General features: G+C 57.0%; 52 protein-coding genes and 2 tRNA genes (1 of these 54 running past the window's edge). 33 read left to right on the forward strand and 21 right to left on the reverse strand.

Annotated elements, in window-relative coordinates:
• The 3 genes from MP439_03295 to MP439_03305 form a co-directional block, all read left to right on the forward strand.
• On the forward strand, nucleotides 1–278 hold a 278-nt coding region (locus tag MP439_03295; protein ID MCI2975086.1), incomplete at its 5' end, for a hypothetical protein.
• Between the two features lie 175 nt (nucleotides 279–453).
• Nucleotides 454–1,176: a PIG-L family deacetylase gene (locus MP439_03300; GenBank protein ID MCI2975087.1), complete on the forward strand. Its 723-nt coding sequence runs from the start codon at nucleotides 454–456 to the stop codon at nucleotides 1,174–1,176.
• 44 nt (nucleotides 1,177–1,220) lie between these two features.
• Complete coding sequence (locus MP439_03305; protein MCI2975088.1) at nucleotides 1,221–2,129, forward strand: cysteine synthase family protein; 909 nt, start codon at nucleotides 1,221–1,223, stop codon at nucleotides 2,127–2,129.
• Between the two features lie 201 nt (nucleotides 2,130–2,330).
• On the opposite strand, the gene MP439_03310 is transcribed toward MP439_03305, so the two are convergent.
• Nucleotides 2,331–3,980 (reverse strand): APC family permease, encoded by a 1,650-nt coding sequence (locus MP439_03310; protein ID MCI2975089.1) that lies wholly within the window; start codon nucleotides 3,978–3,980, stop codon nucleotides 2,331–2,333.
• 659 nt (nucleotides 3,981–4,639) lie between these two features.
• Here MP439_03310 and bluB point away from each other — a divergent pair.
• A complete protein-coding gene (gene bluB, locus MP439_03315) occupies nucleotides 4,640–5,323 on the forward strand; it encodes a 5,6-dimethylbenzimidazole synthase (GenBank protein ID MCI2975090.1) in 684 nt (227 codons plus the stop codon).
• Nucleotides 5,324–5,405: 82 nt separating this feature from the next.
• Here bluB and MP439_03320 read toward each other — a convergent pair whose 3' ends face one another.
• Complete coding sequence (locus MP439_03320; protein ID MCI2975091.1) at nucleotides 5,406–10,073, reverse strand: NAD-glutamate dehydrogenase; 4,668 nt, start codon at nucleotides 10,071–10,073, stop codon at nucleotides 5,406–5,408.
• A gap of 280 nt (nucleotides 10,074–10,353) precedes the next feature.
• On the opposite strand from MP439_03320, the gene MP439_03325 reads away from it, so the two are divergent.
• Complete coding sequence (locus tag MP439_03325) at nucleotides 10,354–11,040, forward strand: DUF1614 domain-containing protein (GenBank protein ID MCI2975092.1); 687 nt, start codon at nucleotides 10,354–10,356, stop codon at nucleotides 11,038–11,040.
• 80 nt (nucleotides 11,041–11,120) lie between these two features.
• On the opposite strand, the gene MP439_03330 is transcribed toward MP439_03325, so the two are convergent.
• A complete protein-coding gene (locus MP439_03330) occupies nucleotides 11,121–12,572 on the reverse strand; it encodes an NADP-dependent isocitrate dehydrogenase (protein MCI2975093.1) in 1,452 nt (483 codons plus the stop codon).
• A gap of 412 nt (nucleotides 12,573–12,984) precedes the next feature.
• Between MP439_03330 and MP439_03335 the strand changes: the two genes are divergently transcribed.
• The gene (locus tag MP439_03335; protein MCI2975094.1) at nucleotides 12,985–13,872 is read left to right on the forward strand and encodes a fructose bisphosphate aldolase; all 888 of its coding nucleotides are present in this window, start codon (nucleotides 12,985–12,987) and stop codon (nucleotides 13,870–13,872) included.
• A gap of 290 nt (nucleotides 13,873–14,162) precedes the next feature.
• On the opposite strand, the gene rpiA is transcribed toward MP439_03335, so the two are convergent.
• The 5 genes from rpiA to moaA form a co-directional block, all read right to left on the reverse strand.
• Entirely contained in the window at nucleotides 14,163–14,825 is a 663-nt protein-coding gene (gene rpiA, locus MP439_03340) for a ribose 5-phosphate isomerase A (GenBank protein MCI2975095.1), read from the reverse strand.
• A gap of 590 nt (nucleotides 14,826–15,415) precedes the next feature.
• A tRNA-Ala gene (locus MP439_03345) sits at nucleotides 15,416–15,488 on the reverse strand.
• Nucleotides 15,489–15,516: 28 nt separating this feature from the next.
• Nucleotides 15,517–15,966, reverse strand: a complete 450-nt coding sequence (locus MP439_03350) for a hypothetical protein (GenBank protein MCI2975096.1) — start codon at nucleotides 15,964–15,966, stop codon at nucleotides 15,517–15,519.
• Nucleotides 15,967–15,970: 4 nt separating this feature from the next.
• Nucleotides 15,971–16,456 (reverse strand): cyclic pyranopterin monophosphate synthase MoaC, encoded by a 486-nt coding sequence (gene moaC / locus MP439_03355; GenBank protein ID MCI2975097.1) that lies wholly within the window; start codon nucleotides 16,454–16,456, stop codon nucleotides 15,971–15,973.
• A gap of 47 nt (nucleotides 16,457–16,503) precedes the next feature.
• Nucleotides 16,504–17,511, reverse strand: a complete 1,008-nt coding sequence (gene moaA / locus MP439_03360) for a GTP 3',8-cyclase MoaA (protein MCI2975098.1) — start codon at nucleotides 17,509–17,511, stop codon at nucleotides 16,504–16,506.
• 96 nt (nucleotides 17,512–17,607) lie between these two features.
• Here moaA and MP439_03365 point away from each other — a divergent pair, with 96 nt between their 5' ends.
• Entirely contained in the window at nucleotides 17,608–18,096 is a 489-nt protein-coding gene (locus MP439_03365) for a hypothetical protein (protein ID MCI2975099.1), read from the forward strand.
• Here the strand turns inward: MP439_03365 and MP439_03370 are convergent.
• The 3 genes from MP439_03370 to MP439_03380 form a co-directional block, all read right to left on the reverse strand.
• A complete protein-coding gene (locus MP439_03370; protein MCI2975100.1) occupies nucleotides 18,093–18,581 on the reverse strand; it encodes a TetR/AcrR family transcriptional regulator in 489 nt (162 codons plus the stop codon). The genes MP439_03365 and MP439_03370 overlap by 4 nt on opposite strands.
• A gap of 98 nt (nucleotides 18,582–18,679) precedes the next feature.
• On the reverse strand, nucleotides 18,680–19,414 hold the full coding sequence (locus MP439_03375; GenBank protein MCI2975101.1) for a hypothetical protein: 735 nt from the start codon (nucleotides 19,412–19,414) through the stop codon (nucleotides 18,680–18,682).
• Nucleotides 19,386–20,744, reverse strand: coding sequence for a trehalose-6-phosphate synthase (locus tag MP439_03380; GenBank protein ID MCI2975102.1), 1,359 nt, complete (start codon nucleotides 20,742–20,744; stop codon nucleotides 19,386–19,388). The genes MP439_03375 and MP439_03380 overlap by 29 nt, the downstream gene beginning before the upstream one ends.
• Before the next feature lie 63 nt (nucleotides 20,745–20,807).
• On the opposite strand from MP439_03380, the gene MP439_03385 reads away from it, so the two are divergent.
• The gene (locus MP439_03385; GenBank protein MCI2975103.1) at nucleotides 20,808–21,809 is read left to right on the forward strand and encodes a glycerate kinase; all 1,002 of its coding nucleotides are present in this window, start codon (nucleotides 20,808–20,810) and stop codon (nucleotides 21,807–21,809) included.
• A gap of 425 nt (nucleotides 21,810–22,234) precedes the next feature.
• On the opposite strand, the gene MP439_03390 is transcribed toward MP439_03385, so the two are convergent.
• Nucleotides 22,235–23,002: a glycosyltransferase gene (locus tag MP439_03390; protein ID MCI2975104.1), complete on the reverse strand. Its 768-nt coding sequence runs from the start codon at nucleotides 23,000–23,002 to the stop codon at nucleotides 22,235–22,237.
• A gap of 252 nt (nucleotides 23,003–23,254) precedes the next feature.
• On the opposite strand from MP439_03390, the gene groL reads away from it, so the two are divergent.
• The 6 genes from groL (at nucleotide 23,255) to MP439_03420 (ending at nucleotide 28,388) form a co-directional block, all read left to right on the forward strand.
• Nucleotides 23,255–24,880 carry a chaperonin GroEL gene (gene groL / locus MP439_03395; protein ID MCI2975105.1) on the forward strand — a complete coding sequence of 542 codons (1,626 nt, stop codon included), beginning with the start codon at nucleotides 23,255–23,257 and terminating at the stop codon, nucleotides 24,878–24,880.
• A 246-nt stretch (nucleotides 24,881–25,126) separates the two neighbouring features.
• Complete coding sequence (locus MP439_03400) at nucleotides 25,127–25,864, forward strand: chlorite dismutase family protein (GenBank protein ID MCI2975106.1); 738 nt, start codon at nucleotides 25,127–25,129, stop codon at nucleotides 25,862–25,864.
• Between the two features lie 60 nt (nucleotides 25,865–25,924).
• Nucleotides 25,925–26,773, forward strand: a complete 849-nt coding sequence (gene larE / locus MP439_03405; GenBank protein MCI2975107.1) for an ATP-dependent sacrificial sulfur transferase LarE — start codon at nucleotides 25,925–25,927, stop codon at nucleotides 26,771–26,773.
• Nucleotides 26,745–26,984 carry an NIL domain-containing protein gene (locus tag MP439_03410; GenBank protein MCI2975108.1) on the forward strand — a complete coding sequence of 80 codons (240 nt, stop codon included), beginning with the start codon at nucleotides 26,745–26,747 and terminating at the stop codon, nucleotides 26,982–26,984. The genes larE and MP439_03410 overlap by 29 nt, the downstream gene beginning before the upstream one ends.
• Nucleotides 26,981–27,409, forward strand: coding sequence for a hypothetical protein (locus MP439_03415; GenBank protein MCI2975109.1), 429 nt, complete (start codon nucleotides 26,981–26,983; stop codon nucleotides 27,407–27,409). The genes MP439_03410 and MP439_03415 overlap by 4 nt, the downstream gene beginning before the upstream one ends.
• Nucleotides 27,410–27,659: 250 nt before the next feature.
• The gene (locus tag MP439_03420; protein MCI2975110.1) at nucleotides 27,660–28,388 is read left to right on the forward strand and encodes an NUDIX hydrolase N-terminal domain-containing protein; all 729 of its coding nucleotides are present in this window, start codon (nucleotides 27,660–27,662) and stop codon (nucleotides 28,386–28,388) included.
• A gap of 12 nt (nucleotides 28,389–28,400) precedes the next feature.
• On the opposite strand, the gene MP439_03425 is transcribed toward MP439_03420, so the two are convergent.
• The gene (locus MP439_03425) at nucleotides 28,401–29,255 is read right to left on the reverse strand and encodes a PAC2 family protein (protein ID MCI2975111.1); all 855 of its coding nucleotides are present in this window, start codon (nucleotides 29,253–29,255) and stop codon (nucleotides 28,401–28,403) included.
• Nucleotides 29,256–29,310: 55 nt separating this feature from the next.
• On the opposite strand from MP439_03425, the gene MP439_03430 reads away from it, so the two are divergent.
• Together MP439_03430 and MP439_03435 are read left to right on the forward strand one after the other, a co-directional pair.
• Nucleotides 29,311–29,766: a GNAT family N-acetyltransferase gene (locus MP439_03430; protein MCI2975112.1), complete on the forward strand. Its 456-nt coding sequence runs from the start codon at nucleotides 29,311–29,313 to the stop codon at nucleotides 29,764–29,766.
• A 35-nt stretch (nucleotides 29,767–29,801) separates the two neighbouring features.
• The gene (locus MP439_03435; GenBank protein MCI2975113.1) at nucleotides 29,802–31,070 is read left to right on the forward strand and encodes a citrate synthase; all 1,269 of its coding nucleotides are present in this window, start codon (nucleotides 29,802–29,804) and stop codon (nucleotides 31,068–31,070) included.
• Between the two features lie 182 nt (nucleotides 31,071–31,252).
• On the opposite strand, the gene tesB is transcribed toward MP439_03435, so the two are convergent.
• Complete coding sequence (tesB, locus tag MP439_03440; protein MCI2975114.1) at nucleotides 31,253–32,104, reverse strand: acyl-CoA thioesterase II; 852 nt, start codon at nucleotides 32,102–32,104, stop codon at nucleotides 31,253–31,255.
• Between the two features lie 112 nt (nucleotides 32,105–32,216).
• On the opposite strand from tesB, the gene MP439_03445 reads away from it, so the two are divergent.
• The gene (locus tag MP439_03445; protein MCI2975115.1) at nucleotides 32,217–32,663 is read left to right on the forward strand and encodes a GtrA family protein; all 447 of its coding nucleotides are present in this window, start codon (nucleotides 32,217–32,219) and stop codon (nucleotides 32,661–32,663) included.
• Complete coding sequence (gene cobT, locus MP439_03450; protein MCI2975116.1) at nucleotides 32,660–33,697, forward strand: nicotinate-nucleotide--dimethylbenzimidazole phosphoribosyltransferase; 1,038 nt, start codon at nucleotides 32,660–32,662, stop codon at nucleotides 33,695–33,697. The genes MP439_03445 and cobT overlap by 4 nt, the downstream gene beginning before the upstream one ends.
• Nucleotides 33,698–33,856: 159 nt before the next feature.
• Here the strand turns inward: cobT and MP439_03455 are convergent, their stop codons facing one another.
• Both MP439_03455 and hemE read right to left on the reverse strand, forming a co-directional pair.
• Nucleotides 33,857–35,191 carry an FAD-dependent oxidoreductase gene (locus MP439_03455; protein MCI2975117.1) on the reverse strand — a complete coding sequence of 445 codons (1,335 nt, stop codon included), beginning with the start codon at nucleotides 35,189–35,191 and terminating at the stop codon, nucleotides 33,857–33,859.
• Nucleotides 35,188–36,168, reverse strand: coding sequence for a uroporphyrinogen decarboxylase (gene hemE / locus MP439_03460; GenBank protein ID MCI2975118.1), 981 nt, complete (start codon nucleotides 36,166–36,168; stop codon nucleotides 35,188–35,190). The genes MP439_03455 and hemE overlap by 4 nt, the downstream gene beginning before the upstream one ends.
• Nucleotides 36,169–36,471: 303 nt before the next feature.
• Here hemE and MP439_03465 point away from each other — a divergent pair, with 303 nt between their 5' ends.
• The 8 genes from MP439_03465 (at nucleotide 36,472) to MP439_03500 (ending at nucleotide 45,604) form a co-directional block, all read left to right on the forward strand.
• Nucleotides 36,472–38,625, forward strand: a complete 2,154-nt coding sequence (locus tag MP439_03465; protein ID MCI2975119.1) for an AAA family ATPase — start codon at nucleotides 36,472–36,474, stop codon at nucleotides 38,623–38,625.
• Nucleotides 38,626–38,695: 70 nt separating this feature from the next.
• Nucleotides 38,696–39,292, forward strand: a complete 597-nt coding sequence (locus MP439_03470; GenBank protein MCI2975120.1) for a cytochrome c oxidase subunit 3 — start codon at nucleotides 38,696–38,698, stop codon at nucleotides 39,290–39,292.
• Between the two features lie 41 nt (nucleotides 39,293–39,333).
• The gene (locus MP439_03475) at nucleotides 39,334–40,212 is read left to right on the forward strand and encodes a c-type cytochrome (GenBank protein MCI2975121.1); all 879 of its coding nucleotides are present in this window, start codon (nucleotides 39,334–39,336) and stop codon (nucleotides 40,210–40,212) included.
• Nucleotides 40,205–41,101 carry a ubiquinol-cytochrome c reductase iron-sulfur subunit gene (locus MP439_03480; protein MCI2975122.1) on the forward strand — a complete coding sequence of 299 codons (897 nt, stop codon included), beginning with the start codon at nucleotides 40,205–40,207 and terminating at the stop codon, nucleotides 41,099–41,101. Before MP439_03475 ends, MP439_03480 begins: the two co-directional genes overlap by 8 nt.
• On the forward strand, nucleotides 41,098–42,660 hold the full coding sequence (locus MP439_03485) for a ubiquinol-cytochrome c reductase cytochrome b subunit (GenBank protein MCI2975123.1): 1,563 nt from the start codon (nucleotides 41,098–41,100) through the stop codon (nucleotides 42,658–42,660). Before MP439_03480 ends, MP439_03485 begins: the two co-directional genes overlap by 4 nt.
• Nucleotides 42,661–42,701: 41 nt before the next feature.
• Complete coding sequence (locus MP439_03490) at nucleotides 42,702–43,445, forward strand: cytochrome c oxidase subunit II (GenBank protein ID MCI2975124.1); 744 nt, start codon at nucleotides 42,702–42,704, stop codon at nucleotides 43,443–43,445.
• 70 nt (nucleotides 43,446–43,515) lie between these two features.
• A complete protein-coding gene (gene ctaD / locus MP439_03495) occupies nucleotides 43,516–45,204 on the forward strand; it encodes a cytochrome c oxidase subunit I (GenBank protein MCI2975125.1) in 1,689 nt (562 codons plus the stop codon).
• The gene (locus MP439_03500) at nucleotides 45,188–45,604 is read left to right on the forward strand and encodes a cytochrome c oxidase subunit 4 (GenBank protein MCI2975126.1); all 417 of its coding nucleotides are present in this window, start codon (nucleotides 45,188–45,190) and stop codon (nucleotides 45,602–45,604) included. The genes ctaD and MP439_03500 overlap by 17 nt, the downstream gene beginning before the upstream one ends.
• Nucleotides 45,605–46,541: 937 nt before the next feature.
• Here MP439_03500 and tatA read toward each other — a convergent pair.
• The gene (gene tatA / locus MP439_03505) at nucleotides 46,542–46,748 is read right to left on the reverse strand and encodes a twin-arginine translocase TatA/TatE family subunit (GenBank protein ID MCI2975127.1); all 207 of its coding nucleotides are present in this window, start codon (nucleotides 46,746–46,748) and stop codon (nucleotides 46,542–46,544) included.
• Nucleotides 46,749–46,798: 50 nt separating this feature from the next.
• Here tatA and MP439_03510 point away from each other — a divergent pair, with 50 nt between their 5' ends.
• A complete protein-coding gene (locus tag MP439_03510) occupies nucleotides 46,799–47,434 on the forward strand; it encodes a DedA family protein (protein ID MCI2975128.1) in 636 nt (211 codons plus the stop codon).
• Here the strand turns inward: MP439_03510 and MP439_03515 are convergent.
• Nucleotides 47,431–48,342 carry a glycosyltransferase family 2 protein gene (locus MP439_03515; GenBank protein ID MCI2975129.1) on the reverse strand — a complete coding sequence of 304 codons (912 nt, stop codon included), beginning with the start codon at nucleotides 48,340–48,342 and terminating at the stop codon, nucleotides 47,431–47,433. The genes MP439_03510 and MP439_03515 overlap by 4 nt on opposite strands.
• Before the next feature lie 2 nt (nucleotides 48,343–48,344).
• On the opposite strand from MP439_03515, the gene MP439_03520 reads away from it, so the two are divergent.
• On the forward strand, nucleotides 48,345–49,895 hold the full coding sequence (locus tag MP439_03520; GenBank protein MCI2975130.1) for a UDP-N-acetylmuramoyl-L-alanyl-D-glutamate--2,6-diaminopimelate ligase: 1,551 nt from the start codon (nucleotides 48,345–48,347) through the stop codon (nucleotides 49,893–49,895).
• Here the strand turns inward: MP439_03520 and MP439_03525 are convergent.
• From MP439_03525 to MP439_03535, 3 genes are all read right to left on the reverse strand, one after another.
• Entirely contained in the window at nucleotides 49,877–50,710 is an 834-nt protein-coding gene (locus MP439_03525; GenBank protein MCI2975131.1) for an ABC transporter permease, read from the reverse strand. The genes MP439_03520 and MP439_03525 overlap by 19 nt on opposite strands.
• A 4-nt stretch (nucleotides 50,711–50,714) precedes the next feature.
• Entirely contained in the window at nucleotides 50,715–51,671 is a 957-nt protein-coding gene (locus MP439_03530; protein MCI2975132.1) for an ATP-binding cassette domain-containing protein, read from the reverse strand.
• A gap of 288 nt (nucleotides 51,672–51,959) precedes the next feature.
• Nucleotides 51,960–52,031, reverse strand: a tRNA-Arg gene (locus tag MP439_03535).
• 156 nt (nucleotides 52,032–52,187) lie between these two features.
• On the opposite strand from MP439_03535, the gene argS reads away from it, so the two are divergent.
• The 5 genes from argS to rho form a co-directional block, all read left to right on the forward strand.
• Nucleotides 52,188–53,810 (forward strand): arginine--tRNA ligase, encoded by a 1,623-nt coding sequence (argS, locus tag MP439_03540; protein ID MCI2975133.1) that lies wholly within the window; start codon nucleotides 52,188–52,190, stop codon nucleotides 53,808–53,810.
• A complete protein-coding gene (gene lysA, locus MP439_03545; GenBank protein MCI2975134.1) occupies nucleotides 53,811–55,094 on the forward strand; it encodes a diaminopimelate decarboxylase in 1,284 nt (427 codons plus the stop codon).
• The gene (locus tag MP439_03550) at nucleotides 55,091–56,371 is read left to right on the forward strand and encodes a homoserine dehydrogenase (GenBank protein ID MCI2975135.1); all 1,281 of its coding nucleotides are present in this window, start codon (nucleotides 55,091–55,093) and stop codon (nucleotides 56,369–56,371) included. The genes lysA and MP439_03550 overlap by 4 nt, the downstream gene beginning before the upstream one ends.
• 11 nt (nucleotides 56,372–56,382) lie before the next feature.
• Nucleotides 56,383–57,432, forward strand: coding sequence for a threonine synthase (gene thrC, locus MP439_03555; protein ID MCI2975136.1), 1,050 nt, complete (start codon nucleotides 56,383–56,385; stop codon nucleotides 57,430–57,432).
• 73 nt (nucleotides 57,433–57,505) lie between these two features.
• Nucleotides 57,506–57,671 carry the 5' portion of a transcription termination factor Rho gene (rho, locus tag MP439_03560; GenBank protein ID MCI2975137.1) on the forward strand. 1,676 nt of this gene lie beyond the right edge of the window, so only the first 166 of its 1,842 coding nucleotides appear in the window; its start codon is at nucleotides 57,506–57,508; its stop codon lies beyond the right edge, outside the window.

Consider the following 57,671-nt stretch of genomic DNA (forward strand, 5'->3'; position numbering starts at 1 on the left):
AGCTTGCGCGACTACGCCAAGGGTCGATACCCAGCGGGCATCAACGTTCATCTAATAGACCAGCCTCCTTTGATGCCGTGGATACCTGTGTTTGCCACATCGAGTCCTGCTTTGCTATCGGCAACATGAAGGCAAAGATGTGGAGACGCTTCACAGACGAGAACGAGAGACATGATGCCTACACCCGTCTCGCCCGGTACTCGGCCATCGGGCAGATCATGGGTGGTGGTATACCAAAGATTCCCACGGTGGCTATCCTTCCTGACGCGAGCGCATAGGCGGAAGACGCTGGCCTTGAGGATCTGATTTGTTCCTGGAGACCTGGAGTCCACTGTGTCGTGGCATCTTCTGGGGTGATCTGGGCGTAGTGATCGGTGTGGTTGGTCCGGTCTGAGTCTTCGTTGCCGGTTAGGCAGGCCGGTAGGATGGAGGGAGAAAAGATGGAGGTAATACATGTCCTTAACCGAATTAGAGCCTGCTCAGTCCGTGCTTGTGGTCACAGCTCACCCAGATGATGTCGATTTTGGCGTCGCAGGAACCATCGCAAAGTGGCGCGCCCAGGGTACCGAGATCGCCTACTGCATCGTCACCGATGGTGACGCTGGTGGATTTGACCCATCAATCCCACGCTCCGAGATACCCTCGATTCGCCGTCGTGAGCAGGTGGCGGCAGCCAAGGCTGTTGGTGTTGATACCGTCGAGTTCCTCGGCTATCACGATGGTTCGCTTGAGGTGTCCATGCAGTTGCGACACGACATCACGGCCATGATTCGCCGGTTCAAGCCAGAGCGTGTGCTCTGCCAATCGCCGATTCGTAACTTTGCTCGCATCGGGTCTTCCCACCCAGATCATCTTGCGGCGGGGGAGGCGGCTCTGTGCGCAGTGTATCCGGATGCCCGCAACCCATTTACACATCAGGATTTGCTCGAAGACGGCCTCGAGGCCCACACGGTACTCGACGTCGCGCTGATGGCCTACCCCGATCCAACCCACTATGTGGATGTCACCGATACTTTTGATGCCAAGATTGAGGCGATTTCACAGCATGCGAGCCAGCTCCCAGACCCATCGGGTATGCGAGAGATGGTTCGCGGATGGTTGGCAGCTGGAGCTGCATCCGCGGGATTGCCCGAAGGTCGATTGGCTGAAATGTTCTTCCTTGTGAAGACGGCCTGACAAGCAGCGGTTGATGGTGGGATTCTCACGAGGGGAATGGGTCAATGGCGACACAACTTGGATCTGATCTTTTGGCACATATCGGCGGAACGCCTCTTGTGGAGGTCGAGGATAACATTTTTGTCAAACTGGAGTACCTGAACCCCTCGGGCTCCATCAAGGCTCGCATCGCCAAATACATGGTTGAGAAGGCCGAAGAACAGGGCCTTCTTGAGACGGGCATGACGATTGTGGAGGCTTCCAGTGGCAACACTGGCAACGCGCTGAGCATGGTGGCAGCCCAAAAGGGTTACGAGATGCTGGTCCTCATGCCGGAGGGCCTGTCGAGTGAACGCGTGGCTATCTCCAGGGCCTTTGGAGCGCAGGTGCGAGAGCTGGGGGACTTCCACGTCAACAGTGCACTCCAAGAGGCACGCCAAATCGGTTCACAACCTGGATACTTTTGTCCGGGACAGTTCGATTCCGAGCTCAATGTTGAAGAGAATCGTGAGGTGTTCGGACCCGAGATTTTGGCGGATCTGGGTGAAGGGCGTTTCCCCGATGCCTTCGTCATGGGCGTTGGTACCGGTGGTACGCTGATCGGGGTGGGCCAGTGTTTCCATGCAGTCAACCCCAGCTGTTGGTTGGTCGGGATGGAACCGGATGAGTCGTGCACGATCCTCTGTGGCGAGGTGCATCATCACAAGATCGAAGGCATCGCTGATGGTTTCATTCCCGGGATCTTCGAACGACACCGCGATGAGGTTGATGAGCTGGTGGCGGTGACGAGCTTGGATGCGATTACCGAGATGTACGCGCTCGCACGGCGCGGCTACCTTGTTGGCCCGAGTTCAGGTGCCAACCTCGTCGCAGCACGGCGGCTCAAGGAGCGTCATCCGGAATTCCGTACGATCGTGACGGTGTTCTGCGATGAGGGTGAGAAGTACCTTAGCGAGTACTATCTGGGGCACTGAGGGACAGGGATGCCATCCCCATCCGTCGTCCAGCACGCCAGGGTGCAGTGGTATTTCGCTGCAATCGGAAATAATGCGTAAAAATCTACGAAGGGACGATGCGCAAGCACCGCCCCTTCGTAGATCCCTGTGGACCGTCACAGCCCAACAGAGTTCATTCCTGCCTCGACATGGTTATGACGAGGCAGGTTTGGTGATTTCTTAGTCGGCAAGACTCGCTTCGCCGCCCTGTACCTCGCGTCGGAGTTCGGCTGCTCGTTGGAAGGCCTGCTCCGCGTCGGTGCTATTGCGGCCGGATGCAACCGCCCATGCGTAGAAGACCAGTGCGATCACGATGTCAACCACGATATCGTAGGGATAGTGGATGAAGCCCTTGTGGTTGTTGTAGGGTGCCCCAAACCTCGCCGCACCGAAGTAGGCGATCGCCAGCATCGCTAGTAGGTAGATCGGTAGCCAGATGCCAGATCTCCAGTCTTCGCTGGTGATCTTCTGTACCGGGGCCCCGAGCCATGAAGCGATCAGGTAAACGACGGTGCCTCCGAGGATGCCCACGACGAGTTTCCAGTCGACCGCCCAACCCGACCAGTAGATGATCAACGTGCCACCGATGAAGGCGAGTACGCCGAAAACCTTAGCCCCTCCGAGCCGGAACGGACGGTGCTTGTCGTTGTGATACTTGCGAAACACGGCAAGCGAAACCGGCCCCATCACGTAGGTGAAGGCGGTCGCAGATGAGATGACCCCTACCAGGCTCTGCCAGCTCGGGAAGGGGAGCAAGAAGATGATCGCGAAGAGCACCGTGATCGACATTGCCCAGATCGGCACGCCGAACCGCTCAGAGATCCCCCGGAACTTGTTACCGAGGTAGTTGTTGCGAGCTGATCCGAGCACGACTCGACCTCCGGAGGAGAGGTAGACCAAGCCAGTCCCAGATGGAGAGAGAACGGCGTCTGCATAGAGGATCGATGCCAGCCAGCCGAGCCCAATAATGGTCGCCACTTGAGCGAATGGTGAAGTGTAGGCCAGCGCCGCCCATCCCTTGGCGATCGCATTCGGCGGGAGTGCCGCGATGAAGACCACCTGTACCAGCGTGTAGACGAGTGCTCCAAGGAGGATTGCCGTCAAGATTGCGCGTGGGACATCGCGCTGAGGGTTCTTTGCCTCGCCGGCCATGTCAACCGCCTGGCGGAATCCAAGGAGTGAGAAGATGATGCCACCCGAGGAGACGGCGATGAAGACTCCGGCAGTGCCATAGGGCATGAAGCCTGAGCCGTGCGCGGTCGTGGCCGTGTAGTTGCCCCAGTGCTTGGCGACAAACAAGATCACGATGATGGTCAGCGTCGGCGTGATGAACTTCAAGAAGGTGACCACGCTGTTGATCTTGGCAAAGACCTTGACCCCGTAGATGTTGATGGCGTAAAAGACGAGCAGGATGATGGCTTCGACCACGAAGTCCAGCGTCTTGTTGTTCTGGAACGAGGTGATGTAGTGTTCCGCATACTGCACAACCGCCTCCGCCTCGATTGCAGGCACGGCTGCATAACCCAAAAATGCACCCCAGCTCATGATGAAGCCCGCAAGCGAGCCGTGAGTGAAGTGCGGGAATCGAGTGATACCACCGGCCTCAGGTAGCATGCCCGAGAGTTCGGCGTAGACGAGTGCGATAAAGACCACGATGACGGCAGCGATAATCCATGCAAGAATGGCCGCTGGGCCTGCGTAGTTCGCTGCGTAGAGCACGCCGAAGAGCCAGCCAGAGCCGATGATCGCACCGAGCCCGGCGAAGCTGAGGTCGATGTACGACATTTCACGCCGTAGTCGGCCCCCTTCGGCAGGTTTACTTGTTTGCATTGAGTAGGTCCCCCTGTCTTCTCAGTCTGATCCATAGCTAATAGACGGGCCGATTCGACCCAATCGAAGGCAAATGACACTTCGATTGGGGCCAACTTAGTACAACCGCAGCATCGAAACCGGCATTTTCTGTAAATTCTCTGAGTTTGTGAGCGAGCAAGGTTTACGTGGCGTTGCTACACCAATCGATGACATGCGAGATGCATCGTACGACGTAGCGCTAGATGACCGTGACGCCGGCACGTTGTGCTATCGCTGATGGCTTCATCGGTCGGTCACTGACCGCCGGTTAGCCAAGAGAGCACCCCAGCCATCCCGGGCACCCCAGGTGCCCAGTATGGCACGGCACCCCAGGTGCCCAGTTATGTATGGGCGGTTGCGAGGATGACGATGAATGCAGTTGTCGATGCCTCGTTCTCAACGACTTGTTCTCGACGATGGACGACCCAGAGAGGTGGGGGTGATGTCCTCTATGTTTATGAGAACCACGGACTTTCACCCGCAGCCTGTCATAGACCTCGGTGCCCTGGCCGTGTTGGTGCTCGCGGTTGTGTTGAGCGCATCACGGCGTGTAGCCTTGGGCGAGATGCGAGATGCGAGATGCGAGATGCGAGATGCGAGATGCGAGATGCGAGATGCGAGACGAAGAAGGGAATAAGGTGGATCAAGCCGGCTTTTATGATGTCATCTTTGGGCGCCGAGATGTTCGGGGTCAGTTTAACGGTGAACCCCTGAATCCAGAGGTGCTCGGGAGGATACTGACTGCTGCCCACGCCGCCCCAAGCGTAGGGATGTCCCAGCCATGGGATTTCGTGCTGGTTGAAGCACTTCCAACGCGACAGGCATTCCATGAACACGTACAGAGTGAGCGCACCATCTTCGAAGCAAGCCTCGACGACGAAGCAAGGAAACGCTTCAGTAGGATCAAGATCGAAGGAATCCTAGATGCAAGCCTTGGTATCGTCGTCACCTACGATCCGGAACGGGGTTCCCCACACGTCCTTGGCCGTCATGCGATTGCTGACGCGGGGTTGTACTCGGTGTGTTTGGCGATCGAAAACCTCTGGTTGGCGGCTACAGCTGAGGAGGTCGGAGTAGGGTGGGTTTCGTTTTACCGAGAGGAATTTCTCGCTGAACTCATCGGCCTACCCGCTGGCCTGCGACCAGTGGCCTGGCTCTGTGTCGGCCCGGTCACACACTTTGAGAAGGTGCCCGATCTAGAGCGATTCCAGTGGCAAGCCCGTCGGCCACTAGAGCCACACCTGTTTGTCGATCGATTTGGAACGCCACTCAACGATAGTGAACTCATCGCGCTGCCGACGAAGCTAATGGCGTCTGACTAGGATCTTCTGGTCCCTACACAAGACCGGCACACACCGTTGCTTCGACAATCAAAATCAGGTCCTTGGCGGGCCCGCTGGCGCGTTAGAACTTCAGGCTCTCGAGCAACGCCTGCAACATCTCTCCCTTGCGTAAGTTCTCCGCAACCTTGTTGACGGCCGTGGTGATGCCATCGTCAAGCGGTTGCCCCTGATACAAGGTTCTCGAGAGGTTGTTGAGTCGATCCTGAACCTGCTGTTGCGCAAGAACAGATGAGAGATCAGATGTCGATGCGGCTGTTAGTAGCTCTCGTGTCGTAGCGATGCCACTGTCGAGCTCAAGCTGGTAGAGGGATTCGACGAAGCCTTCAAGGTCATCAATCGAGTTGGCTTGATCGACGAGGAGCGAAAGATAGAGAGCGAGCGCGCGCCCCGGAACTAGGAGATCGATCGCTTGCTGGTCGATTTCAGCCTGTGCCAAGTGCTCCCGGCGCTGGAGCCAGCTCGTGGGCAGCTCTTCGCGCGCACTCAAGTCGCGAGCAACCGTCTTCACCTGAGTCACAAGTTGGCTCAAGTTATCGGTATCAAAGAGTTTGTCGGGCTGGCTAAGCACGAGTCGCAGCTCAAGTGCAGAAGTGCAGACCAGATCCTGAAAGCCGAGATAGGCATCCATGCGGGCATCAAACGACGTCCCGCTCGACCAGAGCAGGCGACGCACGGTTGTACGTGCATCGGTGAGCACCAACGCGAGGTAAAGATACTCGGCTGCCTGGACAATTGAGATGTTCGCTGCGGCCGCGATTGCCTGAACGCCGAACACGCCAACATGGTTGACGATGACGTTGGCGATGGTCGTGGCGATGAGTTCTCTGCGTAACGGGTGTCGAAGTGAGAGTTGCTCGATTCGTTGGCGCACGGGCAACGGAAAGTACTCCTCGTAGAGACCATCGGTGAGGGGATGGTCAAGTAGTGAACTCTCCATCAGCTGTTGATTGAGGTCCAGCTTGACGTAGGAGATAATGATGGCGAGTTCAGCCCTTGTCAGCTTACGACTCGGGGTGTCGACTGCGGTGATCGATGGATCCGGTAGGCTCTCAACGCTAGGGGCTAACCCAGCGGTATCAACGAGATGCCTCAACAGCCGCGTGATCTCCCCCCATGATCGATCGTACCGCGCCTCGGCCGCTGACAATGCCCAGTTCTGGTACACATTGTCGGCGAGCACTTGCGTCTCAACCTCTGAGACGCACTGTGCAAGTACGTCGTTGCGTTGGTCGACGGTGAGTACTCCCTCCTGGACGAGGGCATCAAGAGCGATCTTGATGTTGACCTCGTGGTCGGATGTGTCGACGCCCGCCGAGTTGTCGATCGAGTCGGTATTGCAGTGACCACCGCTCAGGCAGTACTCGATACGCCCAAGCTGGGTCATGCCAAGGTTGCCTCCTTCGCCGATTACCCTGGCACGCACCTCGTTACCGTTGAGTCGCACCGGGTCGTTCGCCTTATCGGCAACGTCGATGTTAGCCTCGGTCGAGGCCTTAACATAGGTGCCGATGCCTCCATTGAAGAGAAGGTCGACCGGTGCGCCCAGGATGTGCTTTATGAGTTGATTCGGTTCATAGGAGCCAACGGGAATGGCAAGTACCTCGGCGATTTGAGGGGAAATCGTGATGCTCTTGACGCTACGAGGGAAAACACCCCCCCCTTCGGAGATAGCCGATTTGGGATAATCCTCCCAAGTGGTGCCAGCGCCTTGCGAGAAGATTGCGGCGCGGGCCTGCCAAGAGACTTCGGGTTCAGGGTCTGGGTCGAGGAAGATGTGCCGATGATCAAAGGCGGCAACGAGCTTGAGTTGGTGTGATCGTAACATGCCGTTGCCGAACACATCGCCAGAGAGGTCGCCGATGCCGACGACGCGGATCGGCGTTCGCGCGACATCGATGCCAAGCGAGTCAAAGAGATGCTCGACTGAGACCCAGGCACCCTTGGCCGTGATGCCCATTTGCTTGTGATCGAAACCGTGAGACCCACCAGAGGCGAAGGCATCGCCAAGCCAATAGCCACGGCTCACTGCGATCTCGTTAGCGATATCTGAGTAGGTGGCTGTTCCCTTGTCGGCTGCGACGACCAAATAGTGATCCGGGCCGTCATGACATAGCGTCTGTTCAGGAGGTACAATCTTGCCGGCGATGAGATTGTCGGTGAGTGAGAGCAATGTCTCCATGAAGATCCGATATGATCGCTCAATCTTGGCCGCATTGCGACTCTTGGGATCAAGGTCCTTGACGATGAACCCACCCTTGGACCCGACTGGCACGATGACGGCATTTTTGACGGTCTGTGCCTTCATGAGCCCGAGGATTTCCGTTCTGAAGTCCTCCATGCGATCGGAGAAACGGATACCGCCACGAGCCACGGGTCCGCCACGCAGATGGACGGCTTCGGTGGTTTCGTTGCGGAGATAGATCTCGTAGCGTGGTTTTGGATCAGGAAGGAACGTGAGTGGGCGAGGGTCGATTTTGAAGGCCACTGCTTTGCGTTCGGCTTGGAAGAGGTTCGTGCGCAACATGGCTCGAATGAGTTCACTCATGCCGCGAAGTACTTTGTCCTGGTCAAGCGATGAGACCGTTGCCAGTGCTTCATCCAACGAACTCATTAGTCGTCCCTCTGATTCCTCCCGATCCATGTCGGAGATGTCCGGATCAAATCGGTTAAAGAAGAGGCGCACCAACATACGTGCAAGCACGGGTTGGCCGACCAGAGCTTGTTGACAATAGGCCTCTGAGTATCCGAGGTTGGTCAGTCGTAGATAGCTGGCCAAGGCACGCAGCACAGCAATCTCTTCTGGATTCAGATCAGCGGTGATCGCGAGCTGGTTGAGCTGGTCATTCTCTTCATGGCCGAGCCAGATCGCAGCCAGCGACTGCTCAACTCGCTCTCGAACGCGCTCGCTGTTGAGGCGTTCGGCGGATTGATCGTCGTCGACGACAAGGCCGAGGTCGATAATCCAGAGCTCGCGGTTGCCGCTTCGACCACGGTATGGCTGTTCGTCGGAGACCTTGAGGCCAAAGTTCTCGATCACCGGCAAAATTTGCGAGAGAGACAGTCTGTTGCCGAGGAGAATGAGATGAAGGCGAAGGTCGCCGTCGGTGCCGATCAGGAGACGAGTCGAAAGGCGACGATCAGACTCCAACAGTGACGCAATGGCGACCAGGTCAGAGGTGATAAATTCGTCGTTCTCCTCTTGTTGGTAGCTCTCTTCGACCGACTCGGCGACAAGGTCAAGTGCACCAAGCACCTTCGGCAAGAAGTCTGAATCGATCTCTTGGCGCAGTTTGGCACGGATCCGGGCCCGCCACGGGGTAGTTACCCGATCCAGTTCGTCGCGCAACTTATCGAGGCCATCCGGGGTGAGCGAGCCGAGCAGTACGTACTCGAGCACGAGGCGGCGTTCACCATAGAACCGGCCAACCTGCTTGGGGACCCCTTCGCAGTAGATCGACAAGGTATCGTCAATGCGATCTTCAATCCCAAATTCGACGCGATCACCCGGCACCAGCACAAGGAGATGACGTGGGCCAGTCGGCTCTTGACTGAGAAACACCTGCGTGCGAGAGACCTCTTCGACCAGGAGGCCGGCACGCGCGAGCTCAAGAAAATCGTTCATCTGCAGGGCAAGCACGGTATCGATGTTGAGCGAGGTAACGAAGTCCCGTAGGACTCGATAGGAATGACTCGTAGGGAGCAAGTTCAGGCGTTGGCGTGCCGCCTCAAGGCGGGTCGCTACCTCGGGCACCGCTAGCCCTATTGAACCAGTGCGATGCGGCCGAAAGATGCCGACGAAATCGACCTCCCCCTCTGGTGCCTTGAATGAGACGGCGCGCAGTTGCGAAAAGTCAAGAATCTCGGAACGTGCTGGCAGGACCTGGATTCGATAGCTCGTTGTGAGCCCCCGTGGCCACTGCCGATCGATGACGACATCCTCGCGGGTGAGTCCAAGATCGAGGCGAGCGCCTTTCTTTGGACGGCGAATCTCGGCAAAAGGCAAAAAGTGGGAGAATGCAGAGTCGCTGACGGGAGCCTCAGTTTTTCCGTTGATCGGGAACTCCTGATCTTCAACGAGATGGAGAAGGTCTGACAGCATGCGGTCACGGTCACGGTTGAAGTGGTGTAACTGCTGATAGCGTTTGGCAAGGGTTCGCAGTAATTGTTCAGCCTCGACCTTGGTGACTGCGATGGGGATTTGTGCGGCAAAGAACGAAAGCAGGTCCGATGGTTGGGCCGATGAGACATTGCAGCCACAACTTGCGAGATCGGATCGTTCGAGAATTGGGTGGATCGTCGTGAGTCGATCAGACTTCTCTCGAATGGTCTGCAGGAATGTGTCGACGAGGAATTCCATGTCGTTGCTCACGATGGAGATCATCGTTCCTGGAGCTCGCATGGTCGAAAAGACGGATTCCAACTCGGAGAACCCATCGGGCCGACAACGAATCCGCACCACATCAGACCCTCGAACAATCTCCATCACGCATATGTCATCGGTTCCGATGGCATCGAGCGTATGCATCTGCGAGGTCAGTGCGGCGATGACGAAGTCGGTTGAGAAGGCGGTCTCTTCCTCTGGATCGATGTGAGCCGTAAAGAGGCGGGCAAAACCGAGAAAGGCCTTACGCTTCGCAGGCGTCTGAGCCTGAGACTCGAGGTCTCTGAGACGCTCCTTCAAACCGCTAAAGACCGGATTTTTGGCAGGCTTCTTCGATGTAAGTGTCAACTTCGACTCCTTTGTCGAGTAGATCTATGCTCTAACTTAGCGGCTCTAGGCCCACTCATGCAACACCGCGGAGCTTCTCTTTTGATGCCGAGGGCCGTGGCCAGGACTTTCCTGCTCGAATAATCGGCAAAGATCGTGGTCGTCTTAATGGGCTCTTCATGGACTCAGGCATCACGGAGCCCCTCAGTCACCGCTCGGTCAGGTTGTGCGCGGTAGCGCTAGGTTGGAGGGTGTGATAGCGCCAAGCGTTGGTGCTAGCCCTTAGGAATGGAGAAGTAGTATGCGTCGTTCTGTGTACTGGGCGCTTGCATGGCCGTTCTTCCTCGCGTTAGCCTTCTTACTCGCTATCTTGATCGGATTGGTAGCGCTGGATCTGTTGAGCTTTGCATATCGACGGATTGGTATCGCTCCCGGTTGGCTGCTGCTCACGCTCGTTGGCACCATTGTCGGGAGTTTTATCAACGTCCCTGTGGCCCGCGTTCACAACCCAGTCGAGCAGCCCATCGAGCGCTCGATCAGCTTTCTTGGTATCCGTTATGTAATACCGACGCCGCCGCGTCCTAGCGAGACGACGATTGCGGTCAACCTCGGTGGAGCCGTAATCCCGACGATGTTATCGGTATATCTTGCGGTTCATGATCATTTGGAGTTGCTCGCACTCATCGGAGTGGCAATTGCAGCAGTAGTGGTCCGTTTCGTCGCCCGTCCTATACGAGGTGTGGGGATCGCGGTGCCGATTGTCTTACCGGCCCTTGTCGCCGTGATCCTCGCGTCACTGCTCACCGTTCACTATCTCGCAGCGCTCGCCTATATTATCGGGGTCATGGGGGTACTCGTCGGTGCTGATTTGTCGAATCTCAACAAAACACGATCCCTCGGTGCGTCGATCGTCTCAATCGGTGGGGCAGGAACATTTGACGGCATTTTCCTCACAGGTCTCCTGGCCGTCTTGCTTGCCTCAATCTGATCGAGATGATGTGGTGCTGTGCTAATCACTGACCCTTAGCGCACGCGAGTAATCGTTGTGGTGCTGCGCCGGGGACGACATCATTGCCCTTGACTCAGGGAGTAGCCCGGGACTCCATCGAAGGCGAACAGTCCTTCGGTTTTGATGAACGGCAACCCAGCGGCGTCGAGCCGACGAAGCTGATCGATAAGGTCCGCGGTTGTGAGAACGGTCGATGGATCGGCCGCCTGAAACCGACAACGCCAGTGGTCGACACAGAAGGTCTCGGCTGCTCCATCTGGATACACCTTCTGGCCGCGGTTGCTGATCATGATCAGCCCCATATGGGGGTTGAGATTTGCCTCGATCATGTGACCGAGTTCGTCAGCGCTACCTCGCCATTCGAGGAAGATGTCGATCCCCGCAATGGTCTTGACCTCGATTGGACGATCCGTTACCGTAACGGCGATTGGCTCTTCCGTATCTGGATAGTGAACAGGTGTGAGCTGTTGAGGAGCCTCTCCAAGTCGTTCGATTACCGACTTTGCAAATTCTGCGGTACTCACCATGCGCTCTGATCGACCCTCGGTAAAGATGTCTTGGGTATGGACACCATCTTCGATCGTCCGCAGCCAGGCGTTGTGGACACTGGTAGCGATCTCCCCGAGCCCAAGGTGAACCAACATCAAGACGGCTCCCATCAGAAGGCCCGATGGATTGGCCACATTTTGACCTGCTAATGGGGGTGCTGATCCGTGGATCGCTTCGAACATCGCAATCTCATCGCCAATGTTTGCGCTGCCAGCCAATCCGACAGAGCCGGTGATCTCGGCTGCGACATCCGAGAGGATATCTCCATAGAGGTTCGGTAAAACGAGAACGTCGAACTGCTCTGGTGCGGTGGCAAGCTTCGCGGTTCCAATATCGATGATCCAGTGCTCGGATTCGATATCGGGATACTGGGCCGCGACCTCATCGAAGATTTTGTGGAACGTTCCATCGGAGAGCTTCATGATGTTATCCTTAGTGAAGCTGGTGACCTTGTGGCGGTGGTAGCGGCGCGCGTACTCGAAGGCATAACGAATAATGCGCTCGCTGCCAGGGCGTGTGATGAGTTTGAGCGTCTGAAAGACGTCTTGGGTCTGGCGATGTTCGATGCCTCCGTAGAGGTCCTCCTCGTTCTCACGAATGATGACTAGATCCATACCCGGATGCTGGGTTGGGATGAACGGTGCGTAGGAGATGCAAGGACGTATGTTGGCATAGAGTCCGAACGTTTTGCGAATGGTCACGTTGACACTCTTGAACCCACCACCTTGTGGTGTGGTGATTGGGGCCTTCAGTAGAACCTTGGTGCGTCGTAGCGAGTCCCAGGCGCCTGGTTCGACGCCGGACGAGATGCCTTGCTCAAAGACCTGCGCACCTACTTTGATGCGTTCAATCTCGAGATTGGCACCTGCGGCCTCAAGAATATCCAGAGTGGCAGCCATGATTTCTGGTCCAATGCCGTCCCCCTCGGCGACGGTGATGCGTTTTGCCCTGTCGGTGCCCATCTTTGCTCCTCGTCTTCGTTAGCTCCTCGCCCTCTCGACGAGGTACGGCTTGCGCACTGTCCGCTCGGTCGCGAAAGTTAGAGAAACCTCTGTGTCCTCACGTTGATCAATCAAATTGTAGACGACACTTGTCTGAGCCACCAAAAGTGGATGGGTGACGGTCGTCAATGCAAGCCCGCGAACAGCTGATTGCAAGGTTGGACGGGTGGCCGTGCTGGGTACTGAGAGCACGAATCGCGAGTCGCGGTAGCGACTGGGGCTACCGCTAGGGGGTGTTAGAGTCGATTTTTGAGGTCGAGACGATGGGGATGCCCATCGGACCATCGTAGGGGTGGTCATGAACGTGCTGGCAACTACGACCTCGCCGTCGGGCCGATGTTGTTGGTATGCTGGACCGAAGCGGAGGAGGGACATGAACGACGAGCAGCTTGAACAGATGCGGTCCGGGTCGGGATTTATCGCTGCGCTCGACCAGAGCGGTGGGAGCACACCGTCGGCGTTAGCGCATTATGGCATCCCTCGGGAGGCCTATCACGGCGATGCTGAGATGTTGGATCTGATGCACGAGATGCGTACAAGGATTATGACCGACCCGAGTTTTCGAGGAGATCGGATCCTTGGAGCGATTCTGTTCGAGGACACCATGGATCGAAAGGTCGCAAACCTGGATACCCCGACCTACCTCTGGACCGAGCGCCATGTGGTCCCCTTCGTCAAGGTTGACAAGGGTTTGGCAGATGAGATCGACGGAGCCCGCTGTATGAACCCCATGCCTGGGCTTGAGGGATTGCTCGCTCGAGCCATCCAAAAAGGTGTCTTTGGCACCAAAATGCGGTCGTTCATTCACTTGGCAAATGCGAGAGGGATTCAGGCGGTGGTTGACCAGCAGTTTGAGATTGGTCGCACGATCGCTCGTCGAGGCCTGATACCGATTCTTGAGCCAGAGATCGATATCACGAGCCCTGAGAAGTCTGAAGCTGAGCGTATGCTGCGTGACGCGATCTTGGAGTCCCTTGAGGGGTTGGTGCCTGACGAGTTGATCATGCTCAAGCTCACGTTGCCTGAACAGGACGATTTTTATGCACCGTTGCTGCAACACCCAAATGTGGTGCGGGTCGTTGCTCTTTCTGGGGGGTACTCTCGAGACGAGGCCTCGAGCCGACTCGCTCGCAATCATGGCATGATTGCGAGTTTCTCACGGGCTCTCACTGAAGGGCTCACGGTTGACATGAGTGATACTGCGTTCCAACAGGAATTCAAGAGTGCGGTCGATCAGGTATTTTCAGCTTCCATCACGTGAGGTGATCATGCTCGGTGGTGTGGATTATAGGGATGCAAGAAAGTGTCGCCGTCTGGAGTGTGGGTCCGATGTGCCTCGCAGAGCTGCTGGCGGCGCGGTCGAGCAACCCGGACTGATTGAGGTTGCATAACGCCTCCAATCCAGAGGCGTTGGTGCTATGCGTCTTTGTTTGATTCCGACCAATGACGACCACGGCCGCTTCGCGTGATTAGCCGTGCCGCCTGAGCGTTTGTGCTGCTCGAGAGAGCTTAAGGTCGTCGTGACAGCATTGGAGCGTGTCGGGGGTTCCATCAGCTCGGCGCGCTGATCGTACGCCGCTCCACCGTTCCATCGGTGTGTCCGATCAAGATTGTTCCGACCATCGATGGGGGAAAGAGCCCGTGGTCTACGACCCCCGGCGTGGCGGAAAACCATGATGCAAGAGCTTGTGGGTCATCGACGGAACCGTGGTAGTCGCCGATCACACCTCCGTCAGGGCTCAGCGGGACGTCCCTGAGGGTGACGGTGCTGTTACCGAGTCGACGCAGCGTGGATCCAAGCCCGAAGGCTAAAAGCTCCAAGGGTATCGGGCCATGGATCCGCTCGACGACCTTTGAGGAATCGGCAATGACGACAAAGTATTGCGCGGTAATGGCGACGAGCTTTTCACGGGTATGGGCAGCTCCACCGCCCTTGACAAGCCAACCCTCGGTTGAGATCTGGTCGGCGCCGTCAATAGCGATATCGAGGCTAGAGACATCGGTAAAGGGCTCGACCACGAGGCCGAGCTGGCGAGCGATCGCTTCGGTGTGGGGTGAGGTGGCCACACACCGAATCCGGCGTTGTGTTTGTGCGAGTGCCGAGAGGAGAAAGGCGACGGTTGACCCGGTTCCAAGACCGACCGTCATATGGTCCTTTACGAAGGATACTGCCTCCTGGGCTGCTAACTGCTTTTCTCTGGCTACATCTATCATTGCGCTGACTCCCGAGCGGTTGGCGATCGATCCCAATGTGGATCCTCGACAGGTGGCTTGAGTCTAACGGCGAACGTTGACACACACCGACGAGGTTCATGATGGCTACCAATGCCTCGGACATCGTTAAAGTTCTCAGTTGCAATGGGGTATCCGTGTCACGGTTGGCTACCCCCGGGTGGTAGGAGATATTCGGGCGCCTTCTGTGACGTTGCGACGACCTAACGGTCGTATTGGCGCTCCCATGGTCCGCTTGGATGGGTGATCATTACTGACACCGGTGGCTCGACTCATGGTTAACCATACGATGGTGCGCGTCGGGTCGCTTCGTGCCAGAGAATTTGAGCTTAACGAGGTTGGGATGTGTGCAGCCAGCTCCCACCGAACTCAAGACCCAAATCAGGCAGCGTCAGCGTCCTATCGTCCGTATCTGCTACAGCGAAATCTGACGGGCGGTCGGTGCCCAGTCCCAACGATTGTTGAGCGCCGCTCGGCCAGGGGCTCGTCTTGGTTCTGCGTCGAAAGCTCCAGTCGTTGTGGGCGCCTCAGCGACGAGGCCATTGCGGGTGATATGGACCCGCAACACGGGGTGGAGGTGAAGGGACTCGAACCCTCGGCCTCTACATTGCGAACGTAGCGCTCTACCAGCTGAGCTACACCCCCGGGCGTAGCAAAGTCTACCCGATCAAACTCAGGCGATGGCTCGTTCGGAGGCACTTACGGGCGATTGCGCCATACGTCGCTGTGTCGGATTGGATACGCGTGCTTTGGCAACGTTCTTGCTCGCGCGTACGAGCATGAGGAACACAACGATCGAGAACAGGCTGATGAGGGTTAGCACGAGACCGATGGGCGTGGCAACTGCTGTGAGAATCAACCCGATCACAAGTGAGAGCGTCAGCGAAGCGAGCGTACGTTGCCGTCTGCGGTAACTTGGCATCGGCGAGGAGTACGGGCGTGTTGGCTCGGCTGGAAGCCGTCGTGTTGGGTAGCTTTGGATTCCCATCTCAAGTGCTCCAAGCTGTTGACGGAAGGCAACGATCGAGCGCAGATAGTCCTTGCGCTTGTGGGCACCAACGAGTGGTTGCGCGAGCACGAGCGACCATCCAACAACCAGAGCAACAACGATTCCAGCCTGCATACAATTATTCCCCCTCGTCTCGCCGCCAAATCCCGGACTTGCCACCAGTCTTTTCCCAAAGGGCAAGTTCTCCGATAACCATCGAGCGATCGTATGATTTGCACATATCGTAGATCGTGAGTGCCGCGATGGAAGCCGCTGTCAATGCCTCCATCTCCACGCCGGTCCGGTCGACGGTCTCGACTTGGGCCTCCACCTCGACATAGGTGTCACCTAGGGTGAAGTTGATATACACTGAGCCAATCAGGAGAGGGTGGCACAACGGAATTAGATCAGGAGTTCGCTTCGACGCTTGGATGCCGGCGATTCTTGCAGCACCGAGCACATCACCCTTGTTGACCGCGTTGTTGGCGACCAAAGCGGTCGTCTCTGGCTTCATGAACACCTTGCACCGAGCCAGCGCCCGCCGGTGCGTCGGCTCTTTCGGGGTGACATCTACCATCCGTGCTCGACCCAACGGGTCAAGGTGCGTAAGCTCTCGATCTGCCATGCCTACACTTTAGGTGGCAAATCGTGGGCGCGGCGGCGATTTTACGATTAACCGCCGATTTGACTCATGGATTTTGGCGGTCGAATGAAGTTGACTCTCCCAATGGAGTGCCCAGCCCATTTTGTGGCAATGATGGCTTCAATCTGGGTAGCCAGCTCCTGGGTGGATGCCCCCGCGCGAAGCATCATGCGCAGATCGTGCTCGTCGAGTGCGAACAGGCACGTTCGAATCTTGCCATCTGCACTGAGGCGAACCCGATCGCAGTCTCCACAAAATGGTTGTGTAACCGTCGGTATGATGCCGAATGAGCCTTGGCCGTCGCGGTAGCGATAGGTCGTGGCCGGAGCCGTGCCGCGCTGGGGCTCCTCTACCGGAAAGACACGATCGATCTGGGCTAGGATCTCTGCCGCAGAGAGCACGTCAGTGCGCTCCCATGCATTCGATCCATCGAGTGGCATGAACTCGATGAAGCGAACCTGGAGGTCGTGTTCACGCCCGAAACGGGCAAAGTCGACGATTTCGTCATCGTTGACACCTTGCATGGCGACGACGTTCAGTTTGATCGGCGCGAAACCTACGGCTTGCGCTGCTTCGATACCCTCGAGCACTCGCTCAAATTGTGGACGTCTGGTGATTTGGAGGAAGCGATCGGCCCGAAGGGTGTCTAACGAGATATTGATTCGATCAAGACCTGCCTCGCGCAGCGGTTCAGCAATGAGTGGCAATGTGACGCCGTTGGTGGTCAGAGAGAGGTTGATCTTGTTGCCTTCGTGATTCCGTAACCCGGCAAGCATACCCACCAGGCGTGGTAGCTGAGCACGAACGGTGGGTTCGCCGCCGGTCAAGCGGATCGACTCGATGTAAAAGCGCTCAGTGAAGACACGGCTGATCTCTGTGATCTCCTCGAAGGTCAGGAGGTCGTGCCGTGGCAGCCACTCGATCCCTTCTTCGGGGAGACAGTAAGTGCAACGGAAGTTGCAGCGATCGGTGACCGAGATACGCAGGTCACGAATTTCGCGCCCGTAGCTGTCGATCAGGTGCTTGCGGCGATTCATTCTTAGTAGCGTAGTGACAATGGTCGTTGGTGATTCGTCGAGCACAGCCTGATGCGCCCAGTGGTCTGTCTGCTGACTGGCGGACGCTCTCTTCGCATGGGCCGCGATAAGGCGGGCTTATATCATGACGGCCTTCCACAGGCACAATGGCTCGCCGATCTCGTCAGCTCGGTGGTTGGTCCACGGGTGATCGAGGTCGGTGGGAACCAAACGGGTTGTGGCTTCTTCCTCGATGCCGGCAATGGCCCCGCGCGCGCGTTGCATGAAGCAGCGATCGGCGGCGTCTTGGGCAACTCAGGTGTTGTGATCGTGCTTCCAGTCGATCTCTACCAGCTCGAAGCAACAGGCGTGTATTGGTTTGTGCGCGAAGCGCTCTGTGTCCCGTGCGTGGCGGTTGTCGATGGAAGACCTTCTTGGGATATCCTTGGCATTCCGGTCCGGCTATTGCAACAAGCGCCACCTGGTGATTCATTGCGTCACCTAGCATCGGATCTTCGCCACCTCAAGGTGCCCAGGTCGCTCGCTCCACAATTTCGAGACAGCGACTATCCGCGGGATCTGCCTCGCGGGGTGATTTTGGACTAGACGGCTTCGACGAGTTGCGTGTAGCGCTGGAGGGCGTCGCCTACGCAGTCGGGCGCACCTAATAGATATCGTTCCACCAATAATCCCACAACCATCGTCCGCTTCGCGAGGGTCGCATCCGGAAGAAGAAGGTCAAGCAGGAGCTCAAACTGCTCCTTGCCGTGATCTTGGGCATCAGCCAAGCATACAAGCAACGCGCTGATCCATTGTGTGGCCCCGTCGACTTCAAAGAGGGATAGTTTCCAGGCGAGATCGTGGGTGGGGTCGGAGAGGGCAGTCATGATCGTTATCGGGATATAGGTCACCTCTTGCAGCAGATCCGCCTTCGAGCCGAAGTAATGGTAGATCAGCGCTGGGTCGACGCCGGCTACCTTTGCCACTCTGCGGATGGTAAGGCTACTCGCACCGTCGTTGGCGAGCACGTCCATAGCTGCTTGCAGGATTTGATCCCTACGGTCCTGCCAGGTTTCTTGTACAGTTCCCATAACCAGCTCCACCTTTTGCATTGTGCAAGTTGTCCAAAGCTATCGGAACAATTTGACCGTTCTGAACTTTTGTAGGGTGATCTCCAACAAATGTCAGGTTATTGGCCGGCTAATGAACGTAGATACTCTCGGAATTGTTGCCGCGTTATCTGTTCGTCAGCGATGTCGAGTAGGTCCGGTGGAGTTTGGTCTGAGAGGATGACGAGCCCACAGGTAAGGGCGGTAAGCGTCGGCAACAGTTGCAGGGGCGCCACGTCGCCTTGATCGTCGCCAGCGTACAGGACGGCTCGGTAGGTGCCGCTCAAGCGACGTAACACGGCATCTTTGGATGCGTTCTCCCCAATCACTAACTCGACGACGGATTTACCGAACTCGTGGGTGATGTTGGCCTCGGTGACCGCACGGGCCCAAGCCGTTACCGCTGACGCCAACTCCGGGGCGCGCCGGTAATGGAGTGCAACCGAACTGGGTTTGACCTCGACGAGTACAGTCGTTGGCAGTTCTCGAGCAGCCCGGCGGGCAAGCTCATCCCGTACGGCGAGATTTTGGCCATCGATCGTCTCAGGGCGCCCGTAGTTGCCGATCAGTGTTGCTTTGATGCCCGCTAGTCGTGAGCGCAGGAATTCGGTAGGACGGCCAGAAATGACGACAACGTTGGACTGCTCTCCAAGCGCTTGTAGGGGCGTTGTCAGTGAAGGATCGAGCTGCGCCTGTTGGGGAGTTGCGACGATCGGTGCGAGTGTGCCGTCGAAGTCGAAGGCAAGCAGCGCTGCCGTAGGATCGTCGCGGTAGGCATTGCAGAAATCAGCGAATTGCGGCACTGATCGTCTCAAGCCACTTCGTCCATGTATTCGCCTTCGTCCAGGCCGTCAGGGGAGCAAGGTCACCGCCGAGGTGGGCCCTCTCCAGTGCCTCGGCGGTTGCAACGATATCGAGGGGGTCGATCAACTCAACCCATTGACCGATATGTTCTGCGGCACCGGTACCGGTCGAGAGGACGATCTGCGCATTGGGTTTGGCGGCGAGTGCAGCCTCAAAGACAACCAGGTTCAGTCCGTCGCGTAGCGGGTTGACCAGCAGAGTATCAAAGAGCTGGTAGCTCGCGAGACTGCGCTTTGGCCGATCAGAGAGGTCGAGATGGATCGGTTGCCATCCAGATCGACTCCAATGGTCGTTTACTTCACCAACCGACGTCGTTAGTTCCTCTACGAGCCGACGATATTTAGGAATCATGCTACGTGATGGGTAGGCGAAGAGCAGAGCCCTGAACCCGCCCACGGCCTTGGGGTTTCGCCGCAAGAACTCATCGATCGCCCAGACACCTCGAACTAGGTTTTTTGAAGGCTCGATGCGGTCGACGCGAAGTAGCGTAGGCAAACCCATGGTCAGCCCTGCCATTTGCTCTTTCTCACGTGCTACATCGGCATCGTCGAGGGAGTTCACGATGCTTTGGGTGTCCGCCGGTATCGGTGCAACGATGGTCGGGGGCAGGGCAGGACCAACTGCACCAAACGAGTCTATGAGATTCTGCTCCCATTGATGGGCGTGGAGCCCGATCACGTTTGCGGCTGAAAAACTGGTGGCGAGTTCGTCTCGTACGGTAGCTGGCATGAGTTTCGACTCGGCAGCCGTGCAGATTGGTGTGTGAAAGAATAAGGCAATTGGGCCATCAAAGCCGAGGGAGCGCAGCATGTGTGGTACGAGCATAAGGTGGTAGTCATTGATGATGACCATGGTGTCGGTGAGATCAATCCTCCAGGCCGCTTGGGCTAATTGAGCATTGAAACGGCGATAGTGCTCGTAGGCGTCAAAGAACTGATGATTGAAAATAGGCTCAAAGCTCAGGTCGAACAGACCGTGGAACAAGTACCAAAAGTATTGGTTGGCCACGATCTCGTACGCTATTCGATGATCGTCGGCATCGACAGATGTAGGGGTAAGGCCCAAATGGATTGCTCGGTACTGTCCCATTCGTGCAGCTTCGAGTTCTGCCTGGGTGGAGATGGGGAAGAGCCACCGGATCTCGGCGTCCCCTTGGTGCTCCATGAGGCCGAGAAGCCCGCTCGCGAGTCCACCACCTGAGCGCACGAGAGTTTGACCGTCCTCCCCGAGTTGCACGGGTCCCCTGTTGGTGACGAAGAGGTATCGAATGATGCGTGACATGGTAAATTCTGTGCTCTAGTGTAGTCGACATAAGTCTGGCGGTCATGAGGTTGGCGTATCGGTGTGAAAGTTCTTGCTGCATTCGATAGTTTCAAGGGGACGGCGTCGGCTCGTGCGATTGGCGACTCTTTGCAAGGCGTGCTCGCTGACCATGAGGTTGTTGTCTGTCCACTCTCGGATGGTGGCGAGGGTCTCCTTGATGTGTTGGCGGAACGTTTCGACGAGGTCGCCACCGTCGATGCTCTGGGGCGGCCATGTGTGGCCAAACTCGGATTTTGCGGAACTGAGGCTATCGTTGAGACTGCACAGGTCGTCGGGCTCGCCAACGTGGGCGGAGCCTTGGCTAACGATCCAGTGAGGGCGGATTCATTCGGCATCGCCAGCGTTCTCGAGTCGGCACTGCGTGCGAACCCCACGGCCATCGTCGTTGGTTGCGGAGGTTCAGCTATCACCGATGGAGGGCTGGGCCTTGTTCGCGGTGCTGTGGACCTCGGTCTGGTTCCAATCCCCATCCCGCTTAGGGTCGCTCTTGACGTGCGTACTTGCTTCACCGAGGCTGCCGTCATTTTCGGTCCACAGAAGGGAGCCGACGAGATCGCGGTGCGACTCTTGACACAGCGGCTGATCGCGTTGCGGGGCTGGTATCAACGCTGGTACGGCGTCGATTTGGACGAACACGACGGCACTGGGGCCGCCGGTGGACTTGGTGGCGCGTTGTTGGCGATCGGGGGTGCTTTGGTCTCCGGCTTCGCCGAGGTAGCCGACCGAGTGGGGCTTGACACCTACCTGCGAGATGCGGATCTGGTGCTGACTGGTGAAGGCCGCTTGGATGCGACGTCGCTGGAGGGAAAGGTCGTTGGCGGTGTGCTCGAGCGCGTGGAGCGGATTCACGGCCATGCGGTGGTGGTAGTCGGTTCAACAGATGAAGCTACCGCTCGCTTGGTGCAAGCCCGAGGCCATAGCGTTCTGGCGCTAGATGAACATTTTGGAATCGAGCAAGCGATAGCGAACCCCTTAGATTTGATTGCAGAACTTGTCGCGTCGATCGTTGCGTCGACCAACTGAGTAGGTGCGCTCGTTCGACAGGATCTGGTTGGTTTTCTGCGGCCATTGGATTAGGCGTCTGCGGCGACGAAACGACCTGCGACGCTGATCAAGCGCCAACCGTGATGGCAAGCGATGAGCCGGCTAACGTGCGATGGACCTTGTATCACCCCCGGTCAGTCTCAGTAGGTGCGTTGAGGTACGATCGAGGGTCATCGGTCATCAAAGCGACGATGCATCGGTTGCTTGACCTGTAGGTAGATTTTGTCAATCGGCCGCGTTGTGTGCGCTTCATCGCCAACAGCGAGACTGCGACCTACCAATCCTTGCGACGCAGTTTCAGGGTGTCTTCGTCTGTTTACTGTCTCGTGGAGCCAATCAATCGGGCGTGGAGTGCGACGGGTTGTAAGAGAGATGTGCTTGGTCGATGATGGCGGTCAGGGGAACTACGCCTCCGATAATGCAGCGGGCCAGGAGAGGCTCGTGAAGGTATGGAGAGCTTCGTAGGGGTCCTGGAGGGACGCAAACAGCGCCCGAATCACCTGTCGTGATTGTTGCGAAAGGGTGGAGAGTGGTTGGTGCGGATGTTGCTTAACGCCGAAGGGAATTTCGGTGATCGCTTGACGTCCGTAACGTTGGGCAATCGAGATCAACAAGGCGATGTCGACCCCATAGTCGGTTGGCAAGTCGAGCGTCATCACATCGCGGTGGTAGAAGGCCATCTCGCCGCTCAATGGGGACACCAGATCGGCACAGGTTGGATAAAAGATCTCAAGCAAGGGTTTGGCGACCAATTCGGTTACCCTGCCACTCGAATCGGCTGAGTTGTCGTAAGCTGCCTTACTGAGTCGTAGCCCCTCGTGTCGAACGAGTCCGAAGACGAGTTCGCCCAGCTGTTCCCGTTGCAGGGAGCCTAAGTCCGCGTCGCAGGTCACGACGATGTCGGCTCGAGTTTGATACCAGCCTGCTCGCAACGCCTTACCCTTTCCTGGCTGGTCGTCACTGACCGTGAGTACGTGAACCCCTTGGTGGCGACGGGCGACATCAGCAGTGTTGTCAGTCGACCCGTCATCGACAACAATGATCTCATCGAAGATCGACCGCGGATCTGAGATGACAGTCTCGAGCACATGCCCGAGGCGCGGTGCCTCGTTGCGAGCGGGAATCACAAGCGCAACGGTCAGAGTCTGGTTCGAACGAGGGTTGACGACCACGAAGGAACATCCTAGGAGTAGTTGTGTGCCTAGGCGCAGCTGGTCATGGGCGCCCAGGTTGTGTTGCCCGAACCCGTTCGGCCTCTCATCGTCGTGATGTGTGTCCAAGCCGTTAGCTTGAATCGGTTTTGCGTGGCGCACAGGTGCATAGTTGGCCGCTCGCCTTGCTAGGATATTTAGCACTCTCATTAGTAGAGTGCTAGTTTTGTTCAACACACTAGCTTCGATAGAGACAATGGAGGCAAAGTAGCTATGGCTAAGCTGATTCTGTTCGATGATGAGGCTCGACGCAAGCTCGAGTCAGGGATGAACCAGCTCGCTGACGCGGTGCGGGTTACCCTCGGACCCAAGGGACGCAATGTTGTGCTCGACAAGAAGTGGGGAGCACCGACCATCACTAATGATGGGGTTTCCATCGCAAAAGAGATTGAGCTCGAGGATCCCTTTGAGCGCCTTGGTGCGGAGCTCGTTAAAGAGGTAGCGAAAAAGACCGATGACGTTGCTGGTGATGGTACGACCACCGCAACAGTGTTGGCATGGACGATGGTCCGCGAGGGACTCAAGAATGTCGCCGCAGGAGCCAATCCGATGCAGCTCAAGAGTGGTATCGAGTTAGCAGTGGACGAGGCAATTATCTCGTTGAAGAGTCTCGCTCGCGAGACCGAGTCGAGAGAGCAGATCGCTCAGGTCGCCTCCATCTCCGCAGCGGACTCAGAGGTCGGACAGATGATCTCGGAGGCAATCGAGCGGGTTGGCAAGGACGGGGTAATCACCGTCGAAGAGTCTCAGACCTTCGGAATGGAGATCGACCTGGTTGAGGGTATGCGCTTCGATAAAGGGTATATCTCGCCGTACTTCTCCACCGACCCTGAGTCGATGACGGCAGTGCTCGACGATCCTTATATCCTCTTCTACAGCTCAAAGATCTCCGCGATTCGCGACGTCTTGCCGGTACTGGAAAAGGTGATGCAGGCGGGTAAGCCTCTACTCATTATCGCGGAAGATGTCGACGGAGAGGCTCTTGCCACGCTGGTGGTCAACAAGATTCGGGGCACATTCCGTTCAGTGGCGGTAAAGGCCCCTGGATTCGGCGATCGACGCAAGGCGATGATGCAAGATATGGCCATCCTCACGGGCGGACAGGTGATCTCGGAAGAGGTTGGTCTCAAACTCGAGAACACCACGCTCGATCTCCTCGGTCGGGCACGGCGAGTGGAGATCTCCAAGGACGAGACTACCATCATCGAGGGTGCCGGTGACGATGCCGATATCAAGGGTAGGATCGCTCAAATCAAGAACGAGATTGAGACTACGGACTCTGATTATGACCGCGAGAAGCTCCAGGAGCGGCTTGCCAAGTTAAGTGGTGGCGTCGCTATCATCAAGGTAGGAGCTGCAACTGAGGTCGAACTCAAAGAGAAGAAGCACCGTATTGAAGATGCTGTCTCCACGACGAAGGCAGCCATTGAAGAGGGTGTCGTTCCAGGTGGTGGTGTGGCTCTCCTGCGTGCACAAGAGGCGGTCACCCAACTTGCCGACAAGCAGGTTGAGGCCGATGTCGCGACAGGCGTACGTCTCGTAGCCAAGTCACTTGAGGGTCCGCTGCGTCAGATTGCGACGAACGCAGGTCTTGATGGTGGTGTTGTTGTAGAGAAGGTACGTTCGTTGAAGAACCGTGCCGACGGGCTCAACGCTGCCACAGGGATTTATGAAGACCTGTTTGCTGCTGGCGTCATTGATGCCGTCAAGGTGACCAGATCCGCCCTTCAGAACGCTGCCTCGATCGCAGCATTGTTCTTGACGACCGAGGCTGCCATCGTGGACAAGCCCGAGGAGAAGGCGCCTGCTATGCCACCAGGAGGCATGGAAGACTTCTAGTCGCACTAGCGATCAAAGTAACAACGGGCGGCGCTATCTTGCGTCGCCCGTTGTTCGGTTTTGACCGACGCGGCCATAGTGGCGCTACATCAAGATCTTGCCACGGCCTCGATGAAGCTTGGCCATTGGCGCGATTGTCGGTACCTGGTTCGATGTTTCTAGAGTGGATTGAGTGAACGAAGAGCGGCCAGCAACGCTGCGGAAACGGTGGTTGGTTGTGATGAAGGAGAAAGAGCTGTGAAACCGATGAATACAGATGGTGTCGAGGGTGCCGATAGCGCCGAAGATGGTGACCAAGCCATCAGTGGTTCCCAAGTTGTTGAAGGGCTCAATGTGTTGCACCTCTTCGGAGATGCAGATGCAAATTTTGACCCTGAGCTCGCAACGGCGCGGGTCAAGCAGGCGGGTGATCGTGGAACTGATGTGCTCACCGTCGCCACGCTTGGGCATCGATGTGAAGTCGCCGTTATGGCGCTCGATCGCGATCTGTTGAATCTGCGTCGACTCCAACTCGAGCTCCGTCGATCAGGACTGATTTTCACGGATTCATTCTTCTCGATCACCGAGGTGTCTGAGTATGCACGCAACATCACTGAGGAGCGTAAGCGGCCACGCCTTTACCCGAAACTTCCTCCAAAGGGTAAGGATGCCTGGTGCTTCTATCCGATGTCAAAGCGTCGCAATGTCCAACAAAATTGGTACTCCTTGGAGTTCCACGAGCGGGAACGCCTCATGGGAGAACACGGCTCATCTGGGCGAAAGTTCGCCGGTCGCGTCACCCAGTTGGTTACCGGAGCAACAGGTGTCAGCGACTGGGAGTGGGGCGTGACGCTCTTTGCCCGGCACCCGGACGATCTGAAGGATGTCGTCTACACCATGCGTTATGATGAGGCATCGGCGACCTATGCCGAGTTTGGTCCGTTTTACGTTGGTATTCTCCAGGAGCCAGAGCAGGTCTTCGGATCGCTTGTCATGGGGGCGTAACGCGAGCTGTCGGGCTTGCGGCTGGTCTCGGATCGCTCCCGACGAGTTAGGGTGATGGGTGTGCAAACATCCTCGATACAATCTGCAATTGCTGAACTTGAGCGTTGGTTTCGTGACGCTGGCCGGGTTGTGGTGGCGCTCTCGGGTGGCGTCGATTCAGCGGTGTTGGCGGTGTTGGGCCATCGCGTCCTTGGCAAAGACTCCCTGGCCATGACGGCCGTCTCGCCTTCGTTGGCTCGCGATGAGCTCGAAGGTGTTCGGAGATTGGTGAATCAATGTTCGCTGAATTACCGCGAGATCCGGACTGACGAAATTGATGACCCGCGTTATGTCCAGAACGGTCCAAACCGGTGCTACGTCTGCAAAAGCCATCTCTTTGCTGAGCTGGAGCCGGTCGCACGCTCGCTCAACGCGACCATGGTCGTCGGAACCAACCTTGATGATCTGGGTGATTATCGTCCTGGGTTGCGGGCGGCCCAAGAGTTTGGTGTTGGGTCGCCCTACCTCGATTGTGGCGTCAACAAGCAGATGGTCCGCTCGATCGCGCGTGCCATCGGCCTTGAGGCACTCGCTGAGAAGCCTGCCTCCGCCTGTTTGGCATCCAGGATTCCATATGGGGTGCCGGTTACTATTCAGCGGCTTAGTGCCGTCGAGCGCCTCGAGCAATTTCTCCATCGGTTGGGCCTGTCGTCGGTACGTGTCCGCCACCACGGTGAGATTGCTCGTATCGAGGTGCCAGTGGAGGTTGGGCCGTCCATCTGGCAACATCGAGAGCAAATTGTCGCTGAAGCCGAGCGGCTCGGTTTCCTCTATAGTACGCTCGACTTAGCAGGATTCCGTAGCGGCTCCATGAATCGAGTGCTTGAGAGGACGACGGGCGATGAAGAGGATCGTCAAGCTTTGGTATGAGGGGACGTTGATCGGCGAGCCGATCATCACCGAGTTGGTCAAGCGTTTTACTATCACGGCCAACATCAATCGTGCTACGATCGAAGACGACCTCGGTTGGATTATCTGCACCTTGGAGGGAGAGTCTCAAGCTATCGGTGAGGCGATGGACTGGCTTGTTTCGATCGGTATCGAGGTGGAGCTCATGGGGGCAGAAGAGGGGATGACATGATGTTGAGTGAGCGGATGACCTCTGGGGAGTTTGAAGGGATTTCTTCAGCCTTTCTGGCTGCCTTGCTGGTTGCCCTGCCTTCGTATTTTGCCAGGCTTGAGGCAGAGCTTGTGCGCGAAGGTGAGGTGGACGTCGACTGGCTGGGAGGGCTGCAGTCAACAGTCGAGGCTGGGCTCACCGAACTCTTGGGGCGTCCCGCTGAAGCTCAACAGGAGCCCCCAGTGGGCCTTATCCGTCGGCTGGTAATAGAGGCACTGTCCGATAACGGCTGTAATCAATGCATGCAGAGGCTACAGCGGCGCGGGCTCTTGCCAGCGAGTGCTGTCGATATCGATGCTGATCTCGGTCCTGTGCATCTCGCCTGGGGGGTGGCAAAGGCACGAAGAATGCGAATACTGACACAAGGCTCCTCTTCGGAGGACTAAGGAGCGTCCTAATCGTCCTTCGATTTCGGGATCTCCCAGCCAATTTTGGTCACTCGCGTGCGGGCCTCGTAGAAGAGGCAGTCTGCTGGGCAAGCGAACGGAAGTTCGAGGTTGGCCTTCAAGCGACACCGTTGGATGCGCTCACCGGAGGGGATCGTTTGCAGGACGTAGTGTTTGCAGGTCTCTTGGACGGCCATCTCCACAGCGTACCAGTCCTAGTCTTACAGAAGGTAAAGAAACGAGTTGGAGCGTGGATTCCGTGACGGATGAGGAGCAGATAGGGAGGATTCGACAGAACGTTGGCGGGGATGAACCACCAAGGATGACCATTTCTGGTCGCAGTCTATCTGACTGGGTCCTCTCACTGACGGCCATTGCACGTACGGGACTCGCGTTTACCGATTCGCTGTACGAGCGAGAACGGTACGAGGAAATTCTTAAAGTGGTGACTCGTATGCAGGCCACGGCCGTCGACGCAGGTGGTGGTGTGGACCCTACGGTTTTCGATGAAGGCCCTAAGGGCGTGGCTGGCTATGTGACGCCCAAGACCGCCGTTGGTGCTATTGTTCTCGATGCAGCACGCAGGGTCCTTCTGGTCAAGCGGTCCGACAGCGGTGTGTGGCTTTACCCTACTGGCTGGGCCGATGTCGGATATTCGTCGGCCGAGGTTGTTGTGAAAGAGGTCCATGAGGAGACGGGTATCAGGTGTACGCCCACTCGATTGTTGGCGGTTCTGGACGGTATGCAGCTCGGATTCACTCGAGTGGCGATGTACAGCACGATCTTCCTGTGTCGTGCCGACGGCGGCCAGCTGACGGCGCATCCGCTTGAGACTTCCGGCGTAGGCTGGTTTGAGCTGGACGAACTGCCGAGCCATGTTGCCCACCTCTTTACGCTGCCCTGGCTCGCGTGGATCAAGGATGAAAGCGAGCCTCCGCCGACCTATTTTGATCCAATTCGGCCCGATCGGGTCTCATAGCGGGCAGGTCGCCTAGTCCTCTTGTTGTCGCCGCAGGAAGCGCTCAGCCTCAATCGCGATGGTATCGATAGAGGATCGGACGTCGAGTTCCTGCTCATAATTGGACTCGAGCGATGAGATGTAGGCAATGAGGTCCGGATCTCGTGCAACGAAATCTCGCACCTCTTGGTCGGTGTCACCAAGTTCGTCTCGCAGCTGGCGAAAGTCCTCCTCCATGCCCAGGAGAATTTCAAGCTGGCGCAAGAGTGCGAGCGCGGAGCGTTGCGCTGGGAACTGACTGAGGTAATGGGGCACCTCGACCCAGAGGGAGACGATCTCGGTGCCATAGGCCGTCGCGGCGGATTGGAGAACGCTCAAAAAACCGGTGGGTCCTTCGTATCGCGGGCTGTCGAGCCTGAGTGATTCAGCGACGGACGGCGAACTTGCGTAGCCGAACAGCCGGGGAGGCTTAGTATGCGGAGCAGGTGCCAGAAGGGATCCGAGTGTGATCACTCGATCAACCGCCAACAAATTCGCGACCGAGAGCAGTTCGGTGGACGCGGTCTTCCATCGGAACTGCGGCTCCGGGCCGAAGAGGAAGAATACGGGTCCATACCGCTTGATCGCCGCCTCGCCAAGGACTAGCGTACTCCAACGAAGCTCGGAGATGCCGCGGTGATCGATTGTGACCATCGGGCGAACCATGGAAAAGTCGTAGAAGTTCTCTGGATCGAGATAGGCGAGGTCGGTCAGCGCGAGGGTGGAGGCGATCTGGTTGTAAGCAATCGTTGCGGCGTCACCTGCGTCTGTCCACCCTGAAAGGGCGGCGATGAGTGTCGCGGGCTTGCGGCGTTGGCCAACCCGCCTGTGCCAGACGATATCTCTCATCGTCTCTATGCTAGTGGCAGATGGTGAAAAGAGAAGGTGAAGTAGAGGAGTTTTGATGGAAGCGGTATCGGATTGGCATGTCGAGCAACCGACCCAGGCCACCCAGGAGCTTGTCGTGGCTATCAACCAGCTTCTGCCCCAGCTTTCGAGTCGGGCATCGCTCGTGACGAGTGAGGGGCTTCAGGAGGTGCTGTCGGCCCCTTCGTCGCATCTCTACGTTGCGCGACACAGCTCCGGGGTGATAGGCGGGATGCTCACCCTGGTGGTCTTTCCGATTCTTACGGGCTGGCGGGCCTGGGTTGAGGATGTCGTGGTTGATAGCGCATTTCGGGGCGAGGGGGTGGGGCGCTTGTTGACCGATCACGCAATCGCCCAAGCGCGTAACCTTGGGGTGGCAACCATCGATCTGACGTCGAGATCGACGAGAGTGGCTGCTCACGGCCTTTATGAGTCGGTCGGGTTTGTAGTTCGCGACACAAGTGTGTACCGTTTTGTAGTGGAGGCAATGTAAAGGCCGTTTATACAGAAGAGGTGGAAGAGGATAATATGGCTGAGTCAATCACGATCACAGATAATCGAACGGGTGAGTCGTTTGAGGTGCCCATCGTCGACGGTACGGTGTCGGCGCAGCAGTGGAACAAGCATTTGCCGGGTATTTGGTTCTTGGATCCCGCACTGGTGACGACGGCGATGTCGGAAAGTTCGATATCCTATCTTGACGGTGATGCAGGGATTCTTCGATATCGGGGTTATCCGATCGAACAGCTGGCGGAAAAGTCGACGTATCTGGAGGTCGCCTACCTCCTGCTCAATGGGGAGCTCCCAACCGAGGCGCAACTTGCAGCCTGGGTTGATGAGGTCACCCATCACACCTTTATCCATGAGAACGTTCGCAAGCGCTTTCTTGAGGGTTTCCATTACGATGCACACCCGATGGGGATCCTGGTATCGGCTGTGGCGGCCCTCTCAACGTTCTACCTGGATGCCAAGGAGATCTTTGATCCCGAATCCCGACATCGTCAGATTGTCCGACTCATCGCAAAGATGCCGACACTGGCTGCAGCTGCCTATCGATTTTCCCAAGGCATGCCCTTTGTCTACCCCGACAATGCCTTGAGTTTTCCTGAGAACTTTTTGTCGATGATGTGGAAGATCGCCGAACCCCGTTACGAGGCTGATCCACGCTTGATCCGTGCCGTAGATGTCCTTTTCATTCTCCATGCCGACCACGAACAGAATTGCTCGACGACGGCTATGCGTGTTGTGGGCTCTGCGCATTCGGACCCCTACTCCTCTGCCGCGGCTGCCTGTGCCGCGCTCTATGGGCCCCGTCACGGCGGTGCGAACGAGGCTGTTGTGAAGATGTTGGGTGAGATTGGGAGTATCGAGAACGTTCCTGACTTCGTGCGTGCCGTCAAGGAGGGTCATGGGCTTCTCCAAGGATTCGGACATCGAGTCTACAAGAACTATGATCCGCGCGCAAAGATCATCAAGAGTGTTGCCTACGACGTTTTTGATGTGACCGGCAAAAACCCGCTGCTAGACATCGCTTTGAAGCTGGAGGAGGTGGCGCTCTCTGATGAGTACTTTATCTCGCGGAAGCTCTACCCGAACGTTGATTTCTATTCTGGACTGATCTATCAGGCGATGGGTTTCCCGGTCGATATGTTCCCGGTATTGTTTGCGATTCCGCGTATGTCGGGCTGGCTCGCACATTGGCAGGAGCTGCTTGATCAGGACGCGAAGATTGCGCGGCCTCGCCAGCGTTACATCGGTGCAGATAAGCGCGATTTCGTGCCGATCAGCGAACGGTAGCTCGCTCAGAAAGATCAACTGTGCCCGCTTCCGTCCGCATGACTCCTTACGGGGGGTTATTGAGATGGATGCGGGTCATTCTTCGTGTCGATCAAGGTTTGGCATTGATGGTGGTTTGGTGCCGGTTGAGGTTTTGGCATCGATTGCGATGCCAAGGTGCCTAGTTGTTATCGAGTCGTGGCCTAATCGCGGACTCTGATCAACCCCTCCTGTGCCACCGAAAGCAACAGCCGCCCCGACTGGTCATACATCGAGCCTTGGGCGAGACCTCGCGAGTGCTGGGTGGTGGGGCTCACCATGTCGTAGAGGAACCAGTCGTCGGCTCGGCCTGCACGGTGGAACCACATGGCATGGTCGAGGCTGGCGGCAAAGATCCTTCGGTCCATCCAAGACAGCTGGTGGGGTAGTAACGTGCTGTCGAGTAGCGTCATATCGGATGCATAGGCAAAGAGACAGGCGTGGAGCAGCGGTGTGTCTGGCAATTCACCGTCGGCGCGCAACCAGATACGCTGCTTGGGTTCGCGTGGCTCTGGCTGTTTGGCCATGGTTGGTGGTAAGACGTAGCGGATATCAAACGGTCGTGGACGTTCAAACCAGTCACCCATCAACTCAGCCCACGGAGCCATCGTCTCTGTAAAGTCGGGAAGGCTCAGTGGGTCTGGCACTTCAGGGGCGGTCGTCTGGTGCTCAAGTCCCTCCTCGACGATCTGGAAGGATGCCGAGAGGTTGAAGATCGGTTTGCCGTGTTGAATCGCTAGTACCCTGCGAGTCGAGAAGCTTCTTCCATCTCGAATTCGCTCAACCTCGTAGAGCAGTGGGATGCTTGGATCGCCGGGGCGGATGAAGTAGGCATGGAGGCTATGCACGACTCGATCTTCGGAGACGGTTCGGCCTGCTGCAACGAGCGCTTGGCCGGCCACCTGGCCACCAAAAACCCGCTGTCGATCCTCTCGCGGGCTCTGGCCGCGGAAGATGTTGACCTCAATGGCCTCGAGGTCGAGAAGGTCAATTAGGTCATCAAGAGCCTTGGACACGGTTTCTCCATTTCTCTGGCCGCAGTAGTTAACGAGTCCGCCGATAACGTTGCTGGGGAACGACTAGGCTACTGCCGTGCAGTCGCTTTATCGCACAGTCTATGGTTGGTTGGTGGCACGAGTCGGCGCTACGGCAATCAAATATGCACTTGCTTCGGTGATATCGGTGGCTGTTACAGAAGTGGTTCTCTTCCTGGTGTTCGGGGCTTTTCGCCTCTTTTCTGCCGAAGTCTCCAATATCGTAGCCACAGCGGTCGCGGCGATACCTTCGTACTATCTGAACCGCAACTGGGCCTGGGGCAAGTCTGGCAAGTCACACTTTTGGCGTGAGGTCGCCCCGTTCTGGGTACTGGCTTTCCTCGGTCTTGGACTCTCGGCGTGGACGGTTGGGCTCGCCCAGGGGTTTGCTCAATCGCATGGTTTCTCTCACCTGCTCGATGCACTATTCGTCAACGTCGCCTCGTTGGCGGCCTTTGGGATCGTCTGGGTGGGTAAGTTTTTCATCTTCAACATCTGGATGTTTGGTAATCAGAATCCGCAGGGAGTTGATGCGTCATGAGTCGCTACGAGCCAGTCGATGCGCTCGCTATCAAAGAAGCACGGAGCCTCCAGGCTCGCTTGACCAAGCCCGAAGGTTCCCTCGGTCGCCTCGAGGACCTCGGTGCTCAGCTGGCCGGGATCTATCGTGTCTGTCCACCGCCGGTACCGCAGGACCCACTGGTGGTCGTGGCCGCGGGGGATCATGGTGTGATCGTCGAAGGTGTGACGCCTTGGCCCCAGGAGGTCACGGCGCAGATGTTGGAGAATTTTCTTGCTGGCGGAGCTGCGATCAACGTGCTCGCCAACGAAGTTGGAGCTCGGGTTATGGTCGTCGATTGTGGGGTGCGCGCCCAATTTGAGTCCTCGCCGATGTTACATGTGGTCAAGCGTGCGCAGATGACCGGGAATATCCATCGCGAGGCAGCAATGCCAGAGTCGATGGCGATCGAACTGATCGATGAGGGTGCGCGTTTTGCTTTGCTCCAAGCCTCTCGAGGGGTCGACTTGCTACTGACCGGCGATATGGGAATCGCCAACACCACACCGTCGGCTGCTCTCATCTCGGCAGTGACCGGCGTGAGCGCTACGGAGGTAACTGGGCGGGGGACAGGAATCGATGACCATACCCTTGCGAAGAAGACAGCGGTCGTTGCCCAAGTGGTCGATTCCTTCGATGGGGATCGCGCGGTGCCCTCGCAGCTTCTCGCGCGGATGGGCGGGTTCGAGCATGCGTTCCTGACGGGGTTGATCTTGGGCGCCGCCGAGGCAGGCATACCGGTGATTCTCGACGGGGTGATCGCCGTCGCGGCGGCCCTGTTGGCCTCGCTTGAAGACCCGGTCGTCAAGCAATACCTTATCGCGGGGCACCGCTCGGTCGAACCTGGTGCCTCGGTTGGTCTTGCTCACCTCGGATTGACGCCATTGATCGACCTTGGTCTGCGCCTCGGTGAAGGGACGGGCGCGGTTCTGTCGGTGCCGATGGTGCGTGCCGCGGCTCGTGTTCTTGCTGAGATGGCGACCTTCGACTCGGCGGGGGTTGCTAGTAAAGACTGATGGTCTCTGATCTAGCCTCGTGTCAGTAACGGCTTCATGGGGGTAAGGTGGCGACACTCCAGGCTAACGGTCGCTATGTGGTCGACGTTGTTCAGGTTGGGCAATTCCAACTAGGGCAGATGGCAGGTATGGTGATGCGGTCGTTGTGCTGGTGATCAGCTACTGAGTGAGCCACCCTGAGCGCTCACGAGCTGAGGCGATGCAAGTGGGGATGCCGGATCCATTGATGTAGGATCCAGTCACGACGATGTCTCCGTGGAATTGGTCGTTGAGGCAGGCGTCAAGCTTTGCAATCAGTAGCCGATGGTAGGGACGAAAGTGTGGAAACGCACGCGGCCAGCGGACAACCCGGTGCCATGTAGGTTGAAAATTCCAATCGAGAATGCGTTGGCTCTCGATCATGAGTGTGGACTCGAGTTCATCGTCATTGATTCGTAGGTGTCGTCGATCGTACAACGAACCGGTCGATATCCGCAACAGCGATGCATCGTTTGGCAAGGTGGTTGGCCACTTGTTCGAGGCAATGGACACAGCGGTTGTCATCAGTCCAAGGTTTCTGGCCACTAAGACACCGCTGATCTCACGTAGTCGGTCAGGAATCGGCCCGTCGGTCAGGACAATCGACATCGAAACCGATGCGTAGTGGATCGACTTGAGCAGCTCGATATCCTCACCAAGGATGGGGTCAAGCATCGCGGCTGCCTGAAACGCTGGCACTGCGATCAAGACACGGTCTGCCGCGTAGGACTCAGTAGTGGTCGTCACGATCACGTTCGAGGGTCGAGTGCGCTCAACTGTCTGCACCGGTGAGGAGGTGACGAAGTGACATCCTCGCGACTCGAGCTCCTGGCGGAGCTTGGTCACCAGCGTACTCAGTCCAGTGCTCGGCGCAGCAAAGATCGGTCCTTGCGGTTGCGTCGGTTGAGCGGTGGTCGGTGTTGTGGGTGCGATGATCGATGGGGCGCTTGTCGATGCGCTTAAGCCGTAGATCGTGTTGGCATTGATCCCGCCGACCAATGGCTCGATGTTGGTGTCTGACCATCGACGCCCGTAACGACGGGTAACGATCGTGCCAAGGTCATCACCCTCGCCGGTCGTGCCGTGGCTCGGTCCTCGCATGCCGATAGCGGCGCGAAGGCGGGATCCAAATGGAACGAGATGGTTCTGTAATGCCTGTGACAGTGATTTTGGGGCTCCAAGGTTGAGGCCGTTGGGTATGGGCTGCGCTCCCATCTCGGTGTAGAGGAGTGCCTTCCCAGCGGCCGGTACTACCTCATCGAGTTCGAGGTGGCCGATGAGTTCGTTGGCGGCTGGGTTCCGACGAAGGTACGAGTCAGGCCCGAGCTCAACTTGGATGCCGTCGACCACCCGGGTTTGCAGCTTCCCACCTAGCTGCTCTTCCTGCTCGATGAGGGTGACCTCGTGCCCGAGTCGAGTGAGCTCCCAGGCAGCAGCCAGTCCGCTAATGCCGCCGCCGAGGACGAGTACGTTCACTGGAGAGGTCTCCGTCGAAGTTGTGCGCCTTGTTCGTGTACAAAGTCTACGACGGCGGCAATCGTAGCTGGATCCGTCTCCGGAAGAACCCCGTGACCTAGGTTGAAAATGTAACCCTTAGCCAGTGCTGATGCACCAAGTATGCTCTTGGTGGCTGCGAGAACCTGATCGGTTGGAGCCAACAGAATCGATGGGTCGAGATTGCCCTGGAGGGCGACCGTATGCCCGAGGCGAGTTGCAACAGCATCGAGGTCCACTCTCCAATCGAGCCCGAGCCCAGCAAAGCCGAGCTGAGCAAGATCATCGAGCAGCCCGGCTGTCTCGACGCCGAAGTAAATGACCGGAACCCCCAGAGCGCTCGTTTCGGCTGCGAGTCGTTGCAGATGGGGCTGCAAAGCGTTGCGATACATCCATGGGCTGAGCGTTCCGATCCAGGAATCGAAGATCTGGACAACGCTTGCGCCGTGGTCGATCTGAGCCTTCAAGGTTGTGATCGCGATATCGACGAGCCTAGACGCAAGCTCAGCGAAGACCTTGGGCTCCTCGAGGATGAGCCGCTTCATCGTTGTGTGCGAACGTGATGGGCGCCCTTCCACGAGGTAGCTTGCGATGGTAAATGGTCCGCCGCAGAATCCGATCAATGGGACGGTCAGCTCGTCTGTGCAAAGATCGATGGCATCTGTCATGGCCAACAGATCCGTTGCTGGGTCGATCGGTCTCAGTCGCATAATGTCGTCAAGGGCACGGAACGGTCGTTCAATGACTGGACCGACCCCGGCGACGATGTCAATGCCAATGTCGAGGTTGGCGAGGGGAGCCATGATGTCGGAGTACAGGATGGCTGCGTCCACCCCGTAGCGGTGGACGGGTTGTAGCGTTATTTCGGCAGCGAGTTCGGGTTGTTGGAGCACCCTGAGGATTGAGTCGACGCCGCGAACGGCTCGATACTCCGGTAGCGACCGACCTGCTTGACGCATGAACCACACGGGTACCCGGTCAGTTGCCTCGCGGCGGAGTGCCTTCAGGAGAATAGAGGGACTGGTATTTGGCAGTGGTGTCGGTGTCATACAGTGCTTTCAGAGTCTACCGGCGCTCGTTCGACCTCGTCGTCGGTATGGCCTGGCCCATTGGCGGTGTTGCGCGGGAAGCGCCCATCTGGAACCGGTTAGAGTGGATGGTCGAGATGCACGCTTTGCGTGGGTGTTTGAGCAAAGTGAGCGGGTGTACGTTGATAGTAAGGGGCGCATGGTTGCGGGCCGGCTTCGAGGTGGCGGTGTCTGATGGCCGTTGATCGTGGGGATCGCGAGGAGACGAGTCGTTCGGGTATCTTCTCTGATGAATATGCCTATGTTGAACGGGCGTATGCAACGTTGGAGGCCTTGCGAGCTCGTATTGAGTCCTCAATGCAACAGGCGCTCGAACTACCCCGTGGGGGAACGCCACAGGCTCGTCTCGAGCGCGATGTCACCATTGAGACTTCGCTAGCACGACTTGCTCGTCTTGAAGTAGGGGGGCACCCCCTACTGTTTGGTCGAATCGATCAAGGCGATGAGGACCGGTCGACGTACCATATCGGACGTATTTCGCTTTCAGACGATGATGGCGATCCTCTTGTGGTGGATTGGCGCGCGCCGGTGGCGGAGGCCTTCTACCGAGCCACGGCATTGCACCCGATGGGTCTGTTGCGGCGATGGCATCTCGCCATCACCCAGCGGCATCTTGTTGGCTTAGAGCAGGAAGACCTGACTCGAGTCGAGCGCGATAGCCCAGAAGATGATCTTGTTGGTCGGGCGTCGCTCTATGCAGCACTTGAGCGTCCTCGTACGTTGGAGATGGCCAATATCGTCGAGACGATCCAAGCTGACCAGGATGAATTGATTCGTCGCCCACTCAACCGAACCATCGTTATCGAGGGGTCCCCCGGTACTGGCAAGACGGCTGTCGCCTTGCACCGGGCCGCGTACCTGATCTATACGTATCGATGGAGACTCGAACGCCAGGGTGTTCTCGTACTCGGACCCTCAGAATCCTTCGTCCGATACGTTCGCTCTGTCCTCCCCTCTCTTGGCGAGAGTGGTGTCGAAGTTCGCTCGATTGCGGGACTTCGGGAGCCTCACATTCAATCGACTCCTAGTGGAGATATGGCGCTGGCTCGCCTCAAGGGTGACCTCAGGATGGTTCGTGTCTTGCGTCGTAGCGTCAAAGATCGAGAGCGACCACTGCGGTATCCCGTGAAGATTCCATTCGGGTCGCGCATCCTCGTGGCATCGCCGGAGCTCACCCAGCGTGCAGTGGCGGCTGGTGCTGGCGCAAGGGGTCGCCACAACGAACAGAGAAAGGTCGTTGAGGGTTTTCTTGCCAGGGAGCTAGCCGTTGAGTTTCTCCGCAAAGGGCAGCTATCCATGAGCCCCTCTGAGCTGAGCGACAACGTCATCAGTCTGTTTGACGAGGATCTCGACCTGCCGTTGCAACTCCCTGAGGACTCTGAGGAGGACATCATAAACGATGTCATCCTGCAGCTGCGACGGGTCGAAAACTTCCAAAGGGTTGTCGAGCGGATCTGGCCTCGGTTGCGAGCAGAAGAGCTGCTCTTTGATTTATTGAGTCGTGAGCCGCTCTTGCGTTTGGCTGGGGGCTCCATCCTCAGCGAAGCCGAGATTGCTCTGTTGCTGGTCGGCCCCGAGCAGGAGTTTGCGACCATGCAATGGAGCGACGAGGATGTCATATTGCTCGATGAAATCGATGCACTCGTCGGTGCGCACGAGTCGAAGATATTTGGCCACGTTATAGTTGATGAAGCTCAAGACATATCACCAATGGCCGCCAGGGTGATTCGTCGGAGGGCATCTAAGGACTCTCTCACGGTGCTGGGAGACCTCGCCCAGGCGGTCGGCCCCTTTCGAGGGAGGTCGTGGTCGGAGGTGTTAGCCCCGTTTAACGTTGCGAATTTTGAGCTCATCCGGTTGCCCGTCAACTATCGTTCGCCCCAAAAGCTAGCCGAGGTGGCTGGACGGCTTCGGGGCCGTATCCTGGGCAACCAGGCATTTGATGAGATCCCCATCCGTGCATCACTGGGTCAGTTGAGTGCGCAGATTGTGGATCGAGACTATCTTGTGGCACACCTGGAAGACCAGGTGCGGCGATGGCTCCAAGAAGCTGAGGGGACGGTGGCCTTAGTGGTGCCTGATGGCGCACCAGCGCTGTTGGATTTGATTTGCAATTGCAAAGTCGATGTCACTAGAGTGTTCGTAGCTAGTGTGTCCGGGGTCAAAGGGATGGAGTTCGATTCAGTAGCGCTTGTTGGTTTCGACACCGTCGAAGAGGGTGACCTTCTCACCAGATCGGTGTACGTTGCATTGACTCGTGCTACTCGCTCTGTTTCGTTGGTGTTCCTTAACTCAGTCCCTGGATGGGCCGAGTTCATGCTTGCGTAAGCATGACGCGTAAGTTGTAGAGTGAGTCAGAGTTGGTCTGGCGGAGGAGTGTTGGGAGTGATTGGTAAGAATGGCTGAGACTACTGTCACAGCGCCAGTGAAGCGTGAGCCGATTCGCTTTTCGAAGCCGTCCATCCTTGGCTTGGGTACCATCGTCTGGCTCGGCTCTGAGCTTATGTTTTTCAGTGGTTTGTTTGCTGCCTACTTTACGATTCGCGCTCACGACGGGTCGCCGTGGCCACCCGCCGGGACCCATCTCGATACGGTTCAAGCTGGTATTTTCACCGCCATCCTTGTCATGTCGAGCGTGACGATGCAAAAGGCCGTCTTTGAAGCCGAGCATGATCGTCCCCGAAGTGCGATGTGGTGGATCGTGTTGACTTTCGTGATGGGTGGTTCGTTTATCGCCAACCAGGCGGTTGAGTGGTCGACGCTAAAGTTTGGACCTCAGACCAACGCCTATGGATCGCTCTTTTACGTGATGTCTGGTGTTCATGGATTGCACGTGATCCTTGGTCTTGTGGCCATGTTGTTCCTGTTGTTGCGCCTTAAGGGTATCAAAGGTGGCTCCCGTCATTTGCCTGGACTCCAGGCGCTCTCTTACTACTGGCACTTTGTCGATATCGTCTGGGTTGCGTTGTACGCCTGCCTGTTCTTGGTGCATTAGTCGCGTGGTTTATTTGGTGATGAGAGGTTCATATCGTGAAGATGGGTAAAAAACACGAAGGTAAGGGGCGTTCCCAGCTCACTTGGTTGGTCGGTTCGGTAGCCTCAGGCGCTGCGGTTCTCGCGCTTGCTACGATCGCTTTGTATCCACATCAGAGCCATACTCAGGCGTTGGTCAGCGCCAAGGTCGCCCCGGCATCGAAGAAGGCAGCCAAGCCGTCGGCGCATGCCTCTTCCTCTGGTCAGCCCATCGTCTATAAGAACCCTCCGCGAGGTCTGATCCCGCAGGGTCGCCAACTTTTTGCTGAAGATTGTCAGACCTGTCACGGGCCGGATGCAGAGGGATCGGTGCGTGCTCCAGATCTGCAGGGTTTAGGAGCTGGAACGGTTGATTTTTGGGTGGCAACGGGTCGAATGCCCCTTGCTGATCCGACTGAGCAGGCCGCGGTCAAGCCGCCGAGGCTCTCGCACGAGCAGCAGTTGGCGGTCTCGGCGTATGTGGCATCACTCGCTCCTGGTGGCGTGGCAATTCCCTCGCCTAATTTGGGTTTGGCAAACCTGTCAAAGGGTGAGTCTCTTTTTGCGGAGAACTGTGCTGCCTGCCATACGATTACTGGTGCTGGCGATGAGTTGTCCAACAACATCTATGCGCCATCGTTGTGGGCGGCGACGCCGACAGAGGTGGCCGAGGCGATTCGTAGTGGACCAGGGGACATGCCTCGGTTTGGTCCCGGGACCTTCTCAAACCAAGAGGTTGACGATATCGTTCGTTATGTCACCTACATCCAGCATCCCGAAGATCGCGGTGGGCTGGCTCTTGGTGGCGTTGGACCGGTGGCCGAGGGTTTCGTCGCTATTTTGATCGGGTTGGGTTCGCTGATGGTAGCAGGATACTGGATTGGAGGAAGGGCTCATGAGTGAGGCCCAGCTCTTTGAAGGGGAGAGCCAGGAGGAGATCCATCGCCCATTGATGGAAAAGGTCGTGGCGATTTGCTTCATTCTCTCGGTCATTGGAACGATTGGCCTGGGGGTAACGTACTGGCTTGGTGGCCAACCACAACTCGAGGGAGGTTTTCTCTTCCTGGCGCTTGGTGGCATCGGCGTTGGTATCGTCTCGTGGGGTAAATATCTTGTCCCACAGGGTCCCTACGTGCAAGAGCGGCACGAGATGAAGAGCGCTCCCGAAGACATCGATGCCATGCATGCGTCGCTGTCGCGAGGTCTTGGTCAGGTCGGGCGCCGCAAGTTTCTGTTGCGTCTGCTTGGCGGGGCGGTAGGAGTCTTTGGCATCATTAACCTGTTCCCGTTTCTCCGGTCGCTCGGTCCCGTTCCCGGGAAGTCGCTTTTTGTCACGAATTGGAAGCATGGGTCGGAATTGGTTACCGCAGACGGACGCGTCGTGCTTGCCAGTGATCTCGAGGTCGGTGGGGTTATGACCGTATTCCCTAAAGGTTTCGAGGGCGAGCCCACGAACGCTATCGATCAGGTGATTCTGGTGCGGGCTGCGGACTATAACTTGGTCACGCGTCCCGGTCGGGAGACTTGGGGTCCGCAGGGGTACTTGGCCTTCTCCAAGGTGTGCACCCATGCTGGATGTCCGGTGGGGTTGTACGAAGAGCTAACGCAACAGCTGCTCTGCCCGTGTCACCAGAGTCTCTTTGACGTACTGACCGGTGCCACGAACGTTTTTGGTCCGGCGCCGCGGCCGTTGCCACAGTTACCTCTCTATATCGATTCCGACGGTGTCCTGCGGTCACAGTCCGGATTTAATGAGCCTGTTGGCCCTGGGTTTTGGGAGCGTGGAGCGTGAGCACGTTAGAAGAGAGAGCGGTAGGCGCAGCGGATTTCGCCGATGAGCGGCTTGGGGTTGCCAAGTTTGCCCGTAACTCGTTCAACAAGATCTTCCCTGATCACTGGTCGTTTATGTTGGGTGAGATTGCGCTGTACTCCTTTGTGATTCTCATCTTTACCGGTGTGTTCTTGACGTTGTTCTATGTGCCTTCTCAGCACATGATCGTGTACCACGGGTCGTATGCACCGCTCAGAGGACAGAAGATGTCTGAGGCATATGCATCGACGTTGAACATTTCGTTTAACGTGCGAGCGGGTCTGGTGATGCGCCAGATTCACCACTGGGCTGCTGATGTGTTCATCGCGGCGATCGTGGTCCACTTGCTGCGGATCTTCTTTACCGGCGCCTACCGTAAGCCACGCGAGCTCAACTGGATCATCGGTAGCTCGTTGTTGATACTCGCGATTGTGAACGGCTTTATCGGATACTCGCTTCCTGATGATCTGGTCTCAGGTACCGGTATCAGGATCGCATTCTCGATCATCCTCTCGATTCCGGTCATCGGCAGCTATCTTGCGTTCTTCGTGTTCGGGTCGAATTTCCCGGGTACGGATATCATCCCGCGATTCTTCATCATCCATGTGCTCATTTTGCCAGCCATCATCGCAGCGCTGATCGGCGCGCACTTGGCTATCATGTGGCACCAGAAGCACACCCAGTATCCAGGGAAGGGCCGTACCAACAGAAATGTTGTGGGCATTCCGTTCTGGCCTGCGTACGCCTTGCAGGCCGGAGGGTTCTTCTTCATCACCTCGGCGGTGATCGCGGCGCTCGGTGGCTTCGTGCAGATCAATCCGATCTGGCTATATGGCCCTTATATCCCATACAAGGTTTCGTACGCGGTACAACCAGACTGGTACATGGGTTGGCTTGATGGTGCTCTTCGACTGATGCCGAGTTGGGAGGCGGTGTTTGGTCCCACGTACGGCGGGCACATGATTCCAAACGTCTTCTTCCCGGCGGTACTGCTTCCTGGGATCACCTTTGGCTTGATCTTTGCCTGGCCATGGATCGAGAAGCGGTTTAGTAAGGACAACCAAGAGCACAACATCTGTGATCGTCCTCGTGAGCACCCGGTGCGCACGTCGGTTGGCGTGGGGATCTTGATGTTCTATATCGTTCTGTTTCTTGCCAGTGCTACTGACGTATTGGCCAACACCTTTGAGACCTCGCTCAACTTGATGCTTTGGACCTTGCGGATCATGTTGTTCGTCTTGCCCTTAGTTGCTGGTACCGTCACTTATTTGTTGCTCCGAGAGTTGTCGGAACTGCCATCAATTGGGGAGCCGAAAACTCCGGTTGAGATTCGGCGCGGAATTGATGGTTCCTTTGTTTTTGGCGAGTTGGCACTGCATGAAGTCGATGAGGAGATCCTGGAGTTGCCCGAAGAGGTGGCCTATCGCTCTTTGGTTGGAGGCAACGGAAACGGGCATGCTCCGCACGCGTCTGAGGATGGTGAGGAGCGCTCCAGCGAGGTCGGCGATGAGCATGGAGTGTTCGAGGTGCCGAGGGATTGAGGTTGCACATGGTTAGGTCGTTCAAGAAAGGGAGCCTCGAATTGAGCTGGGCGCACAAAGCTAGGCGTTTGTTCGGCCCGGTGGCTGGCATTGGCGCCGCTGGTTTGGTATTGTCCGCGTGCAACATACCGTCATTTGGCGCCTTCAAGGGCAATACGGTTCAGGGTAACAGTACCTACCATCTTTGGCAGGGATTTTTTGTAGCATCTATTTTCGTTGGTGGCATCACCTTTATCCTGCTTGCGCTTGCGATCATCAGGTTTCGTCGCAAGGGTGAGTCGATTATCCCAAAGCAGGTCCACGGCAATACTAAGCTTGAGGTGTTCTATACGGTGGTGCCGGTTGTGATCGTGGCGATCTTATTCTTCTTTACGGTGCGAGTTGAGAACAAGGTTGACACTGTCGCACGCAATCCCAATCTTCGGGTTGACGTCACAGGGTTCCAGTGGGGTTGGAAGTTTTACTATCCGAAGTATGGCGTTACCACCATCACGAAGGGTGTCGATCTGTACCCGACGTTGGAGCTCCCAGTGGGGGAGACGGCAACATTCCGGTTGGTATCCAACGATGTGGTGCATGGGTTCTATATGCCGGAGTTTGACTTCTCGCGTTATGCGCTCCCAGGGGTCACGAACTATTTCGATTTTACGCCTCAACATACTGCGAACTTCATTGGGCGTTGCTCACAGTTCTGTGGGCTGTATCACGCGGACATGCTGTTCTATGTGCATGTCGTATCGCCGAGTCAGTTCCAGTCGTGGATCCATGCGCATCAGGGTTCGTGAGGCTCTGGATGGGTATGGGCGGGAATAGCCAGATTATTGTTAGTGAAGATAAAAGGGATATGGTGAAAGCATGACAACGCTTCAGGAGCCAATGGTCCACACCGCCGAGGTCGTCCAACATGAACGTAAGGCCCCCGGTGGCTTTTACAAGTGGATAACGTCGGTTGATCACAAGGTCATCGGCAAGAACTATATGTATACGGCGTTGACCTTTATGTTCATCGCCGGTGCCATGGCGCTGTTGATTCGTACGCAGCTTTTTAATCCAAACGGCCATGTTGTCTCGTTGCAGACCTATAACGAGCTGTTTACCATCCATGGTTCCATGATGTTGTACCTGTTCGCCGGCCCGTTTGCGTTTGGTGGCTTTGCCAACTTTATCGTCCCGTTGCAGATCGGAGCTCCGGACATGGCCTTCCCGCGGCTCAACAACCTTTCGTACTGGTTGTTCCTCACTGGTGGAGTGACGATGTTGTTAGGTTTCTTCACCGCGTCTGGTGCCGCAGCGTTCGGTTGGGTTGCATACGCTCCCTTGTCTACCGCTCCGTATTCGCCTGGACCGGGTCCGGACCTCTGGATTGTCTCCATTGCCTTGGTGGGCTTCTCTGGCATCTTTACCGCTGTCAATCTTGTGACCACTATTTTCTACCTGCGGGCTCCCGGGATGACCATGTTTCGGATGCCTCTCTTCACATGGAGCATGTTGGTTACCGGTATCTTGATTCTGATTGCGTTCCCGGTGCTCACGGCTGCGTTGGTGTTGTTATACGCTGACAGGCATTTCGGTGCTCACTTCTTTAGTGTCGCTGGAGGTGGTGTCCCAGTGATGTGGCAAAACCTCTTCTGGTTCTTCGGCCATCCGGAGGTCTATATCCTGGCTCTCCCGTTCTTCGGCATTGTGAGTGAACTCATCCCGGTGTTTTCTAAGAAGCCGATCTTCGGTTACAAGGGAATGGTGTTTGCCACGCTTGCGATTGCTGGTCTTTCTACTGGCGTATGGGCGCACCATATGTTCACGACGGGCACGGTATTGCTCCCGTTCTTCTCGGCGCTTTCGTTGTTGATCGCGGTGCCTACGGGAATCAAGGTGTTTACCTGGATCGCTACCATGTGGGGTGGCCAGATCAAGTTCAATACATCGATGTTGTTTGCGGTTGGATTTATCTTTGCCTTCGTCATGGGTGGTATCACAGGTGTCATGTTGGCCTCACCGCCCATCGACTTCTATACCCATGACACCTACTTCGTCGTGGCGCACTTCCATCAAGTGTTGATCGGTACTACGGTGTTTGCTGGTTTCGCGGGGATTTACTACTGGTATCCTAAGCTCACCGGTCGGTTTATGCATGAAGGACTTGGGAAATGGAATTTCTGGGTCACCTTCATCGGGTTCTGGATTACGTTTATGCCGCAGTATCTCCTGGGTCTACGGGGCATGCCTCGCCGCATCGCGATATATTCACCGACGGACGGTTTTACGTTCCTTAACAGGATGTCGACGGTCGGAGCTTACATGATGGGAATCGGTATGTTCCTGTTCCTGTTGAACTTCATCGTTTCATGGCGTCGGCCGCGTCCGGCGGGTGATAACCCGTGGGATGGGTTCACTCTGGAGTGGGCCACGTCGTCGCCACCTCCATCACATAACTTCCATTCGTTGCCGCCGGTACGATCGGCCAGACCAACTTGGGATATGAATCACCCTGAACATGCTGATGCTGTTCCTGTGGTGACAGGAGGTGATGAAAGTGCGGAATGAGTCCAGGGTTTATCTTGGTATTGGTAGTTTCTTCATTGTCACGCTACTCATCTACTTTTTTACGAGTCATGAGTCGACGGGTTCCGTCCTTCTGCTCGCGAGTGGTGGCCTTGGTTTAATGCCGGGCTTGTACCTTGGTTGGTGGTCTAGAAGGATGCAGCAACGTCCCGAAGACATACCGGAGATAGAGCCAAGGGACATCACCGGCGTGGTTGGTCAGTTTCCTGAGAACACCATCTTCCCGTTTACCCTGGGTATCGGTGTGTGGTTTGTGGGCCTGGCCTTTGTGTTTGGGTTGTGGTTTGCGATCATCGGGATGGGATTTGTCTTCGGGGCTGCTATCGGTGCAACGGGTGAGTCTAAGCGAGCGTCATTTTCTGAACGAGAGAACGTCGGCTAGGCTTTTCCCAGCGCGACCTTGATCGGTCCGCTGGGCTGAAGCGTACCCCAGGTCGGGTAGCCGATCTTCCAGTGGTGTCGATCGTTGCGGTGACGTCGCGGATTCGGTGGGTGGCTGTTGGATGCGGCGTACGAGCTGAGATAACCGGTGTAGTAGTTGTATAGAGTCATTTCCGGGGGCTGTGCCTATAATGATTCCCCGGTTGGGCCTGTAGGGGGTCGGCCTGCAGGTTCGTCTTGGGTGGGCAACGGGTTACGTGATTGCTTTGCGTAATGAGACTGAGTGCTCTCGTCCGGTTGCGGCGTGGCCGGGTGCAACAGGGATAGTTTGTTTTCGTTGATTGTAGCTTGTGCGTCGGTCATGTGGGTTGTTGACGATCTAGGTTTGCCGGGAGGTCGGCGGTTCTGAGTTGATCTCGGGTGGTGGGCTCGCCCTGCGTTGAGCAGCTGGTTGGGAGGTGAACTCAGCGTCGTCGGCATAGGCGTTGGGGTGGTAGGGCTGGTGGGGTTAGTGAGCTCCGGATAGATAGCCGTTGTGGTGGGAACCTACTCCCATAGAGGCACCAAAGAATGAGGTTATGCTCTGGTAGGTTCGTCAGGGTTCTTGGTGCCATTTGAGGATTCATGGTTGCTACTCGGATGAGGAAAACTTGCAGTTCCTTGGGATGACTGAGGCCGTGCGGTGGCTCGGTCAAGAATTTCCACCAAGGTACCGCAGTTGTCTGCACTGGTAGTGCGAGGTTTGGTTGGGGAGCGTCGCCAGCCCAGACTTGCCGTCGTTATGCGGTCAATCATGCTCGTGACGGAGTGCGAGCCGGATCGGTCCCTTTGATGCGAGCTGATGTACTCGCTGCGAGGGGCACACCGGCGGGGCCGTTACCTGTTGGAGTCGACCAACGCCAGTGGGACTCGGCTTGGTAGCGGTGGGGCTCTTTGAGCTAGTCCTGGCTCGTCGTGTCCTCTGGCTTAGCAGATTCTTTAGTCGCCTCTGGATGCGCGCCTTCGTCGACGCCCTTCTTGAACTCGGAGGTGGCTGAGCCAATCGATCGCGCCAGGCCAGGAAGGCGCTTGCCGCCAAAGATGAGGAGGAGAACGACGACGACTACGATGAGGTCGGTTGGGCTGAAGATGTCTGCTAGTAACATGGTACTCCTTCGGTAACTATCCATTAACTTAGCACGAGAGGGGCAAGAAAGTGAACTTTCTCGTCTCCCGACTATTATCTGTTCCTTCGTTGCTGGCGTTGGTCTTGGTTTTTGCGTTTCCCGCCTTGGAGGCGTCGATTTTCCTTGGGTTTGTTTTTCCCGGTGAGACGGCGGTGGTGTTGGGGGGAGTTTTGGCGGCACAGGGACGGTTCCCTGTGTGGCTTGTTGGGGGAGCAGCGGCCGCGGGTGCCGTTATCGGAGATTCGGTTGGTTATTGGGTTGGAGCGCGGTACGGGCCTTGGTTGATCCAGAAGATCCCGAGACGCCTCATAAAGCCGGAGTCCCTTGACAAGGCCATCGATCTCTTGCGCAGACGTGGTGGCCTTGGTGTATTCGTGGGACGCTTCACCACGGTACTGCGGGTTCTGATCCCGGGTGCAGCAGGTATTGCCAAGATGCGTTATCGGCGCTTCCTTTTCTTCAACGCTTTGGGCGGAATCTGCTGGGCTGGGTTCTACACGGCGCTTGGCTACATCGCAGGGGCCAATTATGCCTCGGTCTTAAAGGATGCGAGCACCACGAGCGAGATCGTCCTCGCGGTGATCGTGGTCCTGTTCTTTGGCATTGGGCTCTATCGCCACTTTGGTCCGCCGCTGCATCGATCAAAGCCGGTCGCTGGGGACTAACGTTGGTGAAGTCGGGAGTTAGGGTGGCTTGCCGGCTTGGCTCTTGAAGCTCTGCGATTGAGACGTTGACGCAGGAACGGTATGGTGAGCGCTGACAAGGCTTTGACGTGTGCCTTTGGTGCGATATGCGTCGTGTGCCACAGGATAGGTGCGAGCAAGGTGATGTCTTTGTCTAGCACTGAAGCGACTAGCATCCGTTGCGTGTGCCAGGCGGTGACTACGCTCCGATCCGAGCGCTCAAGCTGGTCACAGGCGTCTGTGCGCTCAAGCATTATTTGCATTCTTTGCCAAAAGCGATGCAGATTCTTTGATACTCCCTCGGTTGAGTCGCGATAAAGTACGAGTGCATCTTCCAGTACGGCTACCGTGCCGAGTTTTGCGCAACTGATCCAATAGGCCCAGTCTTCGACGGCATCGAGTCGAGGATCGAAACCGGCGGTTTTGGTGACGAGTTCGCGTCTCATGAGGACCGTCGAGGTCTGGAATTGATTCATCAGTGTCAGATCTCGGTAACTCACCCAACGCAATGTCTCGTTGCCGGTCGGTAGCGGGTCAGTCCGCGACCAGGTAGTGGCGAGTAGATCGATGTGGGGATAGCGATCTAGTACCGCGAGTTGACGTTCCAACTTGGTGGGATGCCAGCAGTCATCGTCATCGAGAAGGGCGATCAGATCGCCGGTCGCAGCTCGGAGGCCAGCATTGCGTGCAGCCGATACCCCCTGATTAGCCTGGCTGATCAAGATGGCCTGTGGAGCGACTTGGTTGACGATGGTCGCGGAGTCGTCCGTTGACCCATCGTCGACCACAATTATCTCGTCGGGTGGGCACGTCTGCGCCAAGACGCTGTTGAGTGCCTCCCCAAGTGTGGCACGAGCGTTGTAGCAGGTGATGACGACAGAGATTTGCATAGATGTCCGCGATTCCATTGACCGTTGTGGCTGCTAGCCTAGCATCTCATGAGTCATGGCATTTCGGCGGGACGATATCGTTGCCTCGATTAGGTGAGCTGGCACAGCTGCTGCCTTCGGCCGAGCTGATCGGGGATTCAGTTGCGCTTGAGGATCTGACGCTTGACTCTCGGGATGTGCGACCGGGTTCACTGTTTTGCGCTACCAGGGGGACGCGATTCGATGGCCATACCTTTATCGACGATGCCGTGTCAGCGGGCGCGGCGGCTGTCATGGTGGCTCATCCTGTCGGTGTTGACGTGCCCCAGTTGGTCGTGCCCTCGGTCCGTCATGCCATCGGGCGAGTGGCAAGCTACTTCTTCGGGGACCCATCGAAGCAACTTGAAGTCGTAGGTATCACCGGTACGAATGGTAAGACAACAACCTCGTACCTCGTCGAATCGGTCCTGAACCGGTCCGAGCGTAACGTTGGGCTGATCGGCACGATCGAGTCGAGGTTTGCCGGACTTAATCGACCGAGCATCTATACGACACCTGAGGCCCCTGATTTACATCGTCTCCTTGCTGACATGCTCCGTGACGGCACCCAGTCGGTCGTGATGGAGGTCTCGTCACATGGCATCGATCAACACCGGATCGATTCCATGCACTTTGAGGTGGCGGTATTTACCAATCTTTCGCCGGAGCATCTCGACTATCACGGCACCATGGAACAATACTTCTACACGAAGGCGCGACTCTTCGTGCCAACACTGACCAACACCGCCGTCATCGGTACCGACACTGAGTGGGGTCGACGCCTGGCGAGTCAGGTCTCTGTTGATCACGTGACTTACGGGCCTGGCCCTGAGAACGATTTTGTTGTGAGTCATATCGAGTTGGTCGAGGCGGGGACTCGGTTTCGACTGGCGCACGCGGGCCACACTGCTGAGCTGACGGTTCCTATCTTGGGCGCCCACAACGCCTACAATGGCGCTGCTGCTGCTGCTGTTGGCTTCGTGCTCGGAATCGATCGTGATGAAGTCTTTGCTGGTATCGAACATTGTCACTCGGTTGCAGGGCGGTTTGAGTCCATCATGCTTGGCCAGGATTTTCGGGTCGTCGTTGATTATGCCCATACCCCTGATGCCATCCGGTCGCTGATCGAGACGGTGCGTTTGCAATCACCGAGCGGTAGAGTCATTCTCGTGGCGGGAGCTCGTGGTCGCCGCGATCGGTTGAAGCGCCCGGAGTTGGGGCGAGCGGCCGCGATGAGCGATCTCGCGATCTTGACCGCCGATAATCCTGGAGATGAGGAGCCGGCAGAGATCGTCGCTCAGCTCCTCGCTGGTACGTTGGACGTTGCCACCCCGCGAATGGTGGTTGAACTAGACCGACGTCGAGCCATTACGCTCGCCATCGATGAAGCTGGTGTGGGCGATACGGTTCTGATCGTCGGCCGGGGTCATGAGCAGAGCCTCCGTGTGGGGTCAGCGGTCGTGTATCTCGACGATCGGGAGGTGGCACGGTCTGCTGTGGTCACTCGGCTTGGCACTCAGACGCGTTTGCGGTAGATATTCACCGACAACGGGATCATGATGATCAACAAGCCGATGCACCAGATGATGGCCGTCACAGCGAGGCTCTCGGTAGTAGAGTTGGCTGCGTGAGCCGCAATCGGGCCGTCCATAAGGCTTCTGGCGGCATTGACGGCGACACTGAGTGGCTGATGATTTGCGAACCCTCGCAGCCATGATGGCATGGTCTGAACTGGCACGAAGGCGGATGAGGCAAAGGTCAAGGGGAAGAGCAGAGGGAACGCCATGACCTGAGCTGTCTCGCTGTTGGGCGCTGCTAGCCCGATCAGGGCGAAGAACCATGACAGTGCGTAGGCGAACAAGAGAGCGATGCCAATTCCAGCGAGGAACTCTCCGACGTTGGTGCCGATGCGAAAGCCGACCAAGAAGCCGACCACGATCATAATAACGATCACCACCAGGTTGCGGATGAGGTCTGCGAGCGTTCTACCTGCGAGTACCGCCGAACGGGACATCGGTAGGGCATGAAAGCGCTCGATAAGCCCCTTTTGGAGGTCTTCCGCGAGGCCAACCCCGGTCTGCACAGAGCCGAAGGCGATGGTTTGAATAAAGATCCCTGGCATCAAGTAGTTGACATAGCTCAGCCCGAGTCTTGATGTCTCCGAACCGATCGCTCCGCCGAAGACGTAGCGAAATAGGAGTACGAACATGACCGGTTGAATCGTGGAAAACACCAGCGACTGAGGGATGCGAACGTAGTTGAGTAGGTTGCGTTTCGTGATCGTCAGCGCGTCCGCGATCATCCAGTAGAACTTGGAGTGTTGCTCGGTTGCGATTTGGATGGTTGCCATAGTTCTAGCCCTCCTCTAGGTCCGTCGTAGTGGGTTGATCGGTCAGCGCCAAGAAAACGTCATCGAGACTTGGTTCGCGGAGGTTAATCTTCGTCGGATTGATCTTCTCACTCAAAAGTCGTTCGAGCACGAGGGCAGTCGAGGCCGCACCGTCGGAAACTGGTAGCTCAAGGCGGTTTTCCATCTGTTGGATCGGCGCTGATGCCAAAGTTGTAACCACTGCTTGCGCTCGAATCGCGAGCTCCTCATCGTCGAACGAGAGTTCCAAAACCGTGGCACCAAAACTGGCTTTGAGCTCGTCTGGCGTGCCTTTGGCGATAACCCGGCCATGGTCGACGACGGCTATTCGTGAGGCAAGCCGATCTGCTTCCTCCAGATACTGAGTCGTTAAAAGTACCGTCGTTCCGTCCGCCAAGAGTTTTTCAATGATCTCCCACAGATCGTTGCGGCTTTTGGGATCGAGCCCAGTCGTTGGTTCGTCGAGGAACAGTACCGGTGGCTGGGCTACGAGTGCGGCGGCGAGGTCCAGCCGTCTTCGCATGCCCCCGGAGTAGGTGCTCAACACCCGTTTGGCAGCATATTCAAGGCCAAAGTCATGGAGGAGCTCATCACTGCGCTCGCGAGCAGCTCGCTTGGCCAGATGGTTGAGTCTCCCGATCATGAAGAGGTTCTCTTCACCGGTGAGGCGCTCGTCCACGGCCGCAGCCTGTCCCGCGAGACCTAGAAGCTCACGTGCGCGTTGCGGGGACTTTGTGACGTCAATGCCCATGATGGTTGCCAGTCCCGAGTCGGGCGGGAGGATTGTCGTCAGTATCCTCACGATCGTGGTCTTCCCGGCTCCGTTCGGTCCTAGCAGACCAAACACCGTACCCGTCTCGACCGAGAAACTTACATCGTCAAGCGCCGTCACCCCCCCCTTGAAGGTTTTGCGCAGGTTCTGTACCTCGATGGCTGATGGCATCTCACCTCCAATGAGAAAATATCGCGGCCTTACCTTCTGGCTTCGGCACAAGGTCGTGCCAAAACCGCGCCAGCGTTCACCTAGCTCACGCTAGCTTGTCCGAGCAGACGATTATTCCTATAACGTTCTGGTTTGACCAAATTAATCCCTTGGTCGGTCTTGTGGAGACTCGAAATCCATTAGTGGTGCGTCAGAGCACTTGATTGTTGACGGTGCACCACCGTTGGGTAAGAGTGGCGTCACGGAAGAAGTGGTCGGCATGAGCGATAGCTTGCTTGTTGCAGGAAGCGCCCCCGGTAGGATTCGAACCTACGCACCCGGCTCCGGAGGCCGGTGCTCTATCCCCTGAGCTACGGGGGCTCACGGGAGTGAAAGGGAGTCTAGTGCTCCTGACGAGAAGAAGGTGCCCAGTGCGGGGCGGGTGCCGATGGCGCTGATATGCTTTCTGGCAAGCTCTTCGTCCTTCGGGATCCCTATTCTGATAATTGGACAACAACTGAACCAAAGGAGTGTGCAGTGGCGATCGCAGACCGGCTTTTAGCGTTGGTGACCTCCACTGCAACAGAACTGTTCGAGGAGTTGCGCCTCGACCCATCCTTGGCGGAGGCCGTAGGCGTCGATGAGCCCTCGGTGGCCGAGCATGGCGATTATGCCTCAAATGCGGCGTTGGTTTTGGCCAAGGCGCTGAGTCAACGCCCGCGTGACGTGGCAGAGCAGCTCTCTTTGCATTTGCACAAGCATGTGATGATCGACCGCGTCGAGGTTGCCGGTCCGGGTTTCTTGAACATCTGGATCGCACCTGGTGCCTTGGCTGGTGAAGTCCTTGCGCTGCTCGATGACCCAGACCAATACTTGCGATCAGACCTTGGCCATGGATCGACGCTGCAGGTCGAGTTTGTCTCGGCCAACCCGACTGGACCACTTCATGTCGGCAATGGCTGGTTGGCAACGTACGGGGACGCCTTGAGTCGGATTTTAGCGTTCGTGAACTATCGCGTCACGAGGGAGTACTACGTCAACGACACGGGTGGCCAAATACGCCAGCTCGGTGCTTCGATACTTGCCGTGCGAGCGGGTACCGAGGTGCCCGAAGGTGGTTATCAGGGAGCCTACATATCGGAGCTTGCGGCGCAATACCAAGGTGCAGATGATGTTGTCGAGGCCGGCAACTGGGCGGTGCCTATCATTTTGGAGTTGATTCGCACCACCCTTGCCGAGCTCGGGATTGAGATGGATAGCTGGTTCTCGCAGGCCTCCATCGAGGAGTCTGGCGCCGTCGCCGAAGTGGTTGAGCGGCTCCAGTCGAACGGTGCCATCTACGAAAGTGACGGTGCGCTTTGGTTTGCGTCTGAGCGTTATGGTGATAACCGCGACCGGGTCATGCGCAAATCGAATGGCGACTTCACCTACTTGGCTGGCGATATTGCCTATCACTACAACAAGCTTGTGGTTCGGGGGTTTTCCCAGGTTATTGACGTCCTCGGTGCTGATCATCACGGTCAGGTGGCGTCGATGATGGCGGCTATTCGTGCATTGGGGATCGATGAGGGACGCCTTGAGATCAAGCTTGGACAGATGGTATCCCTCCTTGAGCAAGGCCAGGCGGTCAAGTTCTCAAAGAGGGCTGGAACGGCCATTCCACTCGACTGGCTCATTGGCGAACTGGGGCGAGACGCCACGCGCCTTTTGATCCTCTCGAGTTCCATCGATCGTGCGTCCCAGATCGATCTCGCGCAGGCAAAGGCGCAATCAATGGAAAATCCGGTGTTTTATATCCAGTATGCGCACGCGCGAATCTCTGCATTGCTGCGCAACGCTGTTCAGCAGGGCGTTCCTCTGGAATCAGCACCCGTTGAGTCGCTTGCGACGTGCATACACCCGCGAGAGATCGCGCTGATGAAGAATCTTCTACGGCTGGGTCCCGTGATTGCGCGCGCCGCTTCCGAGCGTGCACCACACAAGGTGGTCGGTTGGCTAATGAGCGCGGCATCTGACTTTCATGGTTTCTATCACGATTGCCCTGTATTGAACGCTCCGGCGGTCGAACGGACGGCCAGGCTGACGCTGGCACGTGCAACTCAGGTGGCGCTCGCTACAGCGTTGCACCTCGTTGGAGTCACGCCTCTTGAGGAGATGTGAGTGGCCGACTTAGGGGTGTTGCCGTTGCATCTGGCGCCGTGTACGTCCAGAGTCGATCCAGCGGGTGAGCTCATCATCGGTGGTGTCAAGATCTCGGAGATCGTTGGGCGCTTTGGTAGTCCAGTTTTCGTCTACGACGAAGTCCATCTTCGGGCTCGAATGCAAGAGGCGGTGCAGGGTTTTGGACGAGGACAGGTGATCTATGCATCCAAAGCTTTCCCTGCGGTCGCGATGGCGAGGCTCGTCGCGGAAGAAGGTTTGCTCTGGGACGCCGCATCCCTTGGCGAACTGCAGGCGGGTTTACGCGGGGGAGTCACGCCGGCGAAGATCGTTTTGCATGGCAACAATAAATCAATCGAAGAGTTGCGCGTTGCACTTGAGGTGCGGGTGGGGAGGATTGTTGTCGACTCATTTGACGAGATCGACCGACTCGACCGCCTCGGCGGCGGGGAAGATACTCGGATCTGGCTCCGAGTGACGCCTGGTGTCGAGGCTCACACCCATGCTTACGTCCGTACCGGGCAACAGGATTCAAAGTTCGGCTTCAACCTTGCCAACGGTGATGCCAATCGGGCGATTGCCAGGATCGCCGCCAGCTCGCACCTCTCGCTTGTTGGGCTTCACTGTCACATTGGCTCACAAGTTTTCGCCCTCGAATCGTTTCGTGAAGCAGTAGCCATCATGGCTAAGCTGACCCGTGAGGCCGGCCTTGATGAGCTTTGTGTCGGTGGAGGCTTCGGGGTTGGATATCTGCGTGACGAACATGTCCCGTCCATCGGGACATGGACAGCATGGCTGCGCGAGGCCCTCAGTGCGCATGGAATGCGTGAAGACCATATCTTCGTCGAGCCGGGTCGTGCCATCGTTGCTACCGGTGCAGTGACCGTCTACACCGTTGGCGTCATCAAGGAGATCCCTGGGGTTCGGACCTATGTTGCCGTAGATGGTGGGATGAGCGATAACCCGAGACCGGTCCTCTATGGCAGTGGGTATGAGGCGTTTGCTCCGACGCGCCTCTTTGCGCCCCATGAGACCACCGTCGCCCTCGTTGGCAAGCATTGTGAATCCGGCGATGTCCTTGTGCGGGAGGCACGGTTGCCGGCAGATCTGCAGGTGGGTGAGTTGGTGATGACACCGGTCACCGGTGCCTACGGTTATGCCATGGGATCGAACTACAATCGGCTGCTGCGCCCAGCTGTGGTTCTCGTCCGTGATGGCAATGCCCACGTTATCGTACGTCGTGAGACGCTTGATGACCTCTTCCGTCTCGAGGAGGGCGCATGAAGATCGGCCTCTTGGGATGTGGAACGGTGGGGAGTGCGCTTGTCCAGCTGCTTGACGATGATGGTGAGCGTCTCGCCCAGCTGCTAGGAGAACCACTCGAGATCGGTCACATTCTGATTCGCGATCCCGATAAGCCACGATCAGTTGACGTTCCAAGTCATCTGTTCACGACGCAGCTCGCTGAAGTGATCGACGACCCGGAGATCGAACTGGTTGTAGAGCTCCTTGGGCCGGGGGAGTTTGCCCTCGGAGCTATTAAGGCGACGCTGGCTGGTCGTAAGTCAGTGGTGACCGCAAACAAAGAGATTCTCAGCATGCACTTTCCCGAGCTCGAGTTGGCGGCTGCTGCCGTGAATCGGGATATTTTCTTCGAGGCAGCGGTGGCTGGGGGCATTCCGCTCATTCGCGCGTTGCGGGTTTCGCTCTTTGGTGAACGCCTCTCGCGCATCGTGGGCATCGTCAATGGCACGACGAACTACATCCTTACACAGATGCAGGAGGAGCATATCTCGCTCGAGACAGCCCTCGCGGATGCGCAACGATTGGGGTATGCAGAGGCTGACCCGAACGGCGATCTCTCGGGTCGTGATGCCGCCTCAAAACTTGCAATCATTGCAAGTATCGCCTTTGGCAGCTACGTCAGCGCGGCAGATGTTCGGGTTGATGGCATCTGGGGGGTGACGCCGGCGGATTTTGACTTTGCACGACGGAGCGGAGGCGTGATAAAGCTCCTGGCCCAGGCGGAGCGGAGCCTTGATCGCCCGGACGCTCCGGTGCAGGTCGAGGTGTTCCCGGCCATTGTGATGTCCACCCATCCGCTCGCAAGTGTGCGCGGCTCCTTCAATGCGGTTTTCGTGGAGGGTTCAGCCGTTGGCCAGTTGATGTTTTCTGGCCCAGGTGCTGGTGGGCGGCCGACCGCCTCGGCGGTGCTGGCAGATGTGATCGACGCTGTCAAAAATCTGCGGAATGCGACCCGTGCTCCGATGCGAATCGTAGAAGGCACGCGCTTCGTCGAGGACGTCGCCATCGACGGGGTGTTTGTGCTCTCGGTCGATGTGATCGATGCGCCTGGAGTGTTATCGCAGGTGAGCGAGGTTTTTGGGCACAATGATGTCTCGATAGCCCGCATGGAGCAAGACGAACTCGACGGCGAGCTCGCTCATTTGGTTTTCCTAACGCATCGGACCCGTCTTTCGTCGATTCGTGCAACCATGGCCCAACTCACCGACCTTTCAGTCATCAAGCGATTGCACAGCGTCTTGCGAGTCTTAGAGTAACGAGGAGACAATTGATGAAGAAGGATCCATGGCCAGGGGTGATTGATCGCTATCGATCATGGCTTGAGATTGACGAGTCGGTTCACGTTGTAAGCCTCGGTGAAGGGGGTACGCCGCTTAGATTTGCCCCCAGGCTGTCAGAGCGAGTAGGAGCCAACGTCTATCTCAAACTTGAGGGCTTCAACCCCACGGGATCGTTCAAGGATCGTGGCATGACGATGGCGGTCTCCAAAGCCCTCGACGAGGGGAGCACGACCATCATCTGTGCATCGACGGGGAATACTTCGGCAAGTGCGGCAGCGTATGCGGCGGCGGCTGGGATCAAGGCAGTTGTGCTGATTCCTTCGGGCCACATCGCGCTCGGAAAACTTGCGCAGGCGCTGGTGTATGGGGCGCAGGTGATTCAGATCAACGGCAACTTTGATGAAGGACTTCGTCTGGTTCGCGAGTTGGCCCAGTCTCATCCATTGACGGTCGTGAACTCGATCAACCCCTATCGACTGCAAGGGCAAAAAACCGGCGCCTTTGAGATTGTTGATGAGCTCGGATATGCGCCGGATGCCCAATTCATCCCCGTTGGTAATGCTGGAAATATCAGCGCGTACTGGATGGGCTATCAGCAATATCACGAGGCTCAGGTGATCGAGCGATTGCCTAGGATGTTCGGCGTTCAAGCCGCGGGAGCGGCTCCGATTGTCAACGATGCGATCGTTGCTGAGCCGGAGACGATAGCGACGGCAATCCGGATTGGTAACCCAGCCAGCTGGAAACTCGCGTTGCGCGCGCGCGATGAGTCAGGTGGGGCAATTATGGCGGTAACCGACGAAGAGATCTTGCGGGCCTATATACTTTTAGCCAGAGACGAGGCAGTATTCTGTGAACCAGCCTCAGCAGCCTCGGTGGCTGGACTTCTCAAAACCCCGGTTGTTCCTGGATCATCGGTCGTGTGTGTGTTGACTGGGAACGGTCTGAAGGATCCAGATACTGCGGTGTCCCAGGTGCAGGTTCCTAAGGTAGTGGACACGTCAATGAAAGAAGTGGCAGAGGCTATTGGTCTGTAACGATCGAGATCAACCCCCAACGAATCTCTGTTGCTGAATCCGCCAAGGTTCTTGGCAAAGAAGGGAAAAACTTATGGATGCATCGTCTGGTACGCTCGAAGCGCTGGATAAAGAGACACTGATGGGACTGGCGCGTCAGCTCGATCTCAAGGTGTCGGCCCGGTTGCGTAAGGCCGACTTGGTGGCGATGATCGAGGCCAAGGGTGCGGTGCCCCACGGTGATCACACACCGGATAGTG

Source organism: Ferrimicrobium sp., from assembly GCA_022690815.1.
In the GTDB taxonomy this organism is placed as follows: domain Bacteria; phylum Actinomycetota; class Acidimicrobiia; order Acidimicrobiales; family Acidimicrobiaceae; genus Ferrimicrobium.

Coding starts and splice junctions, on each gene's coding strand:
- MP439_03300 (MCI2975087.1), top strand. CDS start 454: ATGTCCTTAACCGAATTAGAGCCTGCTCAGTCCGTGCTTGTGGTCACA.
- MP439_03305 (MCI2975088.1), top strand. CDS start 1,221: ATGGCGACACAACTTGGATCTGATCTTTTGGCACATATCGGCGGAACG.
- MP439_03310 (MCI2975089.1), bottom strand. CDS start 3,980: ATGCAAACAAGTAAACCTGCCGAAGGGGGCCGACTACGGCGTGAAATG.
- MP439_03325 (MCI2975092.1), top strand. CDS start 10,354: ATGCGTCGTTCTGTGTACTGGGCGCTTGCATGGCCGTTCTTCCTCGCG.
- MP439_03330 (MCI2975093.1), bottom strand. CDS start 12,572: ATGGGCACCGACAGGGCAAAACGCATCACCGTCGCCGAGGGGGACGGC.
- MP439_03335 (MCI2975094.1), top strand. CDS start 12,985: ATGAACGACGAGCAGCTTGAACAGATGCGGTCCGGGTCGGGATTTATC.
- rpiA (MCI2975095.1), bottom strand. CDS start 14,825: ATGATAGATGTAGCCAGAGAAAAGCAGTTAGCAGCCCAGGAGGCAGTA.
- MP439_03350 (MCI2975096.1), bottom strand. CDS start 15,966: ATGCAGGCTGGAATCGTTGTTGCTCTGGTTGTTGGATGGTCGCTCGTG.
- moaC (MCI2975097.1), bottom strand. CDS start 16,456: ATGGCAGATCGAGAGCTTACGCACCTTGACCCGTTGGGTCGAGCACGG.
- moaA (MCI2975098.1), bottom strand. CDS start 17,511: ATGAATCGCCGCAAGCACCTGATCGACAGCTACGGGCGCGAAATTCGT.
- MP439_03365 (MCI2975099.1), top strand. CDS start 17,608: ATGGGCCGCGATAAGGCGGGCTTATATCATGACGGCCTTCCACAGGCA.
- MP439_03370 (MCI2975100.1), bottom strand. CDS start 18,581: ATGGGAACTGTACAAGAAACCTGGCAGGACCGTAGGGATCAAATCCTG.
- MP439_03380 (MCI2975102.1), bottom strand. CDS start 20,744: ATGTCACGCATCATTCGATACCTCTTCGTCACCAACAGGGGACCCGTG.
- groL (MCI2975105.1), top strand. CDS start 23,255: ATGGCTAAGCTGATTCTGTTCGATGATGAGGCTCGACGCAAGCTCGAG.
- MP439_03400 (MCI2975106.1), top strand. CDS start 25,127: ATGAATACAGATGGTGTCGAGGGTGCCGATAGCGCCGAAGATGGTGAC.
- MP439_03410 (MCI2975108.1), top strand. CDS start 26,745: ATGAAGAGGATCGTCAAGCTTTGGTATGAGGGGACGTTGATCGGCGAG.
- MP439_03415 (MCI2975109.1), top strand. CDS start 26,981: ATGATGTTGAGTGAGCGGATGACCTCTGGGGAGTTTGAAGGGATTTCT.
- MP439_03425 (MCI2975111.1), bottom strand. CDS start 29,255: ATGAGAGATATCGTCTGGCACAGGCGGGTTGGCCAACGCCGCAAGCCC.
- MP439_03430 (MCI2975112.1), top strand. CDS start 29,311: ATGGAAGCGGTATCGGATTGGCATGTCGAGCAACCGACCCAGGCCACC.
- MP439_03435 (MCI2975113.1), top strand. CDS start 29,802: ATGGCTGAGTCAATCACGATCACAGATAATCGAACGGGTGAGTCGTTT.
- cobT (MCI2975116.1), top strand. CDS start 32,660: ATGAGTCGCTACGAGCCAGTCGATGCGCTCGCTATCAAAGAAGCACGG.
- hemE (MCI2975118.1), bottom strand. CDS start 36,168: ATGCGTCAAGCAGGTCGGTCGCTACCGGAGTATCGAGCCGTTCGCGGC.
- MP439_03465 (MCI2975119.1), top strand. CDS start 36,472: ATGGCCGTTGATCGTGGGGATCGCGAGGAGACGAGTCGTTCGGGTATC.
- MP439_03470 (MCI2975120.1), top strand. CDS start 38,696: ATGGCTGAGACTACTGTCACAGCGCCAGTGAAGCGTGAGCCGATTCGC.
- MP439_03475 (MCI2975121.1), top strand. CDS start 39,334: ATGGGTAAAAAACACGAAGGTAAGGGGCGTTCCCAGCTCACTTGGTTG.
- MP439_03480 (MCI2975122.1), top strand. CDS start 40,205: ATGAGTGAGGCCCAGCTCTTTGAAGGGGAGAGCCAGGAGGAGATCCAT.
- ctaD (MCI2975125.1), top strand. CDS start 43,516: ATGACAACGCTTCAGGAGCCAATGGTCCACACCGCCGAGGTCGTCCAA.
- MP439_03500 (MCI2975126.1), top strand. CDS start 45,188: ATGAAAGTGCGGAATGAGTCCAGGGTTTATCTTGGTATTGGTAGTTTC.
- tatA (MCI2975127.1), bottom strand. CDS start 46,748: ATGTTACTAGCAGACATCTTCAGCCCAACCGACCTCATCGTAGTCGTC.
- MP439_03515 (MCI2975129.1), bottom strand. CDS start 48,342: ATGCAAATCTCTGTCGTCATCACCTGCTACAACGCTCGTGCCACACTT.
- MP439_03520 (MCI2975130.1), top strand. CDS start 48,345: ATGTCCGCGATTCCATTGACCGTTGTGGCTGCTAGCCTAGCATCTCAT.
- MP439_03525 (MCI2975131.1), bottom strand. CDS start 50,710: ATGGCAACCATCCAAATCGCAACCGAGCAACACTCCAAGTTCTACTGG.
- MP439_03530 (MCI2975132.1), bottom strand. CDS start 51,671: ATGCCATCAGCCATCGAGGTACAGAACCTGCGCAAAACCTTCAAGGGG.
- MP439_03550 (MCI2975135.1), top strand. CDS start 55,091: ATGAAGATCGGCCTCTTGGGATGTGGAACGGTGGGGAGTGCGCTTGTC.